The organism is Mucilaginibacter sp. BGA-UO-ETr-C110, assembly GCF_059567985.1.
The window spans coordinates 3632136-3689806 of sequence record NZ_JCAQPB010000002.1; the positions used below are offsets into that span (position 1 = coordinate 3632136).

Sequence of the window (57671 nt, forward strand, 5' to 3'; positions counted from 1 at the left end):
TCGAAGGAATATCTAACAGAAAACTAAGTAGAAGCTGAAAGCGGAAGGCGCAAAGCTGAAAGCAGGGAAATAAAATTATTACACGCGTCATTGCGAGCGTAGCAATCCCTAATAAGCAGAGCCGCTCTGTAAATCGGGGATTATTAATGTTGTTAGTTGTCTTTTAAAGGAGTTAATGAGCTCCCTCTGGTCGGTTGTCCACGCTACGCTCGCAATGACGCTATTTTTTAGATTTTTTACACGGGTGACTGGCATAGCAGTGTTGGGGTACTATCCCGTATAGGCCTTTAACGGACTGATACCATCAACTCAATCGGATTCCTGATAGTCTGCCCTATATGAGATAGATCATATAAAAAAAGCCATCCGCAGTAAAGCGGATGGCTTAAATATTAGTTATTTAATACCCCTATTAAAATAACTTAAACAAAGGTAAAAAATTATACCCCACCTACGCAACCGATTTCGTAGGAAATTAACCTTTGTTACAAATTTGTTACGAAATCATAAATAACAGCTCTGTTTCCCCTTTCCTGAGTCCTATAAACCTGTATTTTAAATTCATGATAATCGCTTATTAATTATCAATTGATTTACATTAATTTGCATTTGAATTAACTAAGAACATGATCAAATCTATTATTCTATCGGCCTTTGCCTGCCTGATGCTGGCACAGGTACAGGCGCAGGATTTGTATATGCCACGGGATATACAACACGCCTTCAAAAACGGAACCCGCTCTGCCGATGGCAAACCCGGAAAAAACTACTGGCAAAACTATGGCCGGTATAACATTACCATTACCGCCTTGCCACCCAGCAGGGATATTAAGGGTACCGAGCAGATCACCTACATTAACAATAGTCCGGATACCTTGAAATCCCTTAATATGAAGCTCATATTAAACATTCACAAACCGGGTGTCGCCCGCATGGGCAATGCCCAACCTGATTATTTAACCCCGGGCATACAAATAGATACTTTCCTGATCAATGGCAAGGCCAAAAAGATCAATAACGCCATAGCCTCTACCAACCAGATGGTGGGTTTGTTAAAACCGCTGATGCCACATGATTCGGTTAAGCTGGATATTGCCTGGCACTTCCAGATCTCTAAAGAAAGCGGTCGTGAAGGGATGATCGACTCTACTACTTATTACCTGGCCTATTTTTATCCACGCGTATCGGTATATGACGATTATAACGGCTGGGACAGGCTTCCGTTTTTAGATGCCCAGGAATTCTATAACGACTTTAACGACTATACCCTGCAGGTAAAAGCACCAAAGAACTATATAGTTTGGGCGACAGGAACCTTGCAAAACCCTAACCAGGTGTTGCAACCCGAGTATGCCAAACGTTTGCAGGCATCCATGACCAGCGACTCCACCATCCATGTGGCTACAGCCGCCGACCTGGCCTCAAAAAACATCACCACCCAAAACGACGTAAATACCTGGATATGGAAAGCAAACGACATCAGCGATATGGCTGTTGGCATCAGCGATCATTATGTTTGGGATGCTGCCAGTACCATTGTTGACGATGCCACCCAGCGCAGGGCCAGCATGCAGGCCGCGTTTTTAGATAATGCCGAAGATTTTCATCATGCCGTACAAAATGGCCGTAATTCGTTAAGCTGGTTATCACACAACTGGCCGGGTGTGCCTTATCCTTTCCCAAAAATGACCTCTTTTCAGGGTTTTGCAGATATGGAATACCCTATGATGGTGAACGACAGTCATAACGCCGATATCCGGTTTTCGCAATTTGTACAAGATCACGAGATAGCGCATACCTATTTCCCCTTTTACATGGGTATCAACGAGAGCCGTTATGCCTTTATGGACGAAGGCTGGGCAACCACTTTTGAACGCCTGATAGGTGCATCAGAAGTTGGCCAGGAAAAAGCCGACGCTCTGTATAAAAACTTCAGGGTTGAAAGATGGATCAATGATGCCGCCACAGCCGAGGATCTGCCGGTAATAACTCCATCAAGCGAGTTAAGGGGAGGTTATGGTAATAACTCTTATGGCAAACCGTCCTTAAGCTATTTCGCGTTGAAAGATATGCTGGGCGATGCCTTGTTCAAAAAAGCTTTACATGGCTACATGGATCGCTGGCATGGCAAACACCCTATCCCATGGGATTATTTTAATTCTATGAACAGTGTATCGGGCCGCAACCTCAACTGGTTCTTTAATAACTGGTTCTTCACCAATTATTATATCGACCTGGCGTTGCAAAACCTGACCAAAGTGAACGGTGGTTACACCGCATCCATCAAAAACATTGGCGGTTTTGCCGTTCCGTTTGATGTGAAGATTACTTATACCGACGGTACCACCGAAAGCATACATCAAACGCCTGGTGTTTGGGAGAAAAACCAAAAGCAGATCAGCGTGAGCATCAAAACCACCAAAGCCATACAATCGGCCGAACTGGATGGCGGCATATTTATGGATGCCGACCTTAGTAACAATAAATTCACGGTTAAAAAATAAAATAATAACGTGCTAAAGCAGAAAAGCCCGGCAAATGCCGGGCTTTTCTGTTGTATGGTAGTCCTAAAAATTATGCGCCCTGTACAGAATCGTTCCAATTGTCGGCCGTGTTTTTTACTTTTGATTTTGCCTCATTTACAGCATCATCACCCAGGTCTTTTGCCTTACCGGCTACATCATGAACCTTTGATTTCACCGCGTCAACAACCTCTTCGCCACGATCACGCAAATCGCTAACAGTACCGCTAAATCTTGATTTTGCCCTGTCTACAGCATTACTGCCATATTCTTTGATATCATGAGCAGTTGATTGCGCTTTGTTTTTAGCGGTGTCAACCAGATCATTGATATAATCGGCAATGTCTTCTCTCAGGTCTCCGCCCTTTTCAGGAGCCAGTAATAAACCTAATGCGGCACCAGCCGCTGCGCCTACTAAAAGTGCTGCTATAATTTTTGCTTGATCTTTCATGTTCAATTTTTTAGTTAGATGATTTAACCTGTATTGATGTAAACAACAACAATGCCAGTTTTATTTGGGGATGGAAGGATTAGGGGAGTCTTTAACAAAAATAAAATCATGTCATTGCGAGCGCAGGGCAATCTCATCGCGTTGATACTAGCTACGAGATTGCTTCGTCGTACCTCCTCGCAATGACATAAGTGAGATAAGAAGCCCCCTATCCATTTTACAAGCCACAAAAAAAGGCATCCACTAAGTGGATGCCTGTATGCTTAATGGTTATATTATAATTAAATAACTTTTACATTTACCGCATTTAAACCTTTTCTTCCGTTCTCAACTTCAAACTCTACTTTATCATTTTCACGGATTTCATCGATCAGGCCTGTTGAATGAACAAAGATGTCTTGACCACCACCTGCTGGTGTAATAAAACCAAAACCTTTTGTTTCATTGAAAAATTTTACTGTTCCTTCTTTTTGCATTATTTTATTTATTAAAGGCCGCAAGGTACAACAATATTTTATAAACCCAAGTCTGCGGCGTAAACCCACCATCGCCATAATTAGTTAAATACCTTATTTACAGATCATAAGATCATCTAAAAAAAAAATTACCGAACCATGAACGATCCTGCACCCGGGTTAATTTTCAAAATGGGTATGTTTGCCAAAAAAATTCGCATACATGAAAGCCTTTATTTTCGACCTTAACGGAACCATGATCAATGACATGCCTTACCATACCAAAGCCTGGCAAACCTTACTAAATGGCCAGCTGGGAGGCAATTTTACCTGGGACGAAGTAAAGCAGCAGATGTATGGCAAAAATCCCGAAGTACTGGTACGCATGTTTGGGCCCGACAGGTTCACTTTGGAGGACATGAACAAACTATCGTACGAAAAAGAGGAGAAATACCAGCAGGAATTTTTACCGCACCTGGCCCTTTTACCGGGTTTGCTGGAGTTTTTAGAAGCCGCTTATCAGCAGGGTATCCCTATGGCTATCGGTTCGGCAGCTATCCCTTTTAATATCGACTTTGTGTTGGATAATCTGAACATCAGGCACTATTTTAAGGCCATTGTAAGTGCCGATGATGTATTGTTAAGCAAACCACATCCCGAAACATTTTTGAAGGCTGCTGCCCTGCTTAATACAAACCCTACCGACTGCACCGTATTTGAAGATGTACCCAAAGGCGCCGAAGCCGCCGCCAACGCAGGGATGAATGCTGTAGTGATCACCACCACCCATGAACCGCACGAATTTGAAAAGCTATCCAACGTACTGCACTTCGCCGCAGATTTTACAGACGGGTATTTTGAAAGTTTGTTGGGGTAAAATATAAAGGCTGTCATGCTGAGCTTGTCGAAGCATAGTGGGTAGGCCTCTACGCACGCCCCTTCGACAAGCTCAGGGTGACAGCCCTGTTTTTGATTTAGTAAACCCTTACTCCGAATATATACTCCCAACTCTATCACGCAGGTTATAACCCGATGCCATTACCTCGCCATAAGCGCCAGCTGTGCGTATGGCAATCAGGTCTCCGCGGAATGATTCGGGGAACTCCACATCCTTCTGGAAGCAATCGGTGCTTTCGCAGATAGGGCCAACCACGTCGTATTTTATGCCGGCCAGTCCATGGTCTATGGTCGATGGACCATGGTCTTTACGACTTATATTCTCAATCTGATGATAAGCCTGGTAAAGCATAGGGCGCATTAGTTCGGTCATGCCAGCGTCCAATATCAGGAAATTTTTCTTCTGTCCGTTTTTCACATACAGTACCCGTGATATCAAAGATGCACTTTGAGCCACCAGGGCACGGCCCAATTCAAAATGCACTTCCTGGCCGGGTTTTACGTTCAGGAAATTTTTGAATACCTGGAAATAGTTCTCAAAATCGGCGATATTGCCATCGGGATTATAATAATCCACACCAAGGCCGCCACCGGTATTAAGCACCTTAACCGGGAAACCATGATCCTCGAACCAGTCCTGCATTTCGTTGATGCGGGTACACAGGTTTTTATATACTTCCAGGTCGGTAATTTGCGAACCGATATGGAAATGGATACCTAAAAATTCCAGGTTTTTACATTGACGCAAGGCAGTAGCCACATCGGGCAGTTGCCATATATTAATGCCGAACTTATTTTCGTCGAGACCTGTAGTAATAAAATGATGGGTATGCGCGTCGACATTAGGGTTGATGCGGATAGCTACCTTGGCCTTTTTACCTTTAGCCGCAGCCAGGCCGTCAATAATGTTCAGCTCCTGTACCGACTCTACATTAAAGCAAAAGATATCAGCCGCCAGGGCCAGGTTTATTTCTTTGTCTGATTTACCAACGCCGGCAAACACAATTTTGCCTTTGTCAAAACCACGGTCAATAGCCGCCCTTACTTCGTTACCGCTCACACAATCGGCACCAAAACCAAAGGATTGGATCATATCCAGCACACGTGGGTTAAAATTGGCCTTCATGGCATAATGTACATGAAATCCATGCTTAGCCGAAGCATCGTGGGCGGCAGTAAGCGTTTGGCGCAATACCTCCAGATCGTAGTAATAGAACGGGGTGTCTAACTCTTGAAATTTATTTATATTAGCTTTACTAAACATAGCAATGATGAATAATCTGTCTGTTATATTGTGTTTATCCGTTTCTGTACTTGTTGGACTTTTATCCAGCTATAAATTGTACCATGACAGAAAACTTACTTTAAAACGTTTACTATTAAATACTGGCATAGCAGCTGCTTTTGCTGTTATTGGTATTTACTTTTTTTTGAAGTAAATCCGAAATCACAAATTAAAACAACCTGTTGTGCAGGCTCCTCAGTGTTTCTATCTTATCTTCGGTTTTTACCAATAACGACAGGTTATGATCGCTGCCACCGTATGATATCATCCTCAACGGAATGTGTTTTACGGCTTCCAGTACCCTTGCCGCGTAACCGTGTTTTTCGGCGCCAAAATCGCCTACCACACAAATGATGGTATGGTTTACATCCAGTTCCACCGAACCAAAAGCGTTAAGCTCTGTGGTGATCTCGCCCAGGTAGGTAGTATCGTCAATGGTTAGGGATACCGCCACTTCTGAGGTGGTGATCATATCAATGGATGTTTTATAACGCTCAAATACCTCAAATACCTTACGTAAAAAACCATGTGCCAATAGCATCCGGCTTGATTGGATCTTGATGGCCGTAATACCATCCTTAGCGGCGATGGATTTGATCTTATCTTTTTCGCTGGTGTTGGTGATGAGTGTACCCTGGGCCTTTGGATCCATGGTATTAAGCAGGCGCACCGGGATCTTATATTTTTGTGCCGGAAATACGCTTTGCGGATGCAATATCTTAGCCCCAAAGTAAGCCAGCTCAGCTGCTTCATCAAATGAAAGCTGGGCAATGGGCTGCGTACCTTTTACGATGCGCGGATCATTGTTATGCATGCCATCAATATCGGTCCAGATCTGCACCTCTTCGCTGCGGATGCCCGCCCCTATTAATGACGCAGTGTAGTCGCTGCCGCCACGGCGCAGGTTATCTACCTCACCAAAAGCATTGCGGCAAATAAAGCCCTGGGTAATAAACAGGTTCACCTCGGGGTGTTTATCCAGCAGCGGGGTTAATTTTTCGGTGATATGATCAACAACAGGTTCGTTATCCTCATCAATCTTCATAAAATCAAGCGCGGGTAACAACACCGATGGCACGCCGATCTGTTTCAGGTAAACATGATATAATGTGGTCGACAGTAACTCGCCCTGTGCCAGGATGATCTTATCTTCGATAGTGGTAAACAGATCATTAGCCAGGTTGCTGAGCACCGAAAAATGGTAATCGATAACCTCTTTGCCTTGTTTTAAAAATTCGTCATCAGTAAATAGTTCTTTAATAAACAGTTCGTACTTATCCTTCAGCAGCTTAATGAGAGTAATGGCCTTCTGCTTATCACCTGTGAGATAAGCTTGTCCAATTTCAACCAGGTTGTTGGTGGTACCTGATACTGCCGAAAGCACAACGATCTGTCGTTCGGAAGGATTAATGATGTCGAGCAGATTTTTCATACGCGCGGGGCTACCCACCGATGTTCCGCCAAATTTTAAAACTTTCATTTTTTAGCTTGTATTTTCCATTGTATACCGGCTAAAAAAGGTGCCGGTATTTGAGGCGCTAAAAATAAGATTTTAAAATACTTATAGCCTATATCAAACCAAATTAAATCTTGTGATCGCTGCTAATAGCTTAATTTCATTAATTTGATGCTACCGCATTCTGTTTGGAGGCTAGTATCAGTTCTTTTACTTTTTTCATCACCGCATCATTATATTTTGATTCTGAGATATCGGTTTTAATCACAATATCGGGTATTAAGCCATGTTTGGAGTGATGATCACTTGCGGTGGTGCTTTCCCAGTATCGCGGTAAATGGAGCAACATACTGGTATTGGGTAATCTTATAGTAGAAAAACCACCATCAGACCCTGCTTCGGCTCCACCCGTTTCTTCGCCGATAACGGTTACTTTACATTGATTTTTTAAACTGGCTGCAAATATGCTCCCTGCCGAAAATGTACCTTTATCGATCAATAAATAGATCTTTTTATTAAAATGATACTCCGCGACAGGATATAATTTTCCGTATTGCCTCCAGCTATAATCATAAGGCAGCACCTTGTCGGTAGTTTTTTGGGTAGGATCATACCCCTGATCATGCATGATATAATCATTAAAAGTGATCTTGTTCACCGGCACCTGTGTGGCTTCAACCTCTGTAAATTGATTTTTAACCAGGTAGCGCATCAGGTCGGCACCTATGTTGGGGAAGCCCCCGGTATTGCCCCGGATATCAATCACCAGGTTGGTGATCTTATCTTGCTCCATCAGCTTAAAAAGCTGCTCATGAAAGCTCAGGTAATAATTAAAGTAGGTAAACCCCTTAATTTTCAATACGGCTGTTGCCGGCATACCCGCAGGATAATCTACAGAAACTACCTTGTTTAGTTCGTCCTTTTTATTTTCCAGCTGCTGCTTGATCTCGTCGCCTCCTGTGGTATGTTTGGCATGGGTTGCTTTGATGTGCAGGGTTTTGCTGTTGTTTAAAGTATCGATGATCAGCAGGTCATAAACCGGTTTGTAGCCAAACACCTTTCCATATAATGCACTCAACTGAATTCCCTGTAATTGATACTTTGTCCACTGATCACTCAGGCCCTCACCCGGTACATAATCTTTTAATGTGCGGATGATCTCATCTACGGGTAAACCATCTATACTTTTTACCTGTAAAAAGCGGCGTTTGAGAGTATCCTTACTACTTACGTGCAAAAAAAGATGGTTATCCTGAAAAGCCAGAAAAGGTGTCAGATAATCAACCGGGTACTTGTTTTGCCAGGCTACATAAGACTGCGAATAAAACAGAGCCGTATGCCCCGAACGGATGCCGGCAATAACCGGTTGTAATACCCGCCAAAATTCAACTTCGGTCATCGGTTTATTGATCAGTCCGGTAGCTTTTAAAAAAGCGCTGTCCAAAGCAGCTTTGCTTTGGTAACGGTACAAACTGGCATGTGCTTCCACCAATACATTTTTCAGAAATGTAAGGTCATCAAGGAGCTGTGTTTGCGTATAGGTTTTTGCCGGATTATAGGTGGTATCTACCTGTGCGCTGAGCTTTCCTGCTATCAGCAGCAGCAATACAAACATGCCTTGTTTTAAGCGTTTCAATGGAGATGTGGTTTTTAGATAAAAATAAAAATTATCCCAACCACGCTAAGTAAAAACTTTGTTGCTTAATCAAATCTTCATACAAGAAACCAGGCAGCCTAAACAAATAGAGTTATTACCAGATCATTAAAACGCCTCATTCAAGCCCAAAAAGAACCCTTTGGAACCATATTTACCATAGGCATAATCCAGACACAAATTGGTGCGTGTAGCCTTGTTAAACAGCACCCGTAAACCGCCACCACCACCGGGTTGCCATACCTGGAACAGTTTGGTGCCCAGCTCGTCATTAGCGGTTTGAAGATTAAAGAAGGTAACCCCACTTATAAAACCATTCCGGAGTATCGGGAACCGGTATTCTACTTCTGAATAATTATATTGAGTGCCCTTAAAATAAGTAGAAGTATATCCCCTGCCGCTCCGGAAACTGCCATCGCGCGCGGTGCCCGGTACTTCCAGGTAAGGCAAAGTACCGCCGAGTAAATACGAGCCCCAGTTCCAGAACGCGATCACGTGCTCGGGATGACTTTCAGACAGACTAAAATATTTCCTGAAATCGGTAGTAAACTGCACCGCGCTTTTGGTACTGCCCATCCAGGTTTGATTGACACGGAAACCGGCATCAGCATAAATACCTTTGTATGCCCGGTTCTGATTATCGCGGGTGGTATACTGCACATTAAAAAGTAAGCCATTTGCCGAGTAATGATCCTGCGGAAGCCCGTGTTGTTCGTTATAGATACGGGATGGGGTCATTTTATTGGTGGTATCCTTTGCTTCAATATTCCGACGGATATCAAATGACACCCCTGCCCCAACAAAAAGGTTTTTCTGCACCTCTTTATAAACCTTCTCTCTGAAATTAAAATAAAGCGATTTAAGCGTATACACTTTACGCTGCGGATCAGCCAGGATTTTATCCGCTTCAGTTCCCTGTACATCCTGCCTGCCGATACCCAGGCCAAAATCGGGCGTAACGGTTTTGGCCGCTACCAGGCTGCCCTGAAAGTTCCATTTATTACCTGGGGTATACACATTGTGGTTGATGTAAAAGTAAATGATGCCTTTGGTGGTAATGGATGCCGATGTGGCTGCTACAGACAACAGCGTGGTCGGATCGTTTCCTAATTTACGGCCTGCCACAGCCTTGATTCCCAGCTGGGAACCGATAGTAGGGTTTGCAGCCACATTAGGAATAATAGTGATGCCTGATGACTTTTTCAGAACAGAATCTGGCTTTTTATGCGGATGAAAGATGGTATTTACCAGATCGCCTATATCATATTGTTTGGATAGCGCTACCGCTTCCTTTTTTTGGGTCTTCACGGCAACTTTGCGTAATGAATCTTTCTTTAAAGAATCGGCGTTGACAGTTTGACCATGGGCATGATCAGGTATACCTGCCCATAGTACCCATAATAAAATATTAAATGCTAAATAAAACCTTCGATTTGTTATGCAGGGCGTTTCCAGAATGATAAATGTTTAATTTTCAATTTATTTACACGTCCGTTGTTTCAGGTAAGGGACAAATTTCAAACCCTAAAACCCATAAAATGTTTGACGCTTAAATTGTTTACCATCCTTGCAGATTACTTATAATCAGTTGCCGTGCCTTATAAATTATGAATATATGACAGCATTATACCTACTGAAAACTGTGAGGCACTGGTATTTATTGGCACTCCACTCAAAAAATTACCTTCGTTTGGGTTATCAAAGTTGACGTATTGCATATACTTATTGGTGGTACCATAAGATAATAACAATCCGGTACGGAAGTTAAATTTCCGTTTTTTAAGGTTAGCGCCAAGCTGGCAATGGTAAATATTGTAATAAGCCGTATTGGAAGTATAGCCATCACCATCCTTATACAAGCTATTATCGGCGTAATTAAAGTCGGTATGTAATGATATAAAGCCGGTTACATCGGGCTGCAGCAAATAGCTTGCCCCTATCCCAAAATTGAACACTGATTTCCTTACATCCTTAAACTTAAGCGACGACGAAGCAAAATCATCTAAAGGCAAATCTCCTCTTATAAAGCTTTGATTACGAGGTGTTATCAGATTATATTCATTCACCTTGTTAAAATACTCAGCGGCAAAATAAATTTGCCCGTTTTTTAAATCATAGGCATAGCCAAAACCTATGCTCAAGGGCATTTTGTAGGTGGCCTTAAGTTTTTCCTGCCTGGAATTAGCTAAAATATTAAGCGTATCGCCGGCAAGTCTTATATTACTGGCCACATTATCACTCAGTATACTTGCGCTGCCGGTTACATGCAACAGCGGTGATGATATGGTGAGCCCCAAGTGGCTCCTATCCACATCATAGGCCAAACCCGCTTTAAACTTTATCCCCGCATGAAAATAAGATGCCAGATATGACTCTTCGGCATTTGCAACTGGTGGCAAACTTGTAACACTATTGGTATTATACAAAGCCCTTGAACTGAAATCGGAATTGAAACTTTGCTTACGCAGCTGTGCCTCTGCCGATATACCCAATGCAAAATGATCTGATGCTTTAAAACCCCCGCTTATAATGCCCGAAGTTTCATTGATACTATTCAGCCTTTTAAATTGCCCAAGGAAGCTCTCGTTACCCGGGCTATAGGAATCATCAAGCACATTGAACTTAGCATCACGTTGCTGTGTGGCCTGGTAGCTCATCACCGGATTATGGGTAAGCGCATAGCCAACAGTAAAGGGATGTTTGCCTTTTAAAGATATAGTTGCCGATATTATTTGTGGGATGATACTGGCCGATGTTGATTTAAGATCGAGCCCGGAGCCAACTCCGTTCTTTATTTTAATAGTACCGTACTGGTAAATTGACCCGCTGATGGAAGCCGAACTTTTATTATTGTAAGCCAATAAAGCCGGGTTCAAAAACATCACCCCGCTGTCGCGGTTAAAAGCGATCACTGCTCCCGGAGTTAAATAACCGGCCGGGTTATAACTCGACGACCAATAGTTGGCGTCCTGTGCTTTTACTTCCTGCAGGAATAAAATCACACCTAAAAAAATGACAAGTGTTTTTAGCATAGGTTTAGTTTTTTCAAATAAAAATATTATAATTTCACTATAAAGAAAAATATTACCTAAAAATTTATAATATTGAAATGATTAAATATGCCCTATTAACCCTCTAAACCTGCTATTATGAAGTCTCTGTTTCTTAGCACAGCACTCATTTTATTTTTGACCTTCTCTGGATCAAAAAAAACACAGGCGCAAAACCTGAGCTTTAGTCAGCCCATTAATTTTTTGCCGGCCGCCAACACCGATAAGGCTATTGATATTACCAATTTTAAAAATGGCTATTTTGTTACCTGGAAAAATGCCGGCGCTACCGGCAATATTCATGTATGCTACCTAGGTAAACAACATGACACCCGGTTTTCGCAAAATGAAACAACAGCAGGTACAGAGAAAAGCGCCTTTGCACCGGTTTTGAGAGTGGTTAACAACCGCATATATGTTTTATGGCTGGGTACGGATGGATCATTAAAATATATCATCAATAACAGTGATACTACTTTCAATACACAAGCTATAGGCACGGTAAATTTCGAAAATTCACCTAAACTAAGATCGGGCATTACAGCCACGGTTATAAACAACCGGATGATGATTGCCTCGCATGCCGATAATAAAAACGACATGGTGGTAGCCCTGATTGACGCTGATGACAGTGGCATACTTAAACCAGCTGCACTGCAAACCGTACCTGATAAAAAGAGCCCGGAATATCCTTTTATAGTCACGCTTGCTAATAATAAGGTAAGATTATGTTATTATAATGATCAGGGCATTTATTATACCGATCTTAATACGGATACCAAGGCATGGACGGATCAATTCCCAGTATCCGGCTCCAAAACCAAAGTGTCGCCAGCCGTTTATCACCTGTTTAATACTCCCCGTCTGTTTTATATCTGGAAGGGCAATAAAAAGGATAACCGCATTTATTATGTTACCGGTGATGAACAAACCAGATCAGCTGCCGAGCATACTTTACCCGACTATTTTAAAACACCTTACCCCGTATCTGTTTGTAATGTGGATACTAAAAAGTTCATCATGGCCTTTATAGGCGAAGATCAAAAACTTTACCTAAGCTACTTTTCCAATTACAATCCTGCCCGGTGGATGGAGGATACGCTGTTTCCAGCCAAAGGAAACCTTACCCTTAAAGATATCGTAATACCCGGCTCACATGATGCAGGCATGTCGGCGTTAAATGGTACCGGGGGGCAGCACGCAAGTTCCATCAATCCCTGCAATACGCTTACCCAGAAACAAAATATTGGCAAACAGCTCCATGCCGGTATCCGGATGTTCGATCTGCGGGTAGGGTCATTTAAAAACAGCATTTATACCAAACACAGCTCATCCGATTGTATGGCTGATGCTATGGGAGGTGGATATGGTGAGCGCTTTAAGGATATACTTGACTCCATTAAAACTTTCCTCGACCGTAATAAAAAGGAGTTCATTATTTTAACTTTCAGTCATTTCTGTCCAAAAGAGGCGTCAGCAAGTAAGGTTGCCGATTCTATTTTTCAGGCTTTGGGTAAGGATCGGATCTATAATAATCAGTCGAAAAGCATTGACCGTATTAAACTGAACGAACTGGCAGGCAAGGTGATCGTGACTTTTGAGCAATATGCCAATCCTGATAAACTCATCGACTCCAACTCGATGGCTGATAAAGGGAAAACTTTTCTCAATATCCGCAGGGCCTATGCCGCTACTAACCAGATCAACAGATTGTTGAGTACGGAGGAGTTATTTTTCACCTCGATGAAGAACGGTGTAAATGGTAACGACCTGGTACGGCTCGACTGGCAGCTTACCCAAAGCAGCGACGAAGCAGCGTTGGTATGTAATGATTTTCAGGACGAAAAGGTAAACCCCGTAATTAACGGCATGATGCTGCTCACCAATGTGATCAAAAAAAATCAAAGCATAACAGACCTGGCTATGTCTGGCAACAAATATCTGCCGGCAAAATTGAATGAATGGATAAGCAAGGGTACCATCAACAAAAACAATAAACCCAATATTTTATATGTTGACGTGGCCGGAGCCTGGATAACCGATTATTGCATTGAGCTAAACGAACTAGCGGTTTATAATTGAAAAATACTTATATTAGGTTATTAAATTTTATATCTCATGACCACTAAACCTCATTTCAATCAACTTAAAACCAATCCAGTATATATATTTTTATTTGCTATGCTGATGGCGGCATTAGTGTTAAAAATTGGCTATGAGGTTGGCTATTGGCTGGGTACAAAATAGATAAATACGTGACCCCTCATTAAATTAAAAAGGATCACGTATAAAATAATTGATATTATACCTATTTAAATGGCCAATAGATTAAATGATATTATCGAAAATAAAAATCGACTATAGAGTTATTTGTCCCATTATTTTTTATAACCGTGTTTTTCCCTGATGGGGTAGGTCTTGCACCATCATCGGTTTGTATCCATGTAATTGGTTGATTGGTTGACCCGCTTCCAACATATTGCAGGTTCATTGATTTCATTGCAACATACTGGTCAGGCGGAAAAGAGGTATAACTACTGGCATAAGACTCCCAGCATTCTATTACTTCATTTGCCGGGTCGGGGTAAGTTTGTGTATAGGTTACAGATGGATACCCGGTAAAACCTATAGTGTATTTATATGCTCCTGGGGCGGCAGAAATCTGCGTCATTACTCCTGTTACAGTTGTGCCGCTGGCTATTGCCGCGCTTGCATTTGAGTGAAAGTATGCTCCATTTACATAACCCCAGTTTTGAACATACCAAATATGGCCGTAGCCGTTATTCCAACACAAAACAGGCTGCATAAAAGCACTTCCGCCGTCAGCATTATCTGCCCCGTTCCACAAAAACTGTACGGTATCGGCGCCGGCAACTGGCGCGCTTGGTACAACCCAGGATGTAGAGAATGACTGGATGTTTTTTCCTGATGGCAGAGGTGAGTCAACATAATAGCCGTTACCTAAAGTATTTCCCGATGCTTTGGCTGCCAGGCTTTGTGTTATAATTTTTTTTACGGCATTATTATTTGTTGCTGAGGTAGCAGAGCCATAGTCGGCCAATATGGCTCCTGTTGTTGAATTTATTTTTTTAATATTTCCACCCATTACCGCTATTTCGGTACCTGGTTCCACTAAGTGTACTTTAGAAGCAGGTACCTTTCCAAATGGGGTTAATACAAATTCCGTTTGTTGATTTGTTGCTGCAACGGTTGTTTTAGCCGGATTTACTGCACCTTGTTTTTGACAGCCTGCAAATATCGATGCAAAAAGGATTCCTGCCGTAAGCAGCATGAATGAGCTTTTTTCCAACTTAGCGTTAGAGTTAATTTTTTTGTGTTTCATAATGATGTTAGTAGTTTGGTTTGATTGGTTTAAAAACGCGTTAACATGTACTATGTATTGGCCATTTTAGTTAATTCTAAATTAACATTAAGCAACGCGGGTAATTAAAAAAAATCAACACAATCGTTTGTTTACCAATTAAATAGCATAAATCGACTTTCTCCAAAGAATATCAGCAGCCAGAAACATCAATGTGTGTAATTGAAAATTATTTTTTTTTAAAAAGTAGAAATTTAATACTAAATCTGATTTAATTTTTACGACATAAAAATAAACCAATTGTTAAATTGAGATTATTATAATTAAATCAAGAACAAACGTTTGCGTAATAATTTCTTTCCAAATCTGCCATAAAATTGAACACTAACCATAGTATGGATTATAGCTACCAAATTGACTCAGTAAGCCCAAACAGATAATTACATCAAAATACACATCTATTTTTATATTTTATTTTGAATTTTTTTAATTTAACAGAATTTAATTTTGTAAAAAATTGTTTTGACATTATATTTTTCTAAATTTGATGATATAATACCTGGTAAACAACAGATTGTATTTATCATTAAAATCCAATTAAAATGATCAGCCTAAAAAGAACACTGAAAAACCATGCCTTCCAATCCGCGTGTGTGCTTATGCTCATTCTGTTTAACTGTTTTAGCTCCAACACGGCTATTGCAAGGTCTCCAAAATTCACTGTAGCATCTTTTGCCGATATCCCGCTTAAAGCATTTGAGGGAATCTATCAGCAAAAGAATAATGAATTTTCCTATTTACAGGTTACTATAGAAAAAGATAAATTAGTTGCCAAAAGAATGGATGGCAGTCATCCGCTAACATTAACACGCAAATCAGAGCTCAATTTTGACCTGACTGATGATGACGGCGACGAAAACAGCACCGTTACCTTTACCAAAAACGAAGCAGGCGAAATTACTCAGGCGCTTGTGGCGGATAGGGACGCCTGGATAAAAGTTAAAAGCTATACACCGCCAAAAGAAATAAAACTTACACCAGAGCAACTAAAAGCCTTTGAAGGTAAATATCAGTTTGAGGAAAGGTCAGAAGCATTTCTGCAGATCACTGCTACTGCCGATGGCTTATTACTTAAACAGCTTTGGGATGGTCAGGAAATAAAATTCGCAGCCTTATCCGATGTCATGTTTCTAAATAAAGATATCGGCTTCCCGCTTAAATTCACCAAAGACGAAAAAGGCAATGTTATTAAAGTGCTGGCCTTTAACAGGGATCTGTGGGATAAGGTAAAACAGTAATATATAGATCAAAATACCCGTGGTTTCCTTTGTCGAAACTGCGGGTATTTTTGGTCACCTATTTGAATACGTTTTCCTTCACCAAAAACAGCGGCAATGAACCATGATCTAATACCCGTGAATGAAAATCTCTGATACTAAAATCTTTGCCTTGTTTCTTCTGCAATTCTTCGCGCCAGTGTAGTATTTGCAAGGCACCGTATTTATAGGTTACAACTTGCGCGGGCCAGCGCCTCATGCGAGCTATTTCGCGCAGAGCGATATCATCCTGATTATGGATGTTCTTTTTCCAAAATCCCAGGGCCTGCGCGTCGGTCCAGCCGTAATAGTTTAACCCAACATCAAGCGGCACACGCACCGAGCGTACAATATCCCACTCCCATTTGCCCAGTTCTTCATAAGGTGTTTGGTATGCGCCCAACTGTTTGCCCAGTTCTTCGGTATAGGCAGCCCAGCCTTCGGCAAAACCTGCGTAAAAAAAGAGTTTTTGCACTTCCGAAGTTTTAGTTTGCGCTACTATACTTAGTTGATAATGGTGCCCGGGCACAGCTTCATGAATAAAAAGCCAGTCGAACTGCCGCTTATTATAGGGTTTATCGAAAAGGTTATAGTAAAAAGTATCGTTGTTGTAGTAGCCTGGTGTTTGTGCCAGCTGTTTAGCGGCTCCCTTTTCTATTTTTAACGGTGGGATATTGACATTATTAAAAAGTTTGGGCAAGTTGACATATACAATGGCTTTGGTATGCTCAAACGCATGCTGTACCTTTCCTGGATCTTTTTCAAAAAAGGAGGAATCATTTAAATGCTTGTAAAAAGCATCCCCCCTTAAACCGGTTTCTGCCCTAACGGCTTCTATATGTTTTTGCACCCGGCTAACTTCGGTCAAACCAAATTGGTAGATCTGATCGGGGGTAACATCAGCATCAACCCAACGCTTTAATAAATAAGCGTACCAGGCTTTGCCATTAGGTATGGTGATAATGCCTCCTGCGGGTATTTGCGCCGGTTTATGGTTGAGCCAATCCTGCTCTAAGGCCAGGTGTTCCAGGTTGAGTTTGGTTTCATAAGCAATCAGCGCGTAATCTGTTTTTTGGGAAGGGCTTAGCTCTCCGGGTTTATAGTTGGCGAGCTCTGTCTGTACCGATTTGAAAAACTCAAGCTGTTTTTGCAAGGCATCTGCCGAACCGATGCGTTCCAGTCCTGTTACATAACTCAGATCGAGCTCGGGCAGGTTGAGTGCCTTGTAAGCACTTACAAACTTGCTGCAAAAATCATCGAATTTCTGCTGCTCGCTGGCATGGAATAACGAAAGCAGACAAAGGCTGATAGTGGCTATAAAGGTCTTCATGGTGTAATGACCAAAAATTGCCTACTTTGTTACACAAACTCAATTATTTGCCGGTACTTTTAAATCACCCCGATAGGGGGAGAATTTACAGCCCGGCAAACATTATATTTGATATTAACCCTAACCATCTGATGCACAAACTAATCACTCTTTTCACTTTCATCCTGATCAATGGCAATACCTTTGCCCAGATAGTTTATCCGGATACACAATTGCCCACAGATACACCCCGGATTTTTGCCAAAGGGCTACTAAGCGACGGACTAAGCAATCGTGATTTTACCATATCGCCCAAAGGTGATGAGATATTTTTTACCCTGGAGCAGCCACGTATTGTAGGCAGTGTTATTTTGCACCTGGTTAAAAAGAATAACCATTGGAGTAAGCCGGAGGTAGCCTCTTTCTCGGGCCGCGACAATGATCATGAAGCCGCGTTTTCTCCGGATGGGCAGTGGATCTATTTTTCATCAGACAGGCCCTTGCAGGATACCGACGCCAGGAAAGATTTTGATATATGGCGGGTTAAACGAACCGGTAATGGTTCCTGGGGAAAGCCCGAAAACCTGGGACCAACCGTAAATACCGCCAAAAATGAATTTTATCCCAGCATTACCCGCAGCGGTAACCTGTATATAACCGTAGAAGCTGATTATGGTAAGGGCGATGAGGATATTGTACTTTTTAAAGCTACAGCCACCGGATATAGCAAACCCGAAAGCCTGCCCGAAGATATTAACACCAAATACGGTGAATTTAATGCCTTTGTTGATCCCGACGAGCAATTCATCCTGCTCTCCTCCTATGGCCGACCGGATGATATGGGCCGCGGCGATATGTACATCAGCAGGAAAGATAAAGCTGGTAATTGGCTGCCGGTAAAACGCCTGCCCGTGCCCATCAATACTACCGTGCTTGACTATTGCCCCTTTGTAACCTGGGATAAAAAATACCTCCTGTTTACCAGCAAACGGTTAAACCCGCAAATGCTCAACAGAAAAAACAATACCTATGAGCAAATCAAGGCACAGCTAAACGAAGCGGGGAATGGCAATGATGATATTTATTGGGTAAAGTTTAACCCCGCGTGGTAAAAGGCTATCTGAACCGGGATTTTTAGGATTTAAGGATGTATAGGATTTTTTCTTGTAGAGACGCAGGATTGCGTTTCCCATTTGCATTGTAAAATTGCCAACTCTCTTTTGGCCTAAGGCTTGTGCTGTGGGTCCCTGAGTGGCTGACTTGTGACTTGGCGAAGCACAAAAAATCGTGCATTGATATTGTAAGGATTATTCTCTCCATGCGACTAAGCATTTAGAATTGCCAGGCAAGTAGTATCTGGCACTTTTAAACTAAATCATTATTAAGAATAATCAAATGAAAGTATTAAAATTTGCCAAATGGCTTAATGACAACAACATTGCATTTATTTTATCAAGTTTCGGTATCGCTTTGATACTGCTATGGATAGGTGCCTTTAAATTTACCCCAACAGAAAGCAACGGCATAGCCGGACTGGTAAAAAACAGTCCACTGATGAGCTGGATGTATTCCATTTTCAGTATCAGAACAACATCGGCAATTATTGGTGTACTTGAAATTACCGCGGCACTGGGCATATTGGCCGGTAACTTTTCACCAAAAGTAGGTTTATGGGGCAGTTTGTTGTGTGTGCTTATCTTTTTTGTTACCAGCACGTTTCTGTTAAGTACACCTGGCATTGTTGAACATGTAGATGGATTAATAGTACCATCAGGCCTTGGTTCCTTCCTTGTTAAAGATATCAGCATCCTGGGCGCGTCTTTATTTTTAGTAGGGCATTTCAGCAGGAAGATCGCTTAATTTGGTGTAAATAAAAAGAGGCGCTTGATTTTAAGCGCCCCTTTTTATTACTTATCGTCATCCGCCGTTTCCTTCAGCTCATCTTCTTTCTTGGCCTTGCCCATTTTTATTTTAGGGTTCTCCTGGGTGCCGGTAATGGTCATCGGGATGCCGAATATACCGAATGGCGGTAGTCCCAGCCTGAATTGCAGGTTCAGCTTGCCATCCAAACTTACCTGTCCTTCGAACCTTGGCCTGAAACCTGCCATACGCATTTTGGTACGTTCAATGGTCATAATATTATTGGCAATGGTGCTCTTGATATCTACTTTGGATACATCGCCCTTGGCTAGACTATCGTGACCAGTTTGCTTGCCTACCGCGCTGAACAGCTTAAAGCCATACAGTTTTACCTTTTTAACCGAAAGCACCCCGCCACCCTTTATGGATGGATAAATAGGCCTCATATCACCGTTGAGCTTACCGTTCAACTTATAATCTAACGATACAATACCCTGCACATGCGCCGCCGATGAGGTCATGTCATGAAACATTTTTACTTCCTTATAAGCACGCTGGATATCAAACTCTTTGGCATTGATGTGGTAATCAAAATAAGCTTTTTGCGGTGTGGTACTGCCATAAGTAGCATCCATAACCACTGGCGCACCTATTAGGGTAAAGCCGGTTTGTTTGAGTATGATCTGTCCGTTATTGATACTCATTTGCCCTTTGGCATCGCTGATATCCAGACCCATATATTTTACCTTCTTTACATTGGCGGTAAAATCGAGATCGAGGTTGGCTGGTACCAGGATAACACCATTTGATTTGGTAGGTGTAGGTTTAGCTGATGCCGGAGTTCCCGCGAAGGCCATAAAATCGTCAGCTATGATCAGATCACTTTGTAGATTAAACTGCCCTTTCAACACCGAATTAGGTTTGACGGCATAATCGATCGCGTTAGATAGCGCGCCATTCAGCACGATCACCGATTTACCGTAATTAGCCGTAAACTGATCAAACTTCATCTTATCCTGGTTAAAGCTGAACAGACCGGTTTTGATCAGGAACGGCTTGGGGAACAACTCCGACCGGAGCGTAATGTCCCTCACCTTCATAGTGCCCGAGTTGGCCAGTAGGTTATATCTTCCGGCAAGGGCATCGCTTTGTTTGCCTTTTAATGAAAAGTTGGTACTGATAAAGCCTTTTACATCATAGCCTTTCATAGCAAACACCTGATAGATCTTGCCAATATCCAATTGCCCATGCGAAGCTATCCGGTAATTCAGATCGTCAAAATTATGCAGGTTAGCTTTCAGCATAAAAGGCTGCCCTTCAAAATTAAAGGACACAGGCTTGATGTTAACTTTTAGTCCCTTTAATGAACTTGTATTGTTGGTGATATCCGCGCTCACTTGTATATCCTGCACAGGGTGTGGGTAGTATTTGGTTTGCACATAACCGTTTTTCAGCTCCAGTTTGGCATTCATAACCGGGAAGATCCTGTGTTCAGGAATGTATCTGCCTTTGATCAGCAGATCGGCATCCAGATCGCCACGGACATCCATACCGCTATCGGCCGGTAAAAACTGCTTCACATCACTCAGGTGGAATTTGGTTTTCAGACCCGCGTCAATCATCGCTCCCGCGGTATTGCTGAGTTTTAAATACCCTTTTATATAGTTGTTGAGGGCAATGGCGTTCAGGTTATCAACCTGCAGGGTGGCATGGGCTATATCATGATCCGGACAGGCTGCGTTCAGGTTAAAGCTGATATTTTTAAGCGCTTCGGGCAAATTGGTATATTTGATATAGCCATCCTTGAACGTAGAATGCAAAGTAAATTTGGGAATACTGGTGATCACCGTTTCTGTCTTTGGTCTTAACCCGCCGGTTCTTTTCAGTCCTTTGGCATATTTACCTTCGGCCAACAGGTGTAGCGAATACCGTCCTTTGAGATCAACCGCCTTAACGCCAAAGGCACGATTCCATTTTTGCAGGTCGATCTCGGTATTGATCTTGGCGAAGATCTGCGGTTCCTTAATGCCTTTCACTTTGATCACCGAGCCAAAATAATCTTTACCGATGTTAAAATATATCGAATCGACATTAAGGTTCAAGCTGTCCGGATTAAGACCCGGCAGTTTAGCATCCATATTAATGAACAGGTTTTTCACCGGTTCGGGCGTGTTTTTATTAACAACAGAACCATCACGTACCTTCATATTGAAAGTAAGGTCGGGCATGATGTTTTTGGAGGCAATGTATTTACCGGTAAGCGCTATCTGGATATTACCGTTTCCACTGATATCGGTATCGTCTACGTATTTCTCATACTCTGCAGGCAGGGCGGTAAAAATATCACCCAGATCGTTCTGGTCTGATGTGATACGGAAATCCATATCATAACCCTCTTTCAGGAACTCAAACCGGCCTTTAAACTTAACCGGCAGCTTATTAATGAGCAGATCGTTTTTCTGAAAGGCAAAAGCCAGGGATTTGGTATTGATGCTGGTGACCAAATCGGCATTTACTTTTTTATGATGAACGTAGCTTTTACCATTATAGATAAAGTCGACAGACGCTGCCGCGATGTGGCTCGACAGATCAAAAATATCTTTGCTCAGATCGCCGCTGCCTTTATAATTAAAGTCGCTGGCACTAATCTGTGTCGGTACTGACTTATCATCATATACCAACCTGCTTTTTTCAACCAGTATCTGTTCAATACCCAAGGATGCGCTGCTGGTATCTGCCGCGTTGGCAGGCTTGCTATCTTTTGATTTATATACATTGTAGTTAGCCTTACCGCTGCTATCAACCTGGATATTGATGAGCGCCTGGCTGAGGTATATTTTATTGATATTGATCTTGCTTTTAAATACCGATGAAAGATCTATCGCCAGCGAAACCTCTTTGGCGGCCACCAACGTATCATTCTGGAAGGGAGCGCTGCCGCCCAGCGAAAAATCATTTAACGTAAGCGTAAGCGCCGGAAACCTTTTGAAGAACGACAGGCGCGTACTTGTAAAGTTCAGTTTACCGTTGATACTGCCCCCCGCCCATTGTTTGATCTTGTTGGTTATGGTTTGCGGAAAAAGATATGGCAACAGAAACATCAGCAGTAATAAACTTACCACGGTGATACCGCTTATTTTAAGCGTTTTAAATATGATTTTTTTGATCGGCATCGGCATAAAAATAATTGCAGATAAGGAGCCATGAAGATAAGGATAAAAGCCAAACGCCGTGGGTAAAATTATTATTAAGCTTTATTGGTAAAATGTTTTAACTGGTAATTAAATGCATAAATATTATTGAGGGGGTGTATCAAATACACATGTATCAGCGTAATGTATATTGTCGGTACTATAAGTTCCTTGTCCCCATTACGGGCCCCTCCAAAGGGGCCCGGGGGCAGGGATATTTTATAACAATCTATCTTATAGGTTAGTCCGATGCAAAAACCCGGCTGTAATGGGCCATTGATTAGGGAATTAAAATAATTTTCCCGGTACTTTGTTTGCTTTCCATGTATTCATGGGCCAGTTTGCCATCGGCCAATTTAAAAGTTTTAGGAGCTTGCAATACCAGTTGTCCCGACGTTATCCAGTTAAACAATACGCCCGACCGTTTGATCCGTTCTTCTTTCGAATCCAGGTAACTCCAAAGGTCGCCGCCGGTAATGGTTTGCGAACGATCCATCAGGAGCTCTAAAGATGGTGGAGGTTCTGGTAATCCACCAGCTTTACCATACAGTACTACCGTACCTAATATCCTGGTTACCGCAAGACTATCATTCAGGGTACTTGCCACGCTATCATAGGTTACATCCACACCTTTGCCGGCAGTATAATCTAATACCTGCTTTTTCCAATCATCCTGATATAAAAAAACCGTATCGGCACCAGCTGTAAGGGCGGCTGTCCTTTTAGTTTCGGACGATGTAAGACCAATAACTTTTGCACCCAGCAACTTGCATATTTGTGTGAGCAACTGGCCAACACCTCCGGCCACAGCATGCAATAATACCGTTTCGCCGGGTTTAACCAAATGGCTGTCTGTTGCCAGATAGTGGGCGGTCATGCCCTGTAAGAGTATAGCAGCAGCGGTATCAAAGCTTATTTCGGCAGGTAATGGGATGGCATGTGTTACCGGGACAGCAACCAGCTCGGCATTAGCAAAAGGCACATCTCCAAAGCTCACCCTGTCGCCGGGCTTAAAATCGGGGTGACCATTATTATCAGCCACTATCCCCGCGCCCTCGTAACCTGCAATATATGGTGGTTTGCCCAGCAAGTGATAATTGCCTTTGCGTCTTTCGGTATCAGAAAAATTAAGCCCGATGGCTTTCATTTCTACCAGTATATCTCCGGTTTTTAATACCGGCGGGGCGATCTCTTGATATTGCAGAACCCCGGGATCTCCAAATGTGGAAAATGTTAATGCTTTCATATAAATAGTGTTACAGGCATGGCTTATTCAACATGTGATTCTTTTACGGTTTGAATCTGGCCATCGCTAATATCTATCTTTTTTTAAGCAATCATTTAGCGCATCCGGCAAATCGGCATAAACAGACAATAGCATGATACTTTGAACATGGATGATGTTCAGGAACGTAACATTTAATTTACAGATAAAATTTCGGTCATCTGTAGCATTCATACCCGTGTACTACGTAAGGTTAAGTATATGATTATCTCTACAACAATTAATTTTATGAAATACGTTCAACAAAATTTAAAAAGGCGGGCAGGCATAGTCGGGATGATGTGTTTGCTGGCTGGGCTGCTTACTTCCTGCTTAAAAAATCATGACAATGACTATGTTGAACCACCGGTAGCATATCTTTCGGTGATCAATGCTTCACCTGACTCACAACCCGTAAATTTCTTTTTGGATCAAAACCGTGCCAATGATTTCCCCATCAATTATGGGCACGGGATCGATTACATCAGGGCTTTTCCGGGTAAAAGGGTCGCCAGCTTTTTTATAGCAGGTACCCAGCAAAAGCTTAAAGCCGATACGATAAACCTTACTGCCCAAAAATTCTATTCTATTTATCTGGCCAATGTAGCTGCAACTCCGGATGTGATATTAACCAAAGACTCCATCACCCGCCCCGATGCAGGGAAAGCTACCATTCGCCTGGTAAATGTGAGCCCGGATGCAGGTGCGGTTGACCTGGGGATAAAAGCGGCGAGTACCTTACTGGCCAGTAACCAGGCCTATAAAGGAGCTTCGGTTTTTGTACCGATACAAGGTAACAGTACCTATACCCTGGAAGTTCGTAAAAAAGGTACTACCACCGTTTTGACAACGTTGGAAGATGTAAAGTTAAACAGCGGTTCGGTATATACGGTATGGTTACAAGGATTAGCCGCAGCCACCGATCAAAAGAAATTGAGTGCAAGCGTACAGACCAATGCTTTTTATTATTAAAGAAATTTTCAAACAGAAAAAAGCCCCGGCAATATATTGCCGGGGCTTTTTGTTTTAACTCGCCCCCCGTTTTTGATCTATAGAAAAAATTGCTTGGTGATCAGGTTCTGATTAAACTTCATAGCGTCTTTTAAGTCAAACCGATACAAAAACTTCAACCTATGAAAACATTACTTATCATTGGTGTGGCGATAGCTTTATTATCGTCATGCAGTACCTACCAAATGAATACCCTCAGCAGTACAAACACCGTTCATAACGAGCGAACCGGTGAATTTAAACTGGAGAACGATTCTGTCAAAATCATCTACTCTTTTGCAGGCGAAAATGTACCTATTCATATCAATATTTATAATAAGCTTAATGAGCCTATTTATGCTGATTGGGAACGCTCGGCATTTGTCATGGATAAAAAAAGCACCAGTTATGCCGATGGCGTTTTACAGGTAGATGGAACGGTATCCTCAACATCGATAGGCCGGAGGATCCATTATTCTGATGGCACTATCAGCGCCCAGGTAACCCTCCCTCAAAATCTAACTTTTATCCCTCCGCACGCTCAAATCAGTAAAACCATTACCAATGTAGATAGCAAGGAATTCCAGTATATAGCCGATACGCTTTTTGCAAAATCGAAAGTACCATCGGGTTTTGGCGGCAACGACCTGAAGGTAAAACTGGCAAGATTTGAAAAAGGGAATAGTCCCTTGTTTTTCAAAAGTTATTTAACGTTGTACACACTTAATAACAATGTACAAAAGCTCATCACCTATCAGAATGATTTTTATGTTTCAGAAGCCTTCAGGTCATCCCTTGGCCCTGAAAATTTCTCGAATTTTGGAGATAACAGGGGCGATCATTTTTACATTAAGATCCCTAACTAAAACAAAGGTACACCACAATAATCAGGCATAGCTCATCTCCTGTAATTACCAGTACTATCAACTTCATCTCACGGGGCGTTCTTTTATGCAGATAAAAGAAGCGCCCTTCATTCGTCATTTACACTCCATCATATCAGCTTAATTACTAGATTACTGCCAAATTCGCTTAGTCTTATGACAAATTCGCGAAATTTTAATCGGTAAACATTTATCATTTTTATAAACCATTATATACTTTTTTAATTGCTAAACCCATATTAATAGTGATCATGTATCTGGCAGCAAATAGCTGGGTACTTGCCCCAATTATTTAAAAACACGCTATGCCCCACTATCATGCTTATTCGGATAAAGAATTAGCCTATCTGTTAAATGATAGCGATGAAACGGCTTTTACAGAAATTTATAATCGGTTTTATGGACTTCTTTACCGGCATGGGTATAAAAGCTTGCCCGATCCTGAAGCATTGAAAGACGTGCTCCAGGAGGTTTTTGTATATTTATGGAACAACCGGGGCTGTATAAATCCGGAAGAAAACCTTGCTGCCTACCTGTATACAGCTGTAAGGAATAAGTTGCTCAACAATTTCAGGCACCTTAAAATTAAAAATGATTATGTCACATCATTTCAAAATTACCTGGATACTAATAAGCAACCTGAAGCGGATGAGGCCATCCGTATAAAACAACTCATTGCCATAGTAGAAGCTGAAGTAGCGATGCTCCCCACACAAATGCGGATTATATTTCAAATGAGCAGGAACAACAATTTTTCGCATCAGGAAATAGCAGATCAGCTTAATATCAGTGTGTTGACCGTAAGAAAACAGGTTAATAACTCCCTGAAAATTTTAAGATTAAAACTGGGAAGTAAGTTTTTTTTACTTTTTTTCTAATTCATCTACTCCCTACCCCTTCCTGAAGTGCATATAGCGTAATAAGGGCTCTCACCTCTTTTACCAATTATGTCAAAAAAGGACGCAACAGATCTATTGAACCGCTACCGTAACGGCCAGGTATCCGAAGAAGAAAAAGCTTTGGTAGAAAGCTGGTATGCAGATTATACCCAAAACGCTGCTACTCCTGAAATTGATGGTCAGGAGCTGGAAAACAATCGCGAAGAAATTCTCCGGCGTATCCTGGCTGAGGTATCAGACAAACGAAAAATTAATTACAGGCGGCTGATCAGTATCGCTGCTTTAGCTATTTTGTTAATATATATAAGCGTGTTGTTTGTAGAGCAACGGAAACCCCATCAGGATCAGCCAGCTTTAGTAGCGAAAAAAGACAATAGTAATTTACTGCCGGGTGGTAACAGGGCTATGTTGATTTTATCCAACGGCAGCGCAATCAATCTAAACGATACCAAAAACGGAGCTTTAGCCAACGAAAAAGGCGTAGTTATACATAAAAACGCGGATGGCCGCATCACTTATGATCAGGCCGGGTACAATGCAAGCCATGAGACCAATGTATTTAATACCGTTGTTACCCCTAAAGGCGGGCAATATCAGCTTGTTTTAGGTGATGGTACCAAAGTTTGGCTCAACGCCGCATCTACCCTAAAATACCCGGTAACATTCAGCGGACCGAAACGCGAAATTGAACTTTCAGGAGAAGCCTATTTTGAGGTTGCTCATGATCAGCATAAACCATTCCGGGTAATATCAAATGGTCAAACCGTTGAGGTTTTAGGTACACATTTTAATGTGAATGCTTATCCGGATGAAAAAGTTACCAGGACTACGCTATTGGAAGGCAGTGTTAAAGTATTAGCCGCTGAAATGAGCAGTAAGATAAAACCCGGTGAACAGGTTCAATTTAAAGATGGTCACCTGGCAGTAACACAGGCCGATACAGAAGAAGCTATAGCCTGGAAAAAGGGTTTCTTTTATTTTAAGGATGATGATATTCAAACGGTGATGCGGCAGCTTTCCCGCTGGTATGATGTATCTGTAAAATACGAGGGGCAGATCCCCACAAGGGAATTTTCGGGGCAGATGAATAAAAACATCACTGCCTCACAGCTGATGCACATTTTAAGTATTGAACAGATCCATTACCGGATAGAGGGCAGAACCATCATTATTATGCCTTAATCATTAATGCACCAATTATTCACTTAACTAATATATATGAGAAAAAAAGTACAAAAAACAGTCCCTTAGACGAACCGTCAGTGGTTAATTATAAAAACAGAAACGTACCCCGAGTGCAATCGGGATACGCATATCTGAGTTAACCTCCTTTACAGAAAAATGATCTTATTCAGCAATCATCCATTAACTCAAACTTTTCAAAAGTATGAAATTAAAGTCTCTTTTTGTGTCCACCGAGAACCGGTGGCTGCCAAAAAAAATAATACTGATTATGAAATTGACTACCCTCATGATTTTACTGGCAATGCTGCAATGCAGCGCTGCGGTCTTTGGTCAAAAGATTAATCTTAATGAAACCAATACGCCCTTAAAAAAGGTATTGAAAGTCATTAACGATCAAACCGGTTATGTGTTTTTTTATGAATCGAAAGCTATCCGTAATAAAAACGTCACCATCAAACTCAAAGATGTATCTCTTGACGCGGCCTTAACAGCATTTTTGAAAGATCTGCATTTAAGCTATGAAATAGTGAACAACACTATTTTTATTAAAGAACAACCTGTAGCGGTTCAGGTTCGGGCAACAATCAATACTCAACAGGTTACCATCAAAGTAACCGGGCAGGTTTTTGATGAAAAAAACAACACCCTGCCTGGTGTTACCGTACGATTGAAAAGCGGGCAAATTGTTGTAATTGCCGACAAGGACGGAAAATTCAGCATGGATGTCCCCAATCCCAATGCGGTACTTGTTTTTTCATTTATCGGCTACGCAACACAGGAACTGCCTGTTTCACAAGACCGGCCGATGAACGTGCATATGCAGCTTGATCAATCAAAGTTAAACGAAGTAGTTGTATTAGGTTATGGTTCCGTAAAACAACGTGACCTTACCGGTTCAGTTTCCACCATTTCATCAGCCAAGGTAACGCAGGTAAAAGGTATATCCAATGTTGCGCAAACCTTGCAGGGGCAGATGGCGGGTGTACAGGTGAACCAGGCCTCGGGGCAACCGGGTGAGGGGATGAAAATTGCCATCAGGGGTACAAATTCCATTACCGGTAGCAACGCACCTTTATATGTAGTGGACGGGCAGATCACCCAGGATATCAGCGCCCAGTTAAATGTGGATGATATTGCTTCCATAGACGTACTGAAGGATGCTTCTTCTACCGCGATATATGGTTCAAGAGGTGCGAACGGCGTCATCATGATCACCACCAAAAAAGGTACCTCTAAAGCTTCCGGAAAACCACAGGTAAGCTACGATGGTTATTATGGTGTAGCCGATTTAAGGCACAAACTAAAACTGATAGATGCAACTGAATATGCCCGGCTACAAAATGAGGTTACTACAAACGATAATGCTTCGGGCTTAAATAGCCCGGCAAAGCCGTTGCCATGGACACCCGATCAGATTAATGGCCTGGGTAAAGGTACCGACTGGCAGGACCTGGTTTACCATACAGCGCCTACGCAAAACCATACCATATCAGTGGGCGGCAACACCGAGAATACCAGGTATTATACTTCTTTTGGCTATTTTAACCAGGATGGTATTATCACTAACTCCAGTTACCGTAGGCTTTCTGGCAGAATCAACCTTGATCAGAAGCTCAACCAGCAGCTAAACTTTACGATCAATTTAGCGCTTACTAAAGACCAGTATAAGAAAAACAATTACCAAAATGCCGATTATGGCGGGGTCCCTTTTCAAACTTTCGTAATGCCACCAACAGAGGGTGTTTATAATCCAAATGGTACCTATACCGTATTTACAGGTTTAAATTATGGGCAAACCAATCCCGTAGGGATGGCAAAAGAACAGTACAACCCAGCCAGCACGTTAAGGATATTGGGAACTGCAGCTTTGACTTATGAAATAGTTCCCGGTCTGAAACTAAGATCAAGTGCGAGCATTGACAATGCTGACAATCATTCGGATAATTACAATCCGCCATCAATTACTTTTGGTCAGCCGGCCGGTAACGCTTCACAGAGTTATTCAAACTCCAACTCATTTGTCAATGAAAATACATTGACCTACACGCATAACTGGGGTAAACATAACCTGAATGCCCTGGCTGGGTTTACTTTTCAGCAGAATCACAGCCGTTCTCTAAATAGCGGTACAGCTTCGGGATTTGTCAGTACGGTATATGTAGACAACAGTCTTCAATCGGCTACCACACTCGCCAATCCAAGTACAGGCATTTCAAGTAACTCACTTATTTCGTACCTGGGCAGGTTAAACTACAATTACGCAGGTAAATACTACGCTACTTTTACCGCCCGAAGAGACGGCAGCTCGGTGTTTGGCTCCAACAATAAATATGCGTTCTTCCCATCAGGTGCAGTAGCCTGGACAGTATCTGAAGAAGATTTCCTGAAAGAGAACCCAACCTTGAGCAACCTTAAGTTGAGGGCGAGCTATGGCACCTCCGGAAACCAGGCTATCAATCCTTACCAAACCCTGGCTTCGGTATCAAGCATCAATACTATCCTGAATAACTCAAACACAACAGGTTATTATTATTCATCCGTTTCCAACAATAACCTGAAATGGGAAACCACCAAAGAGCTTGATCTGGGAATTGATGTGGGGATTATAAAAAACAGGCTAAACCTGACCGCCGATTATTACAATAAAAAAACAAGCAATTTATTATTATATGTAAATCTTCCTTCCTCAACCGGGTTTGGATCTCAGCTGCAAAATGTGGGCAAATCTTCCAACAAAGGTTTTGAATTTTCTATAAACTCTCAGAACATTGTTGGCAGCGACTTTACCTGGTCTTCTACCTTAACCTATACCCAGAATCAGAACAAGCTGTTAAGTCTTGGTGTTGGAGCCGACGGAAAACCGATACCTTACCAATATATCGGTACAGGCGGCAACTGGTTCCCGATGATTGTTGGGCAGCCTATGAATTCATTCTTTGGCCAGCAGGTAACAGGTGTTTATCAGACAGATGCTGAGGCAAAATCCAATGGTGAACCCACCAAACATGCCGGTGATTTCAAATTCCAGGATTATAACCACGATGGGGTGGTGAATGATGATGACAAACATATATTAACAACCCTGCAGCCTAAATTTACCGCGGGCTTTAACAACACGTTTACCTATAAACACTGGGATCTGAGTGTTTTAATTACCGGTTCATATGGCGCAACTCTGGTGAATGAGCTTAGGAAATACAGCCTTACGCTGAACGGGCAATGGACGCCAACCCAGGCGGCTTATGACTCCCGCTGGCAAGGACCTGGTACCAGCAATGCCGGCGACAAACCATCAGCCAACAGCATGCAATACACCCGTGATTATGCCAATAGCTTATGGGAAGAAAACGGTAATTACCTGAAGATAAAAGATGTTACCCTGGGATACACCTTTAATGCAAATCAGCTTCGTCGTATTAAAATATCGTCTATCAACATTTACGTGAGTGCGCAAAATTACTTTACCATCACCAAGTACACTGGTTATGATCCGGAAGTATCCTGGGCATCATCAACAGTAAACGGGTGGGATCGCGGTAATTACCCATCAACAAAATCAATCACAGCAGGCGTTAGGGTGAAATTTTAAATTGAACAAATCATGAAAAGATCATATATGAAACTGTTTTTAAGCATGGCTATTGGTATGACCATAGCAATTGGCGGGTGCAAAAAAACACTGGAAGAACATCCTCAAACATCTATTACCCCCGGCACATTTTTTTCTGATCCGGCCAGTTACCAATTAGCCATAATAGGTTTATATGGCGATATACCGCTGTATGATGGTAGTATGCAGGAAATGCCTACAGATATTTATGGTGCACCTGCCCCATCGGTTGAGCAGGGATTGCCCATGTATCAAAATGCCCCTCAGCCATATTATTACAATACCCAGGGCTGCTGGAGAAATGGGTACCGCCTTATTAAAGATGCCAACTTTGTTTTAGGCGCCTTGCCAACCTCTCCCCTTGACGCGGCCACTAAAAACCAGCTAACCGCCGAGGCGCAGTTTATGCGGGCTTACGCCTATTTTTACCTGGTACAGCTTTATGGGGACATCCCGATGCCGACAAAAGTTATCGTTGACAACAACCCCACCAGTTTACAGCTGCCGCGTACACCGCAGGCCGATATATATAAACTGATATTGAGTGATCTGCTCTTCGCTGAGCAAAACCTGCCCGACAAAGCTCCTACAGTGGGCAGGGTGTACAAATCGGTGGCATCGGCACTTTTGGCAAAAGTTTACCTCACCATGGCCGGCAACCCCATGAAACAAACAGCCTCCTATCAAAATGCAAAGGATGAGGCCCTAAAAGTGATCAACTCCGGACTGTTTACCCTTGTAGATGATTATGCCAACGTTTTTCATCATACCAGTTATACCACAGAATCTATCTGGGAACAATCATACATAGTTTCAAAAGGCGGCAATCCTTTACAAGGGTCAACCGGTACGGCCGATACTTACCGGCCTTCATTGGTACCTGCTCCCAGCTTTATCAGTAGTTTCCCGAAAGGCGACCGCAGGAGGACATGGGGGATCCTGGATCAATATCCTGATCCTAAAGTAAAAGGAGGTGTACTGGCGCCCTTCTTTCAGAAATATTTTGATACGACGGGTGTTTCAAAAGGAGCGACATCGTCTACCGTTATTAATCCCTGGAATTTTATTTATATCCGTTATGCCGATATGTACCTGATTGCCGCAGAAGCCGAAAATGAGATCAACGGTCCGGCCAATGCCTATGCTTATATTAACACCATCCGCAGGCGTGCCCGGGTAGATAAGTCGGACCCAACAAATGTTCCTGACCTGGCAGGCCTCACGCAGGATGGCTTCAGACAGGCAGTTTTGAAAGAAAGAAAATGGGAATTTGCCTTGGAAGGAAATACCTGGTTTGATATGAAACGGACCAATACCTTCCAGCTTATCCAGGCCCAAAGGGGGAGCCAGCTTATTAACCCGATAGGCCCCTATAATCAAACATGGCTTATTCCGGATATTGAAATTACGGCTAATAATATTCCCCAAAATCCACTCTATTAATTCTTAAATTGTACTTCCGGTAAACATCCAGCCGGGAGTACAATTGTTTTTGTTCTCTTTAATATTCAATGTCAATGCAGCTTCTAAAATCAACTATACTGACCATCGCTTGTGTTACCTCGGGCATTTTAATGCATCCCTGTTTTGGGCAAAACAAAATTTATGTATCCAATAGCGGTAACGATAAAAATGATGGCTCTTTTAAACATCCTGTTCAACACCTGGCAGCAGCCTTATTAAAAGCGACCGGATATGTTAATAAAGATGTAGTTGTCACATTACGGGGAGGTATTTATCCCCAGCAGAAAACAATTGAGATTAACGAGGGCGATTTTAAAGAACGTTCGTTGATCATTAGCTCATACCCCAACGAAAAGGCAGTCATTACGGGATCAGGCAAAATAAACCCGGTATGGCAGCCATACAAAGGAAATATCATCAAAACAAAATTGGTTGCAGGCATTGCCCCCGACCAGTTATTTATGAATGGCAAAAGCCTTCCTATGGCTCGCTACCCCAATTTTGATCCTACAGCCAGGATCTATAACGGAACGGCTAAGGATGCCATAAGCGAAAGCCGGGTAAAAACATGGCAAGCTCCTGCTGGGGGTTATATCCACGCCCTGCACGCGGGCGAATGGGGCAGCTTTGATTACCTGATCACCGGAAAAGACGACAAAGGCGTATTGACTTACGAGGGTGGCTGGCAAAACAACCGCCCTTCCCCGATGAATAAACAAGACCGGTTTGTAGAAAATATTTTTGAAGAGTTGGATGCCCCCGGCGAATGGTTTTACAATAAAACAAGCCAAACGCTTTATCTGTACCCTCCTGCAGGAGCCAATTTGAACAAAACTGTATTTACCGTCAGTACTTTAACCGATCTGATCCATATCAACGGCAGTAAAGAAAAGCCTTTAAGCAACATCACCATTAAAGGTATCGATTTTACGCAAACGGCACGGTCATTTATGCTGGCCAAAGAACCTTTGCTGCGCAGCGACTGGAGGATGTATCGTGGTGGGGCTATCCTGCTTGACAGAACAGAGCAGGTAACCATCAGCAACTGTAATTTTTATGAACTGGGTGGCAATGCGGTGTTTGTAAGTAATTATAGCAAGAATGATATTATCAGGGATAATTATATACATACCATAGGTGGTAATGCAATTGCTTTTGTTGGTAATCCTGACGCGGCGAGGTCACCTGCTTTTAGTTACGAAACTTTTGTCCCCTGGGATAAGATGGATTACCAGCCGGGCCCTAAAAGCTCCGACTATCCTCAGTATTGTTCGGCCACTGGTAATTTGATACACCATATTGGCACTATAGAAAAACAGGTGGCAGGCGTGCAGGTCTCCATGTCATCGCATATTACGGTGAGCCATAACACTATTTACAATACGCCCAGAGCCGGGCTTAATATGAGCGAAGGAACCTGGGGAGGACATGTGATTGAATTTAATGATGTATTCAATACGGTGCTGGAAACCGGCGATAACGGGGCTTATAATTCCTGGGGAAGGGACCGGTACTGGCGGCCGGAGCGCAATCTGATCGATAGTATAGTAGCCGCCAGGCCCGGCATCCAGTTTCTGGATGTGATTGATCCTATCACCATCCGTAATAATCGTTTTCAGTGCGATCATGGCTGGGACATTGACCTGGACGACGGCAGCAGCAATTACCGTATCTATAATAACGTTTGCCTGAGCGGTGGTTTAAAACTTCGTGAAGGCTATAGCCGCACCGTTACCAATAACATCATCATCAATAATACCTTCCATCCGCATGTATGGCTAAAGAATAGTAATGACGTATTTGAGCATAACATCGTGAGCCTGCCCTATGCCCCCATCTTAATAAATAACTGGGGCAAAAGCGTCGACCAGAATTTTTTCCTAACCAAAGAAGCGTTGGCAGATGCCCAGAATTTGGGATTAGATAAAAACAGCGTTTACGGCGATGCCCAGTTTATCGACGCCAAAAGCGGGAACTATCATTTAAAACCAGGCTCTCCGGCATTAAATGCCGGGTTTAAAGATTTTGATATGAATTTCGGGGTTACTTCCGTTGTTTTAAAAAAGCTGGCCCAAAAACCGGTGATCAACCTGCTGGTTACTTCAACGAATCAGGGTAAACAAAGCCAGGTAGAATGGTTAGGCGCGCATTTTAAAAACATTGAAAGCCTGGGAGAAAGATCAGCGGCCGGGTTGCATGATAATAATGGGGCATTACTTACCGATTTGCCAGCGGCATCACTTGCAGCAAAAAACGGCTTACAAAAGGGCGATGTGGTGGTTAAGCTAAATGACGACAGCGTTAACTCCATAGAAGAATTGCTCAAGGTATATCAGAAAATTAAATGGATGGGAAAGGCTAAGCTCGTTATAGTTCGCAACCAGAATCAGCAGGTAATTACTGTGAATTTTAAATAATAATATAAGATGCTTTTTAAGGTTTTCAACGGCATTGTATTTAAAAGTGGGTTTACACTTTTCATGGTTAACATTTATATATCTTATTGATAATCATATTATTAAACTTATTTTTCTATCAGAAAGTGGGTTTACATGTAAACCCACTTTTATACTTCAGAGTCCCCGATGAGTTTAAGTTAACCCATTTTGTCATTCCCCTTAATCAATTTTGGATTTTATAAATTAAGCACCAATTCCGATCATTAAATTTGTTATCACTCCTGCTTAAAATTCCTTTTATGAAAAATTTATTGTTTTTACTCTTTGTCCTTTTCAATATTAGTATTGCCAATGCACAAAAGTTTGAGTCCAATTGGGAATCGCTTAATAAGCGTAAAATGCCCGAATGGTTTCATAACGACAAGTTTGGAATTTTTATTCATTGGGGACTATACGCCGTGCCTTCATACGCGCCGGTAATACCCAATAGTGGTGATAGCTATGCAGAATGGTACTGGTATCGTGTACAGCAGGACAAACAAAAAGACTACGTAGCATTTCACGATAAAAATTACGGCGCCAATTTTTTGTATCCGCAGTTTGAGCCGATGTTTAAAGCCGAGATGTTTGACCCCAAGCAATGGGCAGATATTTTAAAAAAGTCCGGCGCGCACTATGTGGTGCTTACCTCAAAGCACCATGAAGGGTATTGTTTATGGAACAGCGCGGAAGCCGACCGTGATTGGGGACGCCCATGGAACGCGGTAACGGGAACACCCAAGCGCGATCTGCTCGGCGACCTTACCAACGCCGTAAGAGCTGAAGGATTGAAGATGGGGTACTATTATTCTTTGTACGAATGGTTTAATCCTTTGTGGTTGAAAGATAAGAAACGCTTTGTTTCGGAACATATGTTCCCGCAGTTTAAAGACCTGGTCACCAAATATAAACCCTCTATTATTTTTTCTGATGGCGAATGGGAGTTGCCCGATACAGCCTGGCACAGTCCCGAATTACTGGCCTGGTTGTTCAATGAGTCGCCGGTAGCAAAGGAGGTAGTTGTCGATGATCGCTGGGGTAGTAATACCCGCGGAAAAAACAACGGAGCCACTTATACCACTTCTGAATATGGCAGTGGTATGGATGCCAGTGTTATTTGGGAAGAAAGCCAGGGCATAGGCCACTCTTATGCGTATAATCGGAATGAAAAGCTGGAAGATTATAAAAGCAGTCACGACCTTATCTTAATGCTGATTGATATTGTTTCCAGAGGCGGTAATTTACTGCTCGATATCGGACCCACTGCCGACGGACGGATCCCGGTAATTATGCAACAACGATTGACCGATATAGGTAATTGGTTAAAAATCAACGGAGATGCGATATATGGTACTACCGCGTATAAGTATCCATATCAATGGAGCGCAGGACCAAAACCACAAAAAAAGAAAGAAAGTTACATGGCCGGTTATAGCATCGCGGAATTGGTTGTGCCTAAAAAAGATACAGCATTCGTAGAAGCCTTTTTTACAAAAAAGGGAAAAGACCTGTTTTGTATACTTCCCTCCTACGTACCTCAAATACGATTGCAAAACATTCATGTTCCGGCAAAGGCTGTAGCTGCTATTTTAGGAAGTAAAAAATCACTGGTGATAAAAAATGTTGGTAATGATAGCGTCATTGATCTTTCCGGCTTAAAGCCAGGGGAAGTGCCGGCTGAGCTTCTGGTGTTGAAGATTAAGGATGCTTTATAGATCGTGCCAAATGAGCTTTACCATCCGGCTTTAAAGATCGTGATGTGAATTTCGGTGTCAATCTGCCGTTCTAAAAAGAACAGAAAGGGGAACCATCTTCTTTCTGTTCTTTATTTTATAACGAAGCATTTCTGCTGGCGTTATTCTTCTTTCTTAGATAAAAAACGGCAAAAATCACAGCTATAATTGCTAAATACATTGTCCAGGTATCCAGGGGGCAATTACCTATAGGATCGGCTATTGGATCACATGGCTCACCGGGGTCATCGGCCAATACCATAAATACATTACTCACGATCAACAAAAGCAATAAAATTGCAGTTTTCCCGATGACAGCCGTATTCACTCTGTTTTTTATGCTTTTAACCTTTTTCATAGAATCTCGAATAAATACCTATCTCTTTATAAATTTTCCTTGCCCAACCAGGGCCCCATTTGATGCATCATATAAATTAACGATGTATATCCCCGGGGTAAAGTAGCCCACGTTGGCTGTCCAATTGGAGCCCGTAACTTTTCGTTTGCTCATTACAAATCCGGTTGGACCAACAATACTTAAGCTGTATGCCTTGTTAGATGATTCATCCGCGATCTGCATTTGTATCTGCGATTCGGCGGGATTAGGATAAACTTTAACAACCGATCCATTAGGCGATTGCAACGTATAAACAATGCTTATTTTTTGAGAATAGGTTACGGTACCGTCACGATCGGTCTGCTTTAACCGGTATACATTATCTCCGGTTGAGGCCAGGAGGTCGGTATAATTATAGTTGCCGGTACCATTGCTTTTAAGCTGATATATGGAGCTGAAATTACCCGCCTGATCCTGTTTTTCTAATACAAAAGAAGTATAATCGGCCTCATACTCTACCAGCCAGCGAATGTCGATCCCCTTTGCTGCTTTTTTACCCGTAAAACTGAGCAGGTGATAATTGGATGGACTTTTATTGATAACCAGTTCAAACCTTTTGCCTCCGTAAGTTGCCGCGTTACCCCTGTCTAAATTAAAATTATAGGTATCGTTATGAGTCATGTCTAATGAATCATTCAACAATTTATCGTGTAAAAAAACGGTGTAGTTATCGGGCAAGCCGCTTATTTCGTTTTTTGAAAATGTATAGATCCCCGAAGTAGTAGCACTGACATACAAAGGAATAACGGTTCTGGGGGCCGTTAACGTTGAATATTTATTCAACGCTAACCTCACACTATCGGCACTATAACTTGAAAGAAAAACACTTGCCCCCAGTCCGTCCAAATCTATCCCGTCCTCTTGCTGACTATAAGCCGGCAACCAGTCGTTTTTAAAATAAATGGCGCAGTTATCGTTACGAACACTATCGGCAGATAATCTTAATTTAATATCCGGGATAATCTCGCTTGTTGTTTGTTCTGAAACTGAATTTACAGATTGTGCAGTTGAGGAGCGCAGATTAGCAATATGCATCTGACCAGGTGCCGACATCAGTAATGGGGCCGGTTGCTGATTGGTGCTCACTTTTGCAGCCTCTGTAAAAGTTACCGTGGTGGTGGGGCCCACGGTAGGAATGGTGATGAAGAAGCCCTGCCCGCTGCCCAAATACCGTGATGCTCCATTGCCATCACTGTTACCGCTTGCACCAATGGTAGGGTCCCAATAAGAGTATCCTTTATTTACAGGATTAAAAACCAAAAACTTGGTGGAAACAGCCGCGGTATTGGAAAAATTGATCCCAGTTCCACCCGACTTTAAATTGGTATTGTTTAAATCTAATGCACTGGCATAAGGGTTACCCAACAGATAGTACCCCGTACCCGGACTGTGTTTACTCAATGTAGTAGAAGCTCCGGTATACGCCCATGGGGTAAAAGAAATAGGGCCCTGGTTTAAAGCACCTGAAGCCGAAAGGGTAACGGTTTCGGGCGCTAAGCCTACGGTCCCCCCCTTTTGTCCGGCCCCTGTACCCAGGTTATTAATATTGTCGCCAATAAAATAAAACATAAAGCCATTGCCAACAGGCAAGGTAATATTAGATACACCTGTAACATTAACCGTATTGCTGCCTGCAGTTAGTTTTTCGAGGCCTTTAAATGTGCCCGATGTAAAGGTGTTATTGTTGACGGGTACATTTTCCTGGTAAAAATATAGGGTTGGGTTATTATTAACCGTGGCATTAAATCCGTTAGCTGTACCTCCATAGCCCGAAATAAATGCTTTGGCTGCTACATAATTAACATTAAAAATGCCGCTCCCCGTATTAACCGGACTCGACAATAAACGATAGCCACGCTGACTGGTAGAGCCTCCCTGTAAATAACGCTCCACATTCACATTTCCGGTTATCGGGGTAGTATAGTTTATCGGCCCAACTGTAGCGCTTGAAGCAGCGGTTGATTTCAGCGTAAGATATGCCGCACTGCTGGTACCGGCAACGAGCTTTGCCGGGCTTACCATGCTTAATATACCGGTGGGTGATACGGCAAAATTACCCGTACCGGCGGTCATTGTTGAAATGCTGGCAGCATTGGTTCCGTTAAATGTTACCTTATTAAATACCGTACCCGCAGTACTATTGTCAAGCAATGTTTGGGCGCCCAATCCATTGAAAAAAGTAGTACCAGTGCCTTGTGTGTATACGCCTCCGCTGTTATTGGTATAATTACCTCCGATATAAAAATTACCTGAGCCCAGATTAAGGGTACCCGTATTATTAACCGCGCCTTTAATAATAATATCACCAGCATCCTGATTAACTACGGTGGATGCCTGGTTTGTCCAACCTCCGGTTACGGTAACAGTAGGGTCATTGGTGTTTAAATTCACTATGCCGCCACCTGTAGTCAAATTATTGCCAACGGATAAACCCTGTGGTGTAGCTCCAACAATGGTGCTGTTTTTATCAACAACCTTTGTACTTGCGCCAGAAAATGTCAGGTTATAATACGCTGGGGAAGTTGTATTAATATAGGTTGCTGTGGTGGTGGTAGAGGGCTCGTTAGCGGTATAAACCGTTTGATTCTCGGCATTGTTATCGCTAAACAAAGTGGTGCCACTATTGCCACCAAATGTAAAATAAACATAAAATTGATCAATCAGGGGGGTAATGATGGGGGTTTTGTTCCTTAGCTCAAAAGTGTTGGCACTACCAACCGCAGTAGAGGTATAACCCGTATTATCTGCTATAACCTGCCCGTAACCCTTAAAACCGAGTACCCCAGGATTTAAACCCGCAAAGCCGTTTGTTGTGGGTGTAAAGTTTTTAACCAGGTTCATCTGCCCCAGAAGTGTTGTTGTCCCTTTCTCTACCGAAAAACAGGGATAACAAACTTCTCCGCGGCCTGCATTACTAACGCCGTTACAATTGAGCAAAACATTTCCGTTGATGGTCAATTGATTTACCTGGGCAGAAAATAAGGCAACATCAGCAACTGTATTGGATGGCTGTGTTGCTGCATCCCCTACTACTACGTTACCCTGGCAAAGTACATTCCCGGTCCCGGCTATAATGGCGTTAAAAATATTTCTGGGGTCGGCCACACCCGCATAATGATTTTGGGTTATATTTCCGGTTACTGTTAATGTAGTTGTAGCGCCATTAACAGTCAGCATCATGGTATATTTTGTCCCAAAACTTTGCTGTGTCCCCCCGGTGTTCCGCAAATAATATGTCGCGGCTGTAACACCATTATTGCCAAGGGTTATGGACTTCCAAGTGGTATTGGCGGTTACGATTGGAAACCGTGTAAGCGTAAGCGTTTGGCTGCCTAAATTTACACACAAAGCACTAATAAGCGTATAAGTGGTGGCTACGCCAATTCTTACATCGTCATTAGCACCAGGGGCGACAGGACAAGCTATTAAACCAGACTGAGCCCAGTTTCCGGCATCTGTTACATCAGTACTATTTCTACCAGTCCAATCAAAAGTCCCGGCTTTAACCGTGCTTGATAAAACCAGCAATAACAAACAAATGCCTGTTTTAAAAAGCCTTAAACTACCAATATCGCTGTGTACTTTCATTAGATTTTATGACCAATTATTGAAATTTGGACTACTGAATATCTTTATTGATCAATACTTTTATCCCTGGTTATTACTGGTGGTGGTAATCATTAACGGAGGCGTATAAAGACCTATTTATTTAATAATATGATACAAATCAATTTACCAGCCACTGATATTATATAAATTTGCTTGTTTTTAAATTAAGTTTAAACTGCTTCGACACACAAGCTAATCACACCGACGAAATGGCAATCGGGCACGATGGAATATTGGCAAAATTGATAACCAGCTGGCTTTTTCCGCATTACGTTCAAATCCACAGTGATGGTTTTCCGCAACGGGAGTATGTCATAAAAGAAATCCAATTGGTAAATATTAAATATATACCCAGTGATGTGAGGACATATTATTTCGTTTCAGGAAATTTGATAATATGGGTATTCAAAACCCGAAATCCCTTACTAACTTACTATAGGATACTGTGTTGCCAAAATTGTACCGAAAACCTATGGTGAAGTGGGCATATTGGTCGGGGGCGTTGTTTTTAAACTGTGCCGGAGGGTCATTGTAGCCATCCAATCCTTCGCCAAAAGCATAGCTGTGTTCATAGCCGAGGGTAATGGTATAACCTACCTGCTCATAAGAATCATAAATTTTAAACTCATACCCAAACCGCAGCGGTAATACTACGTTGGTGCTTTTGTCTTTCCCCTGGAAACCATTGGTGCTGCCCACCGCGCCGTTTTGAGCATATGCAGGTAAGTTGGTACGCTGTATATCTTTCATGTTGTTGGAAATGGCACCTATACCCGTGCCCACATAAAAGTTCTTGATCACGTTTAAAAAACCGTTGTCGGAATAGTCAATAAAACTACCCAGTTGAACATCGGCATGGATCAATAAGGCTTTATAAGCGTTTCTGTATATCCTGCCGAAAGCATCTTTATCAGGAGTACGGCCACCACCCGAAAGCGTTCCAAACTGGTACTCCAGCGCAATAGGTACGTAAGGGTTAAAATTATAGGCTATGTTAAAGTTGTAAATAGGGTGGTAGTCCTGTTTTTTGGTATCGGCATAAGCCCTGCCATAGCCAATACCGCCCCCAACACCCCATTCATAATAGTTGTATCCGTCCTGCGCCTTTGCGGTAAACCCGGCAAAGCCTAAAACAAAAAACAGAATAAATTTTTTCAAAGCTAAATTTTAATCAATATCTGTTGAAACAGACCTCATCTAAATATATAGGGTATTTAATATCCTTGCAGTGATATTAGACACAAAGGCAAAAACATCCGATGAGTAAACAGAAATGATCGTTGAATGAGGAGTATGTTTCAGACTACCTGTTCACGTCCTTTGGAGCGTTCCTTCGAGCGGATGCAAAAAGTGACTATCCAGTTAAAAATAATGGGGATCAACAGGATCACTGAAATCAAAAAAGTATTGCTCAGGTCGCTGAAAAACAATACAAAACCAATGGCGCCCAGGTTAATACCTGCCAGGCACAGGGTGGCCTGTAAATGGGTAAGACCCAACTTCAGCATCCGGTGGTGCATATGGTTCCGGTCGGCATCAAATGGCGATACTCCTTTTAGTATCCGGAGTGTAAACACCCGCAGGGTATCAAAAACAGGTCCTATCAATATAGCTACCGTAAGCGCGGGTGCGGTAAACAGATGAGGTACTCCTGCTACGCTGATCTTACTGATCTCGGTATACTTAATGGCCATTACTGCTGATACCAAACCGATCAGTAAAGCGCCTGTATCGCCCATGAATATCTTGGCCGGGGTAATATTATACCGTAAAAATCCGGCTACTGCCCCTACCATTGCCAGGCAAATAGCTGCCAGCTCATACTGTCTGATCGACAGGAACATCACAGCAAGCGTGCCGTTAACGATCAACCCAGTGGTAGCAGCCAGGCCATCTATACCGTCTATCAGGTTAAAGGAATTGATGATCAGCATGATCAGTAAAATGGAGAAGATAGCGCTGGGCACATAAGGCAGATTAAAAATACCCCATATACCATACATACTGGTGATCCGGATATCGCCCAGCAAAACCAGTATGGCGGCTACGATGAACTGGATCAGGAATTTGGTACTGGAGTTTACCCCCGAAAGATCATCCTTTAAACCCATGGCAAATAAGATGATACAGGCGATCAGCAAATAACTGATGGGCAGGGCTTTGTCTATAATACTGAATAGCAGCGTGGTGATAATAAAGCTGACAAATATGGCCACACCACCCAAACGCGGGATGCCATGGTCATGCTGTTTGCGGAAATGACCCACATCGTCATATAAATGACGGGCACGGGCCACATGCAAAATGGAAGGTATAGCTAATAGGGTTATCAGGGTGGAGATGACAACTATTAAAACATTGTACAGAAAGTGATAAGAGTGTAAAAGTTCCATCATAGAGGCCTGGGGTTAAAGCACGTATCAGGTTGTTTACTTCGCGTCACTTCGTATTATTCAGCGATAATTATCAACAAACAAAGCTTGTAAAACTGAACTACTTCACCTCGTCGGGCCGTAACACCCTTGTTGATATCTGAGACTAAAATTAGCATATCAGGCGGTTTGTTTTTAACTTTCGACACGTAGTGATTCTTCATCGACAGAAAGGCGGATATAACCGTTAAAAACAGATAGTCTTCAGGCTACTTATCGACGAAAAGGTTGTTCTGCTATGATCAAAACATTTCAGCAGATAATCTTCATTGCTATAAGACAGAGCCATCTACAGCTTCACTATGATTTATTACTAATTTATTTGATGTAATAGGTAAAAGTAAATAATCACGCATTCAGAATACGTGGTATCTTTTAAGGTCATTGAAAGATCAATCTATAAAAAAAGCCTTAAATGAATCATTTAAGGCTTTTTAAACGAATGTTTGTGATCCCGCTGGGATTCGAACCCAGGACCCCAACATTAAAAGTGTTATGCTCTACCAGCTGAGCTACGGAATCGTTGCACTGTTACTACTATAAGAATTAAAAAGCTCCTCCAATTTGTTTAGAGAAGCTTTCGTGATCCCATCAGGATTCGAACCTGAGACCTACTGATTAGAAATCAGTTGCTCTATCCAGCTGAGCTATGGGACCATCGCGATTTTTTCGCGGTGCAAAGATGCAAAATTATACGGAATTATCAATCAAATTTGTGAATTCTGTTATGATTTAGGCGTGTGTGCTGTTTGGATGACTAAGTTGTGGTTATCTTGCCGGTAAGCAAATCGACATGATAAGTTTTATTTTTAATAACTACACTTGCTTTATGATCACCTAAAAAATTAATAACGCCCTCATAATACCACTTTATACTATTACCCTCACCCACGGCCGCAAAAGTTATACTACCTCTTGTGATATCGTTATTTTTTGCTAAATCAATACTTACATCATTCAAAGTATAATAAGCATGTACAGATGATGGGATTAGTGTTTTTTTAGTTGACGCGGTATCAACAAATGATTTAATACTTCCGTTAAAAGAAATAAGTTTGCTACTGCTGCCATTAATAGCCAGAGGTGCAGTAAAATCAAAAGCATTTGCCTGATAAAAAGCTTTTATATTATGGACAAACAAGCTACTTGGTGTTTGGCCGGTTGTTGCCAGAGAGTCATAAGCTACGTATCCGTTTAACAATCTGAAAACAGTATAGGGCTTTACTCCGGGAGTCTTGATAGTATCACTCTTACAGCTAAAATAAAATTTGAATAATCCGCTGGTCTGCGAGCTAATAGTATCGCCAATAACTGTTTTATAGTTCACTACCGTATCCGGAAAAAAAGAGCACAGGTCAACGAGACCTGATATAAGTGGCTTTGATTGCCTGATGGTAGTCAGATCAGGCAGGATCAGCCCCTTATTAATATCAACACCTCCATAAGCACCAGACAGGGTTTGTGTTACATTTCTGATGATCTGGTTTGTAGCAAGGCCCATAGTGTCAACCTTAGATATTGGAGGTTCGGGTTTCTGGTTTAGTTTGACTTCTTTTCGGCAGGCCGTATAAAATAGTGCAGTTACCACTAATACTCCAAGGGAGATTTTAAACTTAAATTTCATGATAAGGAAAGGGTAGTTTTTTTTAATATTTCGGGATTAGATAATTGTGAGTTTCGTGCGAAGCAAGCAATTCAAATGCCGTTAATTAATTAACCACACCATAAAGGTCAATTTTAATCAATTTAACAACAAAGCAATTATATGCTGATGGTTAAGCCGGTGATGTTATCCCGCAATTAAAAAACATGAGTAAAACAATACACTCTGAGGAAAATAGCGGGCAAATTATTACGCATAAAACACCTGGGCTATTTTTTATATTTGATCAGTACCATACCCAGACATCATGAGCATTACAAATTATCCGTTTCGTTTAAACCAGGACCGGTCCAGGCGTAAATTCATTTATAACTTTACTAAGGTAGCTGGTGTTTCCGCCCTACTGACTTCGCCTGTAATAAGCCATGCCAACAGCCTTCTTGATCTACCAGCCACTTTCACCGTTGGGCAGGTCATGGACATGTTTATCAGCCAGGTACCGGGCGCTCCTTTCAGCAATACTGTTGATACCCTAAAGGCTGGTAATCGCGATATTCAGGTTACCGGTATTGTTACAACCATGTTTGCTACCATTGAGGTGATCAGGAAAGCCATTGCCTTAGGCGCCAACTTTATTATTGCCCATGAACCTACTTTTTACAATCATCAGGACGAAACCACGTGGCTGGCTAACGACGATGTTTACCGCTATAAAGCCGACTTGCTTAAACAACACAATATAGCCGTATGGCGCAATCACGATTATATACATAGCATTAATCCAGACGGGGTTAGGATGGGCTTATTAAAGCAGTTGGGCTGGCAGAGTTACTATAATCCTGCTTCAAGCAGTGTACTGATGCTTCCTGAAACGTCATTAAGCGCTTTAATTGGGCATTTAAAACAGAAATTATTTATCAACAAGGTCAGATATATTGGCAATCCGGAACAGATTTGTCAAAAAATATTACTGATGCCCGGCGCTGCCGGAGGGACCAGGCAGATACAAGCCATGAGCAAAGAAAAGTCCGACGTGTTAATATGCGGCGAAATACAGGAATGGGAAACTGCCGAATATGTACGTGACGCGCAGGCTAAAGGCGAAAAATTATCGCTCATTGTATTGGGCCATATTGCCAGTGAGGAGCCGGGCTCTGAATTTATGGCAAGCTGGTTAAAAGAAAAGCTACCTGGCATAAAAATAACACATGTATTATCCAACAATTCCCTGTCATTTTTGTAGTTGTAAGGCGCGGTGATAATAAAGCATTTAGTAAACATTATTTGTTGCTAAATAATTTAACATTACGTACAATTGCAAATTAAGTATTTTAATTACCGGTGTGCTAATTACATGTTAATCATACACTTGTTATAATGAACAGCTTTTTGACAAAACATGTATCAACATTGGTATTTAATGTGTTTTTAAATGATAATTTATGCAAAAACAAAGCATTATTGACTTGAAAATCGCAATTTTTGTTTTTTAAAATAGAAAGTGTTTTTTTTACAATAAGTTAATCATACTTTTAACCCAATTTTTTTTAATAAAACTTAATTTATGATCATAATTGCTGACGGTGGCTCAACTAAAACAAATTGGTGTCTGGTAACCGAAGAAGGTAAAAAAGTGTATTTTAACACTGAGGGTTATAACCCTTATTTCTCAAGTACGGAATATATCATACAATCTTTAAATGAAAGTTTGCCAACCGACCTGGAGAAGGATGAAATAACCGAAGTAAATTATTACGGCGCCGGCTGTTCGACACCCGAGATGCGTAAAATTGTTGAGGAAGCCATGAAAGTTGTGTTCACCAAAGCAAAGGTGAACATTGGTCATGACCTGCTTGCCGCCGCCCGTGCCCTGTTAGGCAACAACGAAGGTTTTGCCGCTATTTTAGGTACCGGTACCAATACCTGTATCTATGATGGTAAAGATGTGATCAACAACATTGATTCCGGAGCTTATATTTTAGGCGACGAAGGCAGCGGTTGTTATATCGGCAAAAAATTACTGGTTGATTATTTACGCGGTTATATGCCCGAGCCGGTACGCAACCTTTTCTGGGAAACGTTTAAATTGACACCCGACGATATAAACGAGCAAGTTTATACACAACCACGTGCTAATCGTTTTTGTGCAAGCTTCAGCAAGTTTGTTTATGATAACAACGTACATATTGAATACTCACGTAACCTGGTACGTACATCATTTGAAGATTTTTTCCGCAACCTGGTAACACACTACCCTGATTATCAAAAATACAGCTTTAACTGTATTGGTTCAGTTGGTTACAACTTCAGGAATGTTTTAGAAGAAGTGGCTACAGAAAACGGTATGGTAGTAGGCAGCATCATCCGCTCTCCTATAGATAACCTGGTAAAATATCACCTGGAACTAGCTCCAAGCTCTTTGTAAAAAAGAGTCAAGAGATTAGAGTCAAGAATCAAGATAAAAAAAGGCCTGGAAATTACTTCCAGGCCTTTCGCATTTTTATTTTAATTGTCTTGATTCTCTTCCCTCCCCCTATCCAATATTCATTTCGCCTTGAAATATTTTGCCGTATTTACGCTTGTCGAATTTGTATAATTTGGCCGCGCGATAGGACACTCCTTTTTGTTTCTCATCAAGTTCTTTTAAAAACCCGTAGCTCAGCATTTTCTTTCTGAAATTCCGTTTATCCAGCTTTTTGCTTAAAACTGCTTCGTAAAGGGATTGCAGCTGGGTAAGTGTAAATTTTTCAGGTAGCAGTTCAAAAGCGATCGGTTGGTAATGCAGTCTCCTGCGGATCTTATTAAAACCGGTATTGAATATCTCGCTGTGATCAAACGCGAGTTTAGGCAATTCATTAACCGGGTGCCAAAAGGCTTTTTTGGCGTACTGGGTAACCGGTCTCAACTCTTTTTGCCCGTTTATGCGGATCAGCGCGTAATAAGCTACGGTGATAACCCGGCCCTGTGGGTGCCTGTTCACTTCACCAAAAGTATGGAACTGTTGCATGTGTAAATCGCGCAAGCCGGTAAGCTCGTACAAGATACGCTCGGCAGCATCGTCAATACTTTCGTCCTGTTCCACAATATAACCGGGCAACGCGAGTTCATCTTTATATGGCTCTTCGTTACGTTCAATAAGCAAAATTTTAAGCTCGCCGGCTTCAAAACCAAAAATTACGCAGTCAATAGAGAATACGGAATCAAACTTGGGTAGCATTACTTCCAAAACTGTACGGGGATTTAAGTTTAATTGTTAAATATATGACCTTAATTCCTAATCCAAAAAAAAACAAATAAAATTTAATGGTGTAATTTACACACACTATCTTCGTAGCGCAAATCTAAGTAATGTAAAAATGCAGAAAATTTCAAAAATTGCGGTTTTAACTTCTGGTGGCGATGCTCCCGGAATGAATCCCTGTATAAGGGCAGTTGTTAGAACAGCACTATATAACGGCCTTGAGGTTGTTGGTGTTAGGCAAGGTTACAAGGGACTTATTGAGAACGATATGTACGATATGGACAAACGTTCGGTAAGTAACATACTTAATTTGGGAGGCACTATTTTAAAAACAGCCCGCTGCTTACCTTTTAAAGAAGACGAAGGCATGGCTACCGCCTATAAAAACTTAAAGGAGCATGGCATTGATGCCCTGGTGGTTATCGGCGGCGATGGTACGTTTACAGGCGCACTGCGTTTTTCAAAAAAATATCCAGACATTGCTGTTATGGGTGTACCAGGCACCATTGATAACGACCTGTGCGGCTCAACCTATACCCTGGGTTTTGATACAGCTACCAATACAGTTATTGAAGCTATTGATAAGATACGTGATACAGCCGACGCGCATGACCGACTGTTTTTTATCGAAGTAATGGGTCGCGATTCTGGCGCTATCGCTTTACGCGCGGGTATTTCCTGCGGTGCCGAGGCTATCCTGCTACCGGAAAAACAAACAGCTATTGAAGATCTGATCAAGAATCTGAAAGACGGATCATCTAACAAAAAATCATCAAGTATTGTTATTGTGGCCGAAGGCGATAAAAATGGCGGTGTGTATGATGTAGCCAAAGCTGTTCAAAAAGAAGTTAAAGATTACGATATTAAAGTAACTATATTAGGCCACTTGCAAAGAGGTGGCAGTCCGTCAAGCTTTGATCGTATTTTGGGTAGCCGTTTGGGTTATGCCGCTGTAAATGCGTTAATTGCGGGCGAAACACAAAAAATGGTAGGTTTGCAGGCCAACCACATTCTGCTTACCAGTTTGGAAGATGCCCTTAACCACCATGAATTTAAGCTGGAGGCTGATCTTTTGGAAATGGCAGCGATATTATCGATATAATAAATGATTGCAGTTGTATATAGCGGATCGTATTTTGCACATTGGCGGCTTGCCGATAAAGGAAGAACTGTTGCTTCGTTTAAAACCAATGGCATCAACCCTTATTTTAACGACGAAAAGTATATACAGCAGTTACTCAACAAAAACATTAATCTGATACATCACGCCGAAGAAATAAAACGCATTTATTTTTTTGGCGCCGGTGCCTCTTCCGATGAGCGCAGGCAAATTGTACACAACGCATTATCGGCCTTTTTTAAATTTGGCAAGGTAATAGTTGAGCATGATATTACTGCCGCGGCCATTGCCTGTTGTAAAAATTCACCCGGTATCATCAGTATTTGTGGCAGCGGCTCCAACGCGGCCTGGTACGATGGCAAAAAGGTGCAGACCAACAATTATGGCCTGGGTTATATCCTGGCCGATGAAGGTTCCGGCAATTGGCTGGGCCGGCAGCTGATCAAAGGTTTTATGAACGAAACCTTGCCCCCCAACCTCAAAAAGAAGTTTGTGAGCAAGTATGATGTAGACCGAAAAACCCTGCTGGAGAAAGTTTACAGACAAAAACAACCCGCTTTGTTTTTAAGTTCATTCACCGAATTTTACCTGGATAATCAACACGATCACTATCTGCAAAACGTCATAAAAAAAGGTTTTAGCAAGCTAATTTCAACATATTTACTACCTTTATCAAAGCAACATCCCGGAGCCTCTATTCATTTTGCAGGTACCGTAGCTGCCAACTTTCAGGAGTATTTACATGAAGCTGCATCTGAGGCAAACCTTCAAATAGCAAATATCATTAAAGAACCTATAAATAATTTATTAACCTACTATTCTAATAAAAATTAAAAAAATCATGAAAATAGGAATTAACGGTTTCGGCCGTATTGGACGCCTGGCATTCAGAGCCGCAATTGAAAGACCCGACATTGAAGTTGTTGGTATTAATGACCTTGTTGAGCCTGATTACATGGCTTACATGTTGAAATACGATTCAACTCACGGACAATTCAAAGGCACTATTGCTGTTGAAGGCGGACATTTGGTTGTAAACGGTAAAACTATCCGTGTTACTGCTGAAAAAGATCCTGCTAACCTTAAATGGGGTGAAGTAGGTGCCGAAGTGATCATCGAATCAACAGGCTTATTCTTAACTCAGGAAACTGCACAAAAACATATCGACGCCGGTGCCAAAAAAGTAGTAATGAGCGCCCCAGCTAAAGATGATACCCCTACTTTTGTAATGGGTGTTAACCATAAAGAATTAAAAGCCGATCAAACTATCGTTTCAAACGCTTCATGTACTACCAACTGTTTAGCACCTATCGCTAAAGTATTGGATGATAACTTTGGTATCGAAGAAGGCTTAATGACTACTGTACACGCTGTTACAGCTACTCAAAAAACAGTTGACGGCCCATCGGCTAAAGACTGGAGAGGTGGCCGTGGTGCTTACCAAAACATCATCCCTTCATCAACAGGTGCTGCTAAAGCGGTTGGTTTAGTTTTACCTCAGTTAAAAGGTAAATTAACAGGTATGTCTTTACGCGTACCAGTTGCCGACGTATCTGTAGTTGACTTAACTGTACGTTTGAAAAAAGGTGCTTCATACGAAGCTATCAAAGCTGCTATGAAAGCTGCATCTGAAGGCGAATTAAAAGGCATTTTAGGTTATACCGAAGATGAAGTAGTGTCTGAAGATTTCAAAGGCGATGCTCGCACTTCAATTTTTGATGCTAAAGCTGGTATCGGCTTAAACGATAACTTCGTTAAAGTTGTATCATGGTACGATAACGAATGGGGTTACTCAAACAAACTGATCGACCTGGTTCAGGAATTGGGTAAGTTCTAATCTTGATCTATCAATTTTAATTTATATAACAAAGCCTGCGGTTTACCGCGGGCTTTGTTGTTTTACTCCCTTTTTTTAAATCATGCCGAATTTATTTCGACATCCCACATGCAGAGTGTACAACATACTGGTTAAATGTCCCGTGGGATGCTGAAACAAGTTCAGGATGACCACGCACTTTTATCCTTCCCTTCCCCCAAAACTTACCACGGCGTCTCGCCATAGTCGCTAATATATTTGCCTGTTGGACCATCTTTGTCCAGCATGGCGTAGGCTACAATTGGTGCTGCGCCGTCTTCTACTTTTTTAGGACCCTGGTTGTTATTGAATTCGGTATTGGTATAACCAGGGTTTACCGCGTTTACTTTAAAAGAGTCCTTCAACTCAGCGGCTAAAGCAACGGTGTAAGCATTCAGAGCTGTTTTTGACGGCCCATAAGCTGCCGATTTAAAATGATAATGCTCCCAGTTGGTGTCATTGTGCAGTGTAAGTGAACCCAGATCGGAAGTTACATTCACGATCCTTGGATTTTCGGCCTTTTTCAGCAGATCAATAAAGATCCTTACCGTACGGATCGGGCCAAAAAAGTTTACTTCAAAAACGGTGTGCAGTGTTTCATTATTGGCATTGGAGGGCTGTTGTGGAAAAGCACCGGGGATGCCCGCGTTATTGATCAGCACGTCCAATTTATCAATCCGTTTGATCAGATCATCATGAGCTTGCTGAACAGAAGCTTCGCTGGTAACATCTATCAACAACAATTCAACATCGTTAAAGCCTTCGGCTTTTAGTTGCTCAACAGCTTTGTCGCCGTTGCCTTTATCCCTGCTCCCTAAAAATATATGATAACCCGCTTTGGCCAACTGGCGTGCGGTTTCCAGGCCAATTCCTTTATTGGCGCCGGTTATTAAAACTGTTTGTTTATTCATGAAGCAAAGCTATGCCGGCCTGTTCGAATAGCTGCTGCACATTGCCGGGCATTAACTGTACATTTCCCGGATTTGCTCCCGATAGCTCACCGGAGTAGTATTAGCAATCCGTTTAAAGAAGCGGTTAAAGTATGCCGCGTCTTCAAAACCAAGCTCATCCGCAATTTGCTTTACCGATAATTCGGTGTGCAGCAGGCGGCGTTTGGCTTCGACAATAAGGCGTTCATGAATATGGATGATGGCCGTTTTACCGCTTTGTTGTTTAACAACTTCTGTAAGGTGACCGGGTGTTATGTTGAGTTTTTCGGCATAAGCAGCAACATCATGCTGCGTGGTGTAATGCTCGCCGATAAGAGCCTGGAAGCTTTTAAGCAGGCAATAACTCTGAGTAAGGCAGCCTTCGCCAAATTGTTCGGTATATAGCCGGCTCAGGTAGATCACCAGCACCCGAAGCCAGGAGGTAAGCATCTGGTTGCGCCAGGTGCCATCGGCATTAAACTCCGCAAGCATTTTTCGCATTACATCCTCAATAAAGTTCATGTCATGCGCGGTTAGCAACAATTCATGACCACTATTCGGATTTTGGATAATGGGTAACTGTTTTAGCATCCGATTCTCTTCAAGTTGTAAAAACTCATCGGTGAAGCTGGCCATCAAGCCCTCCATTTGTCCTGCATGTTCTTTAAGGTGCACCTGGTGGGGCACGGTAAAGTAAAAGGTATCCGGTTTAAGGGTATAAGGCATAAAATCGATCCAATGCCGATTATTACCTTGCTTTACCAATACAAACAGATAGTAATCCTTACGGTGAGGTATCAGAAAAGCCGGATCAAGCTTAAACACTCCACAATTTGCACTGGCCTCACGCACCTCGATCATGCTGCTGCCAATGCTACTGTTTTGCAGTAGTGAATAGGTTGGTATTGCTGGTTTATCAAGTGTGGCTAAAACTGACATACAGCAAAATAACGGAATTACCAGCAAAAATTTGTCATCCTGAGGTACGAAGGATCTATTCGCAAACAGGCATACTTAGCAATAGATGCTTCAACCGTAGTATGACCTGATATATCCTTTATCCTTGCTCCAAAATCCTTAATCTTAGAATTATTCCGTTTTTAAACTTTTAACCGGGTTTGTTAAAGCGGCTTTTACACTCAGGTAGGATACCGTGGCAAATGCGATCACCATAACGATCAAAAACGGAACAAGGAATAGGAAAGGACCAATATCAACCCTAAAGGCATAGGTTTGCAACCATTGGCTGATAGCATACCAAGCCAAAGGAGCCGAAACAACAAAGGAGATAAGCACCAATGCCGCGAAATCCTTATATAGCAATGTTAAAATGCTGTTCACGGTAGCCCCCAGAACCTTGCGGATCCCGATCTCTTTGGTACGTTGCACAATGGTGTATGACACCAGTCCAAACAGTCCTAAGCAAGCTACGAATATGGCAATGCCTGTAAATACGCCAAATACCTGCCCAAAACGCTGATCGGTTTGGTATTGCTCATTAAAATGCTGATCAAGGAAGAAATAATCAAACTGATCGCCCGGAAAAAATGCTGACCATGTTTTTTTGAGGTCTGCAATAGTTTGAGGCAGATTATTTGTACTTATTTTCACCGATACAAAGCCCCTTACATCAGGAATACAACGGAAAATGATGGCATCATAAGCATCCCGCAATGATTGCTGATGGAAATTATCTACCACGCCAACAATCGTATATACCTGCCCCCAGAAATCAATACGTTTTCCTAATGCCTCTTCGGGCTTGTTAAAGCCAAGCTGCTCTACCGCTTTTTTATTAAATACTACGCTATGTGGCTCGTCTCCAAAACTTTTGGAGAATTTGCGCCCAGCTATAAGTTTTAAATCATAAGCGGCCAGGTAATCATAATCGCTGCCAATGATACGGTATTGCTTACCCTGGCTTTGGTCGGCTGTGGTTAATTTGATACCGCCGGCATTCCAGGGAACCGGTTCACCAGGAATCGAAGTTGATACGGTGACATTTTTTATGGCAGATTGTGTTAAGCTTTCCTGTTTAAAAGCGCTCATATCCCGGTAAAAGGAATCTACTTTAATAAGCGGCGGTTTAATAACCAGTGTTTGATCGATTTTTACACCCAGCTTTTGGTTTTGCATAAACTTTAACTGCCTGAATACTGTAAGGGAGCCAATCAGCAGGAATATAGAGGCAGCAAACTGAAATACCACCATTGCTTTGCGCAATACTACTCCCTTTGGTGATGCCAGTATTTTACCCTTCATGACTTCAACAGGCCTGAACGATGATAGCACAAGGGCCGGATAAAATCCGCTAAAAAATGATCCCAGGACAAATATGCCCAGCATAGATCCCCAGAAAACAGGCCGGGTAAACATATCAAAGCCCATTTGTAAACCTGATACACGTGAAAAACCAGGCAAACAGATCAGGATAAGCACAACGGCGAGTAATATAGCCAGACCATTAAGCATCATAGCCTCCAGCATAAACTGGGTGATCAACTGCCCTTTAGCTGAACCTAATGTTTTACGAACACCCACCTCCTTTGCCCTGCCGATACCTCGTGCCGTCGCCAGGTTGATATAATTGATCCAGGCAATGATGATCACAAAAATGGCTATGCCCAGCAATAAATAAACAGATTTACCATCACCATTGGGCTGAAACTCCAACATCCGGTTAGAGTATAAATGAATGCTTTGTACAGATTGCAGCGTATATATCCCACCCTCACCAGCACTTTTATAAGCATCGTAAACCTTTTTCACTACAGGTATAAATTTACTTTCCAGTACTTTAGGATCAACACCCGGCCTCAATAGCAAATAGGTAGTACAACCATCACTTAACCAGGCATTATCCAGGTTGTAATCCTTATTGGGCGGATTATCCTTTAACAAGGTAGCGTAGGACTGTAAAAAATCAAATTTCATGTGTGAATTAACCGGAAGGTTTTTCATCACACCGGTAATTTTCAAAGGTTTATTACTATTGATGATCAATGACTGCCCTACAGGATCAATATTATGAAAAAGTGTTTGCGCTACATCTTCTGATATCACCACGGTATTTGGCTCCTTCAATGCGGTTTTGGGATCACCACTGATAAGTGGGAACGAGAAAATATTAAAAAAAGACGCACCGGCGAAATAATCATTTTTGATCACCATTTTCTGGTCTTTATAATTGGCCAACACCTGCCCGGCACCTACTATCTTTACAAAGTCCTCTATCTCTGGCAAAACAGCTTTAAAAACACTGCCTGGTGCAAAAGCCCCTCCTGCCCATTGGGTACTTAATTTACCATTATTATACCTATCCTGGTTAATACGGTAAATGCGATCTTTTTTAGCGTGGAAATTATCAAAGCTTAATTCGAAACTAACGTATTGCAAAATCAAAAGACATGCCGCCATGCCTATAGCTAAACCAACAATATTAATGAATGAGAAGGCCTTGTTTTTAGAAAGGTTTCTAAAAGCTACAAGCAGGTAATTTTTTAGCATAATCAATTAAGTTTAGGCCATAGATACCGCTAAAAGCATACCCCGGTTTTAAATTACTGAATTTCAGGAATTTAAATAAATTCAATTTTAGTAACTGTTCGGATTCGTTACAATTATTGTTCAGTATTGAACAGGTGAACAAGAGCACATATCACTAAATATCAGCAGCTTAAAGAACATTCACATCAGTTCGCTATCCTTTTTTTCATGGTAGGTTTTATAAGCAAGGTAAAAGAACAAGAGGGATGGCACCGCGTTGAGCAATACATTTTTTGGATTTACCTCGGGATAAGTTATGATTACCTGCACAATTAACGATATGAGCAGTAAACCGCCGATAGCGATGTACAGATAACGAAATTTCGGATTCATGGGTATTCGATTAACAATGTAACCAAGCTAAACGGGTATTTCCGGTTAATGGTTACATTGTTAATTGTTTTTTTAAATCTGTTACCGTTTCAATTCGTATTTAGCAGGTGCGTCTTTCGCGCTTTTAAACACAGTAGCACCTAGCGGTGGTATGGTAATGCTGATAGAATTATCCTTACCATGCCAGCTTATAGCTTCGGCGGTTACCTGCCCGGTATTGGTTAGGCCGCTGCCCCAGAATTTTTTAGCGTCCGAGTTAAATATTTCTACCCATTGCCCGCTTGCCGGTACGCCTATGCGGTAATTATGCCGCGGTACAGGGGTCATATTCAGGATGATCATCAGATCGTCTTTCTCCAGGTGGCCCATGCGTCTGTAAACCAATATGGAGTCATTGGCGTTACCACCATCTACCCATTCAAACCCACTAAAATCAAAGGCTTTCTGATACAGGGCCGGCTCATCACGATACAGGTGATTCAGCGCCTTTACCGTTTCGCTCATGCCCTGGTGGTTAGCGTATTCCAGCACATGCCATTGTAAGGATTGTCCAAAATTCCACTCATCGCCCTGGCCAAATTCGGCCCCCATAAACAGCAGCTTGGTGCCCGGGTGCGTAAACATATAGCTATACATTAAACGCAGGTTGGCAAACTGCTGCCACTCATCGCCCGGCATTTTGCGCAGCATCGAGCCCTTGCCATATACCACTTCATCATGCGAAAAAGGCAGCATAAAGTTTTCGGTAAAGGCATATATGGTACTAAAAGTAATTTCGTTATGATGGTATTTACGATGGATAGGATCTTCGCTAAAGTAGCCTATGGTATCATGCATCCAGCCCATCATCCATTTCATACCAAAACCTAAGCCACCTAAATAAACCGGGCGACTAACCCCTGTGAATGAGGTAGATTCCTCGGCAATGGTTTGTGTTGATGGGAAGTGGCTGTAAACGGCCTCGTTAAACTCTTTTAGGAAGGATACAGCTTCCAGATTTTCATTTCCGCCATAAATATTAGCTTCCCATTCACCGTGTTTACGGGAGTAATCCAGGTAAAGCATAGAGGCCACCGCATCCACACGTAAACCATCGGCATGATACCTATCAAGCCAGAACAAGGCGTTACTGATCAGGAATGCCCTCACCTCGTTACGCCCATAGTTAAATATATATGATTTCCAATCCGGATGAAAGCCTTTACGCATATCGGCATGTTCATACAGGTGCGTGCCATCAAAATTATACAAGGCATGCGCGTCGCCGGGGAAATGTGAAGGCACCCAATCCAATATCACACCAACCCCGGCCTTGTGGAACTCTTCAATCAGGTACATTAACTCCTGCGGCGTGCCATAACGCGAGGCTGC

Annotated in this window: 43 protein-coding genes and 2 tRNA genes (2 of these 45 cut by a window edge); 21 read left to right on the forward strand and 24 right to left on the reverse strand. The window is 42.1% G+C overall.

Annotation, left to right across the window (positions count from 1 at the left end):
- Both AC57BQ_RS15695 and AC57BQ_RS15700 read left to right on the forward strand, forming a co-directional pair.
- Positions 1-27, forward strand: the 3' portion of a protein-coding gene (locus AC57BQ_RS15695; protein WP_496407189.1) for a DUF892 family protein. 480 nt of this gene lie to the left of the window's left edge; the window shows 27 of its 507 coding nt (coding positions 481-507); its start codon lies off the left edge, out of view; the stop codon is at positions 25-27.
- A 599-nt stretch (positions 28-626) separates the two neighbouring features.
- Entirely contained in the window at positions 627-2504 is a 1878-nt protein-coding gene (locus tag AC57BQ_RS15700) for a M1 family metallopeptidase (RefSeq protein ID WP_496407190.1), read from the forward strand.
- Between the two features lie 70 nt (positions 2505-2574).
- On the opposite strand, the gene AC57BQ_RS15705 is transcribed toward AC57BQ_RS15700, so the two are convergent.
- Positions 2575-2973: a YtxH domain-containing protein gene (locus tag AC57BQ_RS15705; RefSeq protein WP_090467072.1), complete on the reverse strand. Its 399-nt coding sequence runs from the start codon at positions 2971-2973 to the stop codon at positions 2575-2577.
- A 281-nt stretch (positions 2974-3254) separates the two neighbouring features.
- On the reverse strand, positions 3255-3449 hold the full coding sequence (locus AC57BQ_RS15710; RefSeq protein WP_076377605.1) for a cold-shock protein: 195 nt from the start codon (positions 3447-3449) through the stop codon (positions 3255-3257).
- 202 nt (positions 3450-3651) lie between these two features.
- Here AC57BQ_RS15710 and AC57BQ_RS15715 point away from each other — a divergent pair, with 202 nt between their 5' ends.
- Positions 3652-4305 carry an HAD family hydrolase gene (locus AC57BQ_RS15715; RefSeq protein ID WP_496407191.1) on the forward strand — a complete coding sequence of 218 codons (654 nt, stop codon included), beginning with the start codon at positions 3652-3654 and terminating at the stop codon, positions 4303-4305.
- A gap of 108 nt (positions 4306-4413) precedes the next feature.
- Here AC57BQ_RS15715 and lysA read toward each other — a convergent pair whose 3' ends face one another.
- The 5 genes from lysA to AC57BQ_RS15740 form a co-directional block, all read right to left on the reverse strand.
- Positions 4414-5589, reverse strand: a complete 1176-nt coding sequence (gene lysA / locus AC57BQ_RS15720; RefSeq protein WP_496407192.1) for a diaminopimelate decarboxylase — start codon at positions 5587-5589, stop codon at positions 4414-4416.
- A gap of 190 nt (positions 5590-5779) precedes the next feature.
- Positions 5780-7090, reverse strand: a complete 1311-nt coding sequence (locus AC57BQ_RS15725; RefSeq protein WP_496407193.1) for an aspartate kinase — start codon at positions 7088-7090, stop codon at positions 5780-5782.
- A 139-nt stretch (positions 7091-7229) separates the two neighbouring features.
- A complete protein-coding gene (locus tag AC57BQ_RS15730) occupies positions 7230-8702 on the reverse strand; it encodes a S41 family peptidase (protein ID WP_496407194.1) in 1473 nt (490 codons plus the stop codon).
- 126 nt (positions 8703-8828) lie between these two features.
- Positions 8829-10028 carry a BamA/TamA family outer membrane protein gene (locus tag AC57BQ_RS15735; RefSeq protein WP_496407195.1) on the reverse strand — a complete coding sequence of 400 codons (1200 nt, stop codon included), beginning with the start codon at positions 10026-10028 and terminating at the stop codon, positions 8829-8831.
- Between the two features lie 290 nt (positions 10029-10318).
- Complete coding sequence (locus tag AC57BQ_RS15740) at positions 10319-11752, reverse strand: hypothetical protein (RefSeq protein WP_496407196.1); 1434 nt, start codon at positions 11750-11752, stop codon at positions 10319-10321.
- A gap of 117 nt (positions 11753-11869) precedes the next feature.
- On the opposite strand from AC57BQ_RS15740, the gene AC57BQ_RS15745 reads away from it, so the two are divergent.
- Positions 11870-13852 carry a phosphatidylinositol-specific phospholipase C domain-containing protein gene (locus AC57BQ_RS15745; protein WP_496407197.1) on the forward strand — a complete coding sequence of 661 codons (1983 nt, stop codon included), beginning with the start codon at positions 11870-11872 and terminating at the stop codon, positions 13850-13852.
- Positions 13853-13888: 36 nt separating this feature from the next.
- Entirely contained in the window at positions 13889-14017 is a 129-nt protein-coding gene (locus AC57BQ_RS15750) for a hypothetical protein (RefSeq protein WP_496407198.1), read from the forward strand.
- A gap of 91 nt (positions 14018-14108) precedes the next feature.
- Here the strand turns inward: AC57BQ_RS15750 and AC57BQ_RS15755 are convergent, their stop codons facing one another.
- On the reverse strand, positions 14109-15113 hold the full coding sequence (locus tag AC57BQ_RS15755) for a hypothetical protein (RefSeq protein ID WP_496407199.1): 1005 nt from the start codon (positions 15111-15113) through the stop codon (positions 14109-14111).
- Between the two features lie 581 nt (positions 15114-15694).
- Here AC57BQ_RS15755 and AC57BQ_RS15760 point away from each other — a divergent pair.
- Entirely contained in the window at positions 15695-16390 is a 696-nt protein-coding gene (locus AC57BQ_RS15760) for a hypothetical protein (RefSeq protein ID WP_496407200.1), read from the forward strand.
- Positions 16391-16448: 58 nt separating this feature from the next.
- On the opposite strand, the gene AC57BQ_RS15765 is transcribed toward AC57BQ_RS15760, so the two are convergent.
- Positions 16449-17738, reverse strand: a complete 1290-nt coding sequence (locus tag AC57BQ_RS15765) for a DUF885 domain-containing protein (RefSeq protein WP_496407201.1) — start codon at positions 17736-17738, stop codon at positions 16449-16451.
- A 131-nt stretch (positions 17739-17869) separates the two neighbouring features.
- Here AC57BQ_RS15765 and AC57BQ_RS15770 point away from each other — a divergent pair, with 131 nt between their 5' ends.
- Complete coding sequence (locus AC57BQ_RS15770) at positions 17870-18829, forward strand: hypothetical protein (RefSeq protein ID WP_496407202.1); 960 nt, start codon at positions 17870-17872, stop codon at positions 18827-18829.
- A 283-nt stretch (positions 18830-19112) separates the two neighbouring features.
- Positions 19113-19577, forward strand: a complete 465-nt coding sequence (locus tag AC57BQ_RS15775) for a DUF417 family protein (protein ID WP_496407203.1) — start codon at positions 19113-19115, stop codon at positions 19575-19577.
- Positions 19578-19624: 47 nt separating this feature from the next.
- Here AC57BQ_RS15775 and AC57BQ_RS15780 read toward each other — a convergent pair whose 3' ends face one another.
- Positions 19625-22750 (reverse strand): AsmA family protein, encoded by a 3126-nt coding sequence (locus AC57BQ_RS15780; RefSeq protein WP_496407204.1) that lies wholly within the window; start codon positions 22748-22750, stop codon positions 19625-19627.
- A gap of 298 nt (positions 22751-23048) precedes the next feature.
- Positions 23049-24014: a quinone oxidoreductase family protein gene (locus AC57BQ_RS15785; protein ID WP_496407205.1), complete on the reverse strand. Its 966-nt coding sequence runs from the start codon at positions 24012-24014 to the stop codon at positions 23049-23051.
- Positions 24015-24281: 267 nt separating this feature from the next.
- On the opposite strand from AC57BQ_RS15785, the gene AC57BQ_RS15790 reads away from it, so the two are divergent.
- From AC57BQ_RS15790 to AC57BQ_RS15825, 8 genes are all read left to right on the forward strand, one after another.
- The gene (locus AC57BQ_RS15790; protein ID WP_496407206.1) at positions 24282-25004 is read left to right on the forward strand and encodes a DUF4397 domain-containing protein; all 723 of its coding nucleotides are present in this window, start codon (positions 24282-24284) and stop codon (positions 25002-25004) included.
- A gap of 161 nt (positions 25005-25165) precedes the next feature.
- Positions 25166-25888, forward strand: coding sequence for a hypothetical protein (locus AC57BQ_RS15795; RefSeq protein ID WP_496407207.1), 723 nt, complete (start codon positions 25166-25168; stop codon positions 25886-25888).
- A 323-nt stretch (positions 25889-26211) separates the two neighbouring features.
- Positions 26212-26784, forward strand: a complete 573-nt coding sequence (locus tag AC57BQ_RS15800; protein ID WP_496407208.1) for an RNA polymerase sigma-70 factor — start codon at positions 26212-26214, stop codon at positions 26782-26784.
- Between the two features lie 69 nt (positions 26785-26853).
- Positions 26854-27987, forward strand: a complete 1134-nt coding sequence (locus AC57BQ_RS15805) for a FecR family protein (RefSeq protein WP_496407209.1) — start codon at positions 26854-26856, stop codon at positions 27985-27987.
- A 271-nt stretch (positions 27988-28258) separates the two neighbouring features.
- On the forward strand, positions 28259-31579 hold the full coding sequence (locus AC57BQ_RS15810) for a SusC/RagA family TonB-linked outer membrane protein (protein ID WP_496407210.1): 3321 nt from the start codon (positions 28259-28261) through the stop codon (positions 31577-31579).
- A 12-nt stretch (positions 31580-31591) separates the two neighbouring features.
- Positions 31592-33043 (forward strand): RagB/SusD family nutrient uptake outer membrane protein, encoded by a 1452-nt coding sequence (locus tag AC57BQ_RS15815; protein ID WP_496407211.1) that lies wholly within the window; start codon positions 31592-31594, stop codon positions 33041-33043.
- Between the two features lie 74 nt (positions 33044-33117).
- Positions 33118-35481 (forward strand): right-handed parallel beta-helix repeat-containing protein, encoded by a 2364-nt coding sequence (locus AC57BQ_RS15820; protein ID WP_496407212.1) that lies wholly within the window; start codon positions 33118-33120, stop codon positions 35479-35481.
- Positions 35482-35762: 281 nt separating this feature from the next.
- Positions 35763-37217, forward strand: coding sequence for an alpha-L-fucosidase (locus tag AC57BQ_RS15825; protein ID WP_496407213.1), 1455 nt, complete (start codon positions 35763-35765; stop codon positions 37215-37217).
- Positions 37218-37332: 115 nt separating this feature from the next.
- Here the strand turns inward: AC57BQ_RS15825 and AC57BQ_RS15830 are convergent, their stop codons facing one another.
- The 7 genes from AC57BQ_RS15830 to AC57BQ_RS15860 form a co-directional block, all read right to left on the reverse strand.
- Positions 37333-37593 carry a hypothetical protein gene (locus AC57BQ_RS15830; RefSeq protein WP_496407214.1) on the reverse strand — a complete coding sequence of 87 codons (261 nt, stop codon included), beginning with the start codon at positions 37591-37593 and terminating at the stop codon, positions 37333-37335.
- Positions 37594-37611: 18 nt separating this feature from the next.
- Positions 37612-41220, reverse strand: a complete 3609-nt coding sequence (locus AC57BQ_RS15835) for a T9SS type A sorting domain-containing protein (RefSeq protein WP_496407215.1) — start codon at positions 41218-41220, stop codon at positions 37612-37614.
- A 426-nt stretch (positions 41221-41646) separates the two neighbouring features.
- The gene (locus AC57BQ_RS15840) at positions 41647-42399 is read right to left on the reverse strand and encodes a hypothetical protein (RefSeq protein ID WP_496407216.1); all 753 of its coding nucleotides are present in this window, start codon (positions 42397-42399) and stop codon (positions 41647-41649) included.
- A gap of 140 nt (positions 42400-42539) precedes the next feature.
- Complete coding sequence (locus AC57BQ_RS15845; RefSeq protein ID WP_496407217.1) at positions 42540-43637, reverse strand: MraY family glycosyltransferase; 1098 nt, start codon at positions 43635-43637, stop codon at positions 42540-42542.
- A 485-nt stretch (positions 43638-44122) separates the two neighbouring features.
- Positions 44123-44195: transfer RNA gene (locus AC57BQ_RS15850), tRNA-Lys, on the reverse strand.
- Positions 44196-44256: 61 nt separating this feature from the next.
- A tRNA-Arg gene (locus AC57BQ_RS15855) sits at positions 44257-44330 on the reverse strand.
- A 100-nt stretch (positions 44331-44430) separates the two neighbouring features.
- Positions 44431-45297: a hypothetical protein gene (locus AC57BQ_RS15860; RefSeq protein ID WP_496407218.1), complete on the reverse strand. Its 867-nt coding sequence runs from the start codon at positions 45295-45297 to the stop codon at positions 44431-44433.
- Positions 45298-45583: 286 nt separating this feature from the next.
- Between AC57BQ_RS15860 and AC57BQ_RS15865 the strand changes: the two genes are divergently transcribed.
- Both AC57BQ_RS15865 and AC57BQ_RS15870 read left to right on the forward strand, forming a co-directional pair.
- A complete protein-coding gene (locus AC57BQ_RS15865) occupies positions 45584-46519 on the forward strand; it encodes a Nif3-like dinuclear metal center hexameric protein (protein ID WP_496407219.1) in 936 nt (311 codons plus the stop codon).
- 321 nt (positions 46520-46840) lie between these two features.
- On the forward strand, positions 46841-47701 hold the full coding sequence (locus AC57BQ_RS15870; RefSeq protein ID WP_496407220.1) for an N-acetylglucosamine kinase: 861 nt from the start codon (positions 46841-46843) through the stop codon (positions 47699-47701).
- Positions 47702-47809: 108 nt separating this feature from the next.
- Here AC57BQ_RS15870 and AC57BQ_RS15875 read toward each other — a convergent pair whose 3' ends face one another.
- Positions 47810-48502 (reverse strand): NUDIX hydrolase, encoded by a 693-nt coding sequence (locus tag AC57BQ_RS15875; RefSeq protein WP_076374039.1) that lies wholly within the window; start codon positions 48500-48502, stop codon positions 47810-47812.
- Between the two features lie 130 nt (positions 48503-48632).
- Here AC57BQ_RS15875 and pfkA point away from each other — a divergent pair, with 130 nt between their 5' ends.
- Genes pfkA through gap form a run of 3 tightly spaced genes read left to right on the forward strand, consistent with a single transcriptional unit; the run spans position 48633 to position 51474 of the window.
- The gene (pfkA, locus tag AC57BQ_RS15880) at positions 48633-49619 is read left to right on the forward strand and encodes a 6-phosphofructokinase (protein WP_090467121.1); all 987 of its coding nucleotides are present in this window, start codon (positions 48633-48635) and stop codon (positions 49617-49619) included.
- A 3-nt stretch (positions 49620-49622) separates the two neighbouring features.
- The gene (locus AC57BQ_RS15885) at positions 49623-50471 is read left to right on the forward strand and encodes a hypothetical protein (protein ID WP_496407221.1); all 849 of its coding nucleotides are present in this window, start codon (positions 49623-49625) and stop codon (positions 50469-50471) included.
- A 7-nt stretch (positions 50472-50478) separates the two neighbouring features.
- The gene (gene gap, locus AC57BQ_RS15890; protein ID WP_090467124.1) at positions 50479-51474 is read left to right on the forward strand and encodes a type I glyceraldehyde-3-phosphate dehydrogenase; all 996 of its coding nucleotides are present in this window, start codon (positions 50479-50481) and stop codon (positions 51472-51474) included.
- Between the two features lie 203 nt (positions 51475-51677).
- Here gap and AC57BQ_RS15895 read toward each other — a convergent pair whose 3' ends face one another.
- The 5 genes from AC57BQ_RS15895 to glgB all read right to left on the reverse strand — a co-directional run.
- Entirely contained in the window at positions 51678-52403 is a 726-nt protein-coding gene (locus tag AC57BQ_RS15895; protein WP_496407222.1) for an SDR family oxidoreductase, read from the reverse strand.
- A gap of 51 nt (positions 52404-52454) precedes the next feature.
- Complete coding sequence (locus AC57BQ_RS15900; RefSeq protein WP_496407223.1) at positions 52455-53360, reverse strand: helix-turn-helix domain-containing protein; 906 nt, start codon at positions 53358-53360, stop codon at positions 52455-52457.
- Positions 53361-53510: 150 nt separating this feature from the next.
- The gene (locus AC57BQ_RS15905) at positions 53511-55928 is read right to left on the reverse strand and encodes an ABC transporter permease (protein WP_496407224.1); all 2418 of its coding nucleotides are present in this window, start codon (positions 55926-55928) and stop codon (positions 53511-53513) included.
- A gap of 180 nt (positions 55929-56108) precedes the next feature.
- Positions 56109-56300, reverse strand: coding sequence for a hypothetical protein (locus AC57BQ_RS15910; RefSeq protein ID WP_496407225.1), 192 nt, complete (start codon positions 56298-56300; stop codon positions 56109-56111).
- An 81-nt stretch (positions 56301-56381) separates the two neighbouring features.
- Positions 56382-57671: the 3' portion of a 1,4-alpha-glucan branching protein GlgB gene (glgB, locus tag AC57BQ_RS15915; protein WP_496407226.1), read on the reverse strand. Its footprint extends 861 nt past the window's final position; 1290 of the gene's 2151 nt are visible here — the last part of the coding sequence; the start codon falls outside the window, past its right edge; it ends in the stop codon at positions 56382-56384.

Coding starts and splice junctions, on each gene's coding strand:
- AC57BQ_RS15700 (WP_496407190.1), top strand. CDS start 627: ATGATCAAATCTATTATTCTATCGGCCTTTGCCTGCCTGATGCTGGCA.
- AC57BQ_RS15705 (WP_090467072.1), bottom strand. CDS start 2,973: ATGAAAGATCAAGCAAAAATTATAGCAGCACTTTTAGTAGGCGCAGCG.
- AC57BQ_RS15710 (WP_076377605.1), bottom strand. CDS start 3,449: ATGCAAAAAGAAGGAACAGTAAAATTTTTCAATGAAACAAAAGGTTTT.
- AC57BQ_RS15715 (WP_496407191.1), top strand. CDS start 3,652: ATGAAAGCCTTTATTTTCGACCTTAACGGAACCATGATCAATGACATG.
- lysA (WP_496407192.1), bottom strand. CDS start 5,589: ATGTTTAGTAAAGCTAATATAAATAAATTTCAAGAGTTAGACACCCCG.
- AC57BQ_RS15725 (WP_496407193.1), bottom strand. CDS start 7,090: ATGAAAGTTTTAAAATTTGGCGGAACATCGGTGGGTAGCCCCGCGCGT.
- AC57BQ_RS15740 (WP_496407196.1), bottom strand. CDS start 11,752: ATGCTAAAAACACTTGTCATTTTTTTAGGTGTGATTTTATTCCTGCAG.
- AC57BQ_RS15745 (WP_496407197.1), top strand. CDS start 11,870: ATGAAGTCTCTGTTTCTTAGCACAGCACTCATTTTATTTTTGACCTTC.
- AC57BQ_RS15750 (WP_496407198.1), top strand. CDS start 13,889: ATGACCACTAAACCTCATTTCAATCAACTTAAAACCAATCCAGTATAT.
- AC57BQ_RS15755 (WP_496407199.1), bottom strand. CDS start 15,113: ATGAAACACAAAAAAATTAACTCTAACGCTAAGTTGGAAAAAAGCTCA.
- AC57BQ_RS15760 (WP_496407200.1), top strand. CDS start 15,695: ATGATCAGCCTAAAAAGAACACTGAAAAACCATGCCTTCCAATCCGCG.
- AC57BQ_RS15765 (WP_496407201.1), bottom strand. CDS start 17,738: ATGAAGACCTTTATAGCCACTATCAGCCTTTGTCTGCTTTCGTTATTC.
- AC57BQ_RS15770 (WP_496407202.1), top strand. CDS start 17,870: ATGCACAAACTAATCACTCTTTTCACTTTCATCCTGATCAATGGCAAT.
- AC57BQ_RS15775 (WP_496407203.1), top strand. CDS start 19,113: ATGAAAGTATTAAAATTTGCCAAATGGCTTAATGACAACAACATTGCA.
- AC57BQ_RS15780 (WP_496407204.1), bottom strand. CDS start 22,750: ATGCCGATCAAAAAAATCATATTTAAAACGCTTAAAATAAGCGGTATC.
- AC57BQ_RS15785 (WP_496407205.1), bottom strand. CDS start 24,014: ATGAAAGCATTAACATTTTCCACATTTGGAGATCCCGGGGTTCTGCAA.
- AC57BQ_RS15790 (WP_496407206.1), top strand. CDS start 24,282: ATGAAATACGTTCAACAAAATTTAAAAAGGCGGGCAGGCATAGTCGGG.
- AC57BQ_RS15795 (WP_496407207.1), top strand. CDS start 25,166: ATGAAAACATTACTTATCATTGGTGTGGCGATAGCTTTATTATCGTCA.
- AC57BQ_RS15800 (WP_496407208.1), top strand. CDS start 26,212: ATGCCCCACTATCATGCTTATTCGGATAAAGAATTAGCCTATCTGTTA.
- AC57BQ_RS15805 (WP_496407209.1), top strand. CDS start 26,854: ATGTCAAAAAAGGACGCAACAGATCTATTGAACCGCTACCGTAACGGC.
- AC57BQ_RS15810 (WP_496407210.1), top strand. CDS start 28,259: ATGAAATTGACTACCCTCATGATTTTACTGGCAATGCTGCAATGCAGC.
- AC57BQ_RS15815 (WP_496407211.1), top strand. CDS start 31,592: ATGAAAAGATCATATATGAAACTGTTTTTAAGCATGGCTATTGGTATG.
- AC57BQ_RS15820 (WP_496407212.1), top strand. CDS start 33,118: ATGCAGCTTCTAAAATCAACTATACTGACCATCGCTTGTGTTACCTCG.
- AC57BQ_RS15825 (WP_496407213.1), top strand. CDS start 35,763: ATGAAAAATTTATTGTTTTTACTCTTTGTCCTTTTCAATATTAGTATT.
- AC57BQ_RS15830 (WP_496407214.1), bottom strand. CDS start 37,593: ATGAAAAAGGTTAAAAGCATAAAAAACAGAGTGAATACGGCTGTCATC.
- AC57BQ_RS15835 (WP_496407215.1), bottom strand. CDS start 41,220: ATGAAAGTACACAGCGATATTGGTAGTTTAAGGCTTTTTAAAACAGGC.
- AC57BQ_RS15845 (WP_496407217.1), bottom strand. CDS start 43,637: ATGATGGAACTTTTACACTCTTATCACTTTCTGTACAATGTTTTAATA.
- AC57BQ_RS15860 (WP_496407218.1), bottom strand. CDS start 45,297: ATGAAATTTAAGTTTAAAATCTCCCTTGGAGTATTAGTGGTAACTGCA.
- AC57BQ_RS15865 (WP_496407219.1), top strand. CDS start 45,584: ATGAGCATTACAAATTATCCGTTTCGTTTAAACCAGGACCGGTCCAGG.
- AC57BQ_RS15870 (WP_496407220.1), top strand. CDS start 46,841: ATGATCATAATTGCTGACGGTGGCTCAACTAAAACAAATTGGTGTCTG.
- pfkA (WP_090467121.1), top strand. CDS start 48,633: ATGCAGAAAATTTCAAAAATTGCGGTTTTAACTTCTGGTGGCGATGCT.
- AC57BQ_RS15885 (WP_496407221.1), top strand. CDS start 49,623: ATGATTGCAGTTGTATATAGCGGATCGTATTTTGCACATTGGCGGCTT.
- gap (WP_090467124.1), top strand. CDS start 50,479: ATGAAAATAGGAATTAACGGTTTCGGCCGTATTGGACGCCTGGCATTC.
- AC57BQ_RS15895 (WP_496407222.1), bottom strand. CDS start 52,403: ATGAATAAACAAACAGTTTTAATAACCGGCGCCAATAAAGGAATTGGC.
- AC57BQ_RS15900 (WP_496407223.1), bottom strand. CDS start 53,360: ATGTCAGTTTTAGCCACACTTGATAAACCAGCAATACCAACCTATTCA.
- AC57BQ_RS15905 (WP_496407224.1), bottom strand. CDS start 55,928: ATGCTAAAAAATTACCTGCTTGTAGCTTTTAGAAACCTTTCTAAAAAC.
- AC57BQ_RS15910 (WP_496407225.1), bottom strand. CDS start 56,300: ATGAATCCGAAATTTCGTTATCTGTACATCGCTATCGGCGGTTTACTG.